Annotated in this window: 52 protein-coding genes (1 of these 52 only partly in view); 30 read left to right on the top strand and 22 right to left on the bottom strand. The window is 65.7% G+C overall.

Annotated elements, in window-relative coordinates:
• Positions 1-332, top strand: partial view of a nicotinate-nucleotide--dimethylbenzimidazole phosphoribosyltransferase gene (gene cobT, locus BMZ97_RS24765; protein WP_092176449.1) — the end only. The gene continues 700 nt to the left of window position 1, outside the view; the window shows 332 of its 1032 coding nt (coding positions 701-1032); the start codon falls outside the window, past its left edge; it ends in the stop codon at positions 330-332.
• A gap of 7 nt (positions 333-339) precedes the next feature.
• Here the strand turns inward: cobT and BMZ97_RS24760 are convergent, their stop codons facing one another.
• Positions 340-1221, bottom strand: a complete 882-nt coding sequence (locus BMZ97_RS24760) for a LysR substrate-binding domain-containing protein (RefSeq protein ID WP_092176146.1) — start codon at positions 1219-1221, stop codon at positions 340-342.
• Between the two features lie 527 nt (positions 1222-1748).
• Here BMZ97_RS24760 and ilvD point away from each other — a divergent pair.
• On the top strand, positions 1749-3590 hold the full coding sequence (gene ilvD / locus BMZ97_RS24755) for a dihydroxy-acid dehydratase (protein ID WP_092176143.1): 1842 nt from the start codon (positions 1749-1751) through the stop codon (positions 3588-3590).
• A gap of 56 nt (positions 3591-3646) precedes the next feature.
• On the opposite strand, the gene BMZ97_RS24750 is transcribed toward ilvD, so the two are convergent.
• The gene (locus BMZ97_RS24750; protein ID WP_092176446.1) at positions 3647-5164 is read right to left on the bottom strand and encodes a sensor histidine kinase; all 1518 of its coding nucleotides are present in this window, start codon (positions 5162-5164) and stop codon (positions 3647-3649) included.
• A gap of 86 nt (positions 5165-5250) precedes the next feature.
• On the opposite strand from BMZ97_RS24750, the gene BMZ97_RS24745 reads away from it, so the two are divergent.
• Complete coding sequence (locus tag BMZ97_RS24745) at positions 5251-5802, top strand: thermonuclease family protein (protein WP_092176141.1); 552 nt, start codon at positions 5251-5253, stop codon at positions 5800-5802.
• A gap of 424 nt (positions 5803-6226) precedes the next feature.
• On the opposite strand, the gene BMZ97_RS24740 is transcribed toward BMZ97_RS24745, so the two are convergent.
• Complete coding sequence (locus BMZ97_RS24740; RefSeq protein ID WP_092176138.1) at positions 6227-6754, bottom strand: GNAT family N-acetyltransferase; 528 nt, start codon at positions 6752-6754, stop codon at positions 6227-6229.
• Complete coding sequence (locus tag BMZ97_RS24735) at positions 6742-7137, bottom strand: type II toxin-antitoxin system TacA family antitoxin (protein WP_244546588.1); 396 nt, start codon at positions 7135-7137, stop codon at positions 6742-6744. The genes BMZ97_RS24740 and BMZ97_RS24735 overlap by 13 nt, the downstream gene beginning before the upstream one ends.
• 652 nt (positions 7138-7789) lie before the next feature.
• On the opposite strand from BMZ97_RS24735, the gene BMZ97_RS24730 reads away from it, so the two are divergent.
• From BMZ97_RS24730 to BMZ97_RS24700, 7 genes are all read left to right on the top strand, one after another.
• Entirely contained in the window at positions 7790-8272 is a 483-nt protein-coding gene (locus BMZ97_RS24730) for a MarR family winged helix-turn-helix transcriptional regulator (protein WP_092176133.1), read from the top strand.
• A 51-nt stretch (positions 8273-8323) separates the two neighbouring features.
• Positions 8324-9160, top strand: a complete 837-nt coding sequence (gene nadC, locus BMZ97_RS24725) for a carboxylating nicotinate-nucleotide diphosphorylase (RefSeq protein ID WP_092176131.1) — start codon at positions 8324-8326, stop codon at positions 9158-9160.
• Between the two features lie 22 nt (positions 9161-9182).
• Positions 9183-11234: a phosphonate metabolism protein/1,5-bisphosphokinase (PRPP-forming) PhnN gene (gene phnN / locus BMZ97_RS24720; RefSeq protein WP_092176128.1), complete on the top strand. Its 2052-nt coding sequence runs from the start codon at positions 9183-9185 to the stop codon at positions 11232-11234.
• A gap of 132 nt (positions 11235-11366) precedes the next feature.
• Complete coding sequence (locus tag BMZ97_RS24715; protein WP_092176125.1) at positions 11367-12356, top strand: ABC transporter substrate-binding protein; 990 nt, start codon at positions 11367-11369, stop codon at positions 12354-12356.
• Positions 12353-13204: an ABC transporter ATP-binding protein gene (locus tag BMZ97_RS24710; RefSeq protein WP_092176123.1), complete on the top strand. Its 852-nt coding sequence runs from the start codon at positions 12353-12355 to the stop codon at positions 13202-13204. The genes BMZ97_RS24715 and BMZ97_RS24710 overlap by 4 nt, the downstream gene beginning before the upstream one ends.
• Complete coding sequence (locus BMZ97_RS24705; protein ID WP_092176120.1) at positions 13201-13950, top strand: ABC transporter permease; 750 nt, start codon at positions 13201-13203, stop codon at positions 13948-13950. The genes BMZ97_RS24710 and BMZ97_RS24705 overlap by 4 nt, the downstream gene beginning before the upstream one ends.
• Positions 13951-13958: 8 nt before the next feature.
• Positions 13959-14777 carry an ABC transporter permease gene (locus BMZ97_RS24700; RefSeq protein WP_210188326.1) on the top strand — a complete coding sequence of 273 codons (819 nt, stop codon included), beginning with the start codon at positions 13959-13961 and terminating at the stop codon, positions 14775-14777.
• Between the two features lie 85 nt (positions 14778-14862).
• On the opposite strand, the gene arsJ is transcribed toward BMZ97_RS24700, so the two are convergent.
• Entirely contained in the window at positions 14863-16107 is a 1245-nt protein-coding gene (arsJ, locus tag BMZ97_RS24695) for an organoarsenical effux MFS transporter ArsJ (RefSeq protein ID WP_092176117.1), read from the bottom strand.
• Between the two features lies 1 nt (position 16108).
• On the bottom strand, positions 16109-17152 hold the full coding sequence (locus BMZ97_RS24690) for an ArsJ-associated glyceraldehyde-3-phosphate dehydrogenase (RefSeq protein WP_092176115.1): 1044 nt from the start codon (positions 17150-17152) through the stop codon (positions 16109-16111).
• 134 nt (positions 17153-17286) lie between these two features.
• Here BMZ97_RS24690 and BMZ97_RS24685 point away from each other — a divergent pair, with 134 nt between their 5' ends.
• From BMZ97_RS24685 to BMZ97_RS24660, 6 genes are all read left to right on the top strand, one after another.
• Positions 17287-17805 (top strand): arsenate reductase ArsC, encoded by a 519-nt coding sequence (locus BMZ97_RS24685; RefSeq protein WP_092176112.1) that lies wholly within the window; start codon positions 17287-17289, stop codon positions 17803-17805.
• Positions 17802-18698 carry an arsenate reductase/protein-tyrosine-phosphatase family protein gene (locus BMZ97_RS24680; RefSeq protein WP_244546586.1) on the top strand — a complete coding sequence of 299 codons (897 nt, stop codon included), beginning with the start codon at positions 17802-17804 and terminating at the stop codon, positions 18696-18698. The genes BMZ97_RS24685 and BMZ97_RS24680 overlap by 4 nt, the downstream gene beginning before the upstream one ends.
• Positions 18699-18963: 265 nt before the next feature.
• Complete coding sequence (locus BMZ97_RS24675) at positions 18964-19575, top strand: glutathione S-transferase family protein (protein WP_092176110.1); 612 nt, start codon at positions 18964-18966, stop codon at positions 19573-19575.
• On the top strand, positions 19576-20061 hold the full coding sequence (locus BMZ97_RS24670; RefSeq protein WP_092176107.1) for a hypothetical protein: 486 nt from the start codon (positions 19576-19578) through the stop codon (positions 20059-20061).
• The gene (locus tag BMZ97_RS24665) at positions 19995-20531 is read left to right on the top strand and encodes a hypothetical protein (protein WP_175525727.1); all 537 of its coding nucleotides are present in this window, start codon (positions 19995-19997) and stop codon (positions 20529-20531) included. Before BMZ97_RS24670 ends, BMZ97_RS24665 begins: the two co-directional genes overlap by 67 nt.
• Positions 20528-21160, top strand: coding sequence for a uracil-DNA glycosylase family protein (locus tag BMZ97_RS24660; protein ID WP_092176441.1), 633 nt, complete (start codon positions 20528-20530; stop codon positions 21158-21160). Before BMZ97_RS24665 ends, BMZ97_RS24660 begins: the two co-directional genes overlap by 4 nt.
• Positions 21161-21260: 100 nt before the next feature.
• Here the strand turns inward: BMZ97_RS24660 and BMZ97_RS24655 are convergent, their stop codons facing one another.
• The 3 genes from BMZ97_RS24655 to BMZ97_RS24645 all read right to left on the bottom strand — a co-directional run bounded on the left by BMZ97_RS24655 (position 21261) and on the right by BMZ97_RS24645 (position 24541).
• Positions 21261-21590, bottom strand: coding sequence for a porin family protein (locus BMZ97_RS24655; protein ID WP_139221323.1), 330 nt, complete (start codon positions 21588-21590; stop codon positions 21261-21263).
• Positions 21591-22000: 410 nt separating this feature from the next.
• Complete coding sequence (locus BMZ97_RS24650; protein ID WP_092176099.1) at positions 22001-23119, bottom strand: TRAP transporter substrate-binding protein; 1119 nt, start codon at positions 23117-23119, stop codon at positions 22001-22003.
• A gap of 336 nt (positions 23120-23455) precedes the next feature.
• Positions 23456-24541 (bottom strand): TRAP transporter substrate-binding protein, encoded by a 1086-nt coding sequence (locus tag BMZ97_RS24645; RefSeq protein ID WP_092176096.1) that lies wholly within the window; start codon positions 24539-24541, stop codon positions 23456-23458.
• A gap of 329 nt (positions 24542-24870) precedes the next feature.
• On the opposite strand from BMZ97_RS24645, the gene speB reads away from it, so the two are divergent.
• Both speB and BMZ97_RS24635 read left to right on the top strand, forming a co-directional pair.
• On the top strand, positions 24871-25938 hold the full coding sequence (gene speB / locus BMZ97_RS24640; RefSeq protein ID WP_092176094.1) for an agmatinase: 1068 nt from the start codon (positions 24871-24873) through the stop codon (positions 25936-25938).
• Positions 25935-26420 (top strand): Lrp/AsnC family transcriptional regulator, encoded by a 486-nt coding sequence (locus tag BMZ97_RS24635; RefSeq protein WP_175525726.1) that lies wholly within the window; start codon positions 25935-25937, stop codon positions 26418-26420. The genes speB and BMZ97_RS24635 overlap by 4 nt, the downstream gene beginning before the upstream one ends.
• A gap of 436 nt (positions 26421-26856) precedes the next feature.
• On the opposite strand, the gene BMZ97_RS24630 is transcribed toward BMZ97_RS24635, so the two are convergent.
• Positions 26857-27513 carry a TetR/AcrR family transcriptional regulator gene (locus tag BMZ97_RS24630; protein ID WP_175525725.1) on the bottom strand — a complete coding sequence of 219 codons (657 nt, stop codon included), beginning with the start codon at positions 27511-27513 and terminating at the stop codon, positions 26857-26859.
• 96 nt (positions 27514-27609) lie between these two features.
• Here BMZ97_RS24630 and BMZ97_RS24625 point away from each other — a divergent pair, with 96 nt between their 5' ends.
• From BMZ97_RS24625 to BMZ97_RS24615, 3 genes are all read left to right on the top strand, one after another.
• Positions 27610-28197 (top strand): isochorismatase family protein, encoded by a 588-nt coding sequence (locus BMZ97_RS24625; RefSeq protein WP_092176086.1) that lies wholly within the window; start codon positions 27610-27612, stop codon positions 28195-28197.
• Positions 28198-28529: 332 nt separating this feature from the next.
• Positions 28530-28880 carry a DUF1330 domain-containing protein gene (locus BMZ97_RS24620; RefSeq protein WP_092176083.1) on the top strand — a complete coding sequence of 117 codons (351 nt, stop codon included), beginning with the start codon at positions 28530-28532 and terminating at the stop codon, positions 28878-28880.
• A 77-nt stretch (positions 28881-28957) separates the two neighbouring features.
• A complete protein-coding gene (locus BMZ97_RS24615; protein WP_092176081.1) occupies positions 28958-29200 on the top strand; it encodes a hypothetical protein in 243 nt (80 codons plus the stop codon).
• 293 nt (positions 29201-29493) lie between these two features.
• Here BMZ97_RS24615 and BMZ97_RS24610 read toward each other — a convergent pair whose 3' ends face one another.
• Positions 29494-30162 carry a spermidine synthase gene (locus BMZ97_RS24610; RefSeq protein ID WP_092176078.1) on the bottom strand — a complete coding sequence of 223 codons (669 nt, stop codon included), beginning with the start codon at positions 30160-30162 and terminating at the stop codon, positions 29494-29496.
• A gap of 227 nt (positions 30163-30389) precedes the next feature.
• On the opposite strand from BMZ97_RS24610, the gene rocD reads away from it, so the two are divergent.
• The 5 genes from rocD (at position 30390) to BMZ97_RS24585 (ending at position 35891) form a co-directional block, all read left to right on the top strand.
• Complete coding sequence (gene rocD / locus BMZ97_RS24605; protein ID WP_092176076.1) at positions 30390-31610, top strand: ornithine--oxo-acid transaminase; 1221 nt, start codon at positions 30390-30392, stop codon at positions 31608-31610.
• A 417-nt stretch (positions 31611-32027) separates the two neighbouring features.
• Positions 32028-33296: an MFS transporter gene (locus BMZ97_RS24600; RefSeq protein WP_092176073.1), complete on the top strand. Its 1269-nt coding sequence runs from the start codon at positions 32028-32030 to the stop codon at positions 33294-33296.
• A gap of 299 nt (positions 33297-33595) precedes the next feature.
• Positions 33596-34375 carry a transporter substrate-binding domain-containing protein gene (locus BMZ97_RS24595; protein WP_092176071.1) on the top strand — a complete coding sequence of 260 codons (780 nt, stop codon included), beginning with the start codon at positions 33596-33598 and terminating at the stop codon, positions 34373-34375.
• A 74-nt stretch (positions 34376-34449) separates the two neighbouring features.
• The gene (locus BMZ97_RS24590) at positions 34450-35178 is read left to right on the top strand and encodes an ABC transporter permease (RefSeq protein ID WP_092176068.1); all 729 of its coding nucleotides are present in this window, start codon (positions 34450-34452) and stop codon (positions 35176-35178) included.
• On the top strand, positions 35175-35891 hold the full coding sequence (locus BMZ97_RS24585) for an ABC transporter permease (RefSeq protein ID WP_092176065.1): 717 nt from the start codon (positions 35175-35177) through the stop codon (positions 35889-35891). The genes BMZ97_RS24590 and BMZ97_RS24585 overlap by 4 nt, the downstream gene beginning before the upstream one ends.
• 13 nt (positions 35892-35904) lie before the next feature.
• Here BMZ97_RS24585 and map read toward each other — a convergent pair whose 3' ends face one another.
• Complete coding sequence (map, locus tag BMZ97_RS24580) at positions 35905-36654, bottom strand: type I methionyl aminopeptidase (RefSeq protein WP_092176063.1); 750 nt, start codon at positions 36652-36654, stop codon at positions 35905-35907.
• 239 nt (positions 36655-36893) lie between these two features.
• Between map and BMZ97_RS24575 the strand changes: the two genes are divergently transcribed.
• Positions 36894-37787 carry an NAD(P)-dependent oxidoreductase gene (locus BMZ97_RS24575; protein ID WP_280141786.1) on the top strand — a complete coding sequence of 298 codons (894 nt, stop codon included), beginning with the start codon at positions 36894-36896 and terminating at the stop codon, positions 37785-37787.
• Positions 37788-38012: 225 nt separating this feature from the next.
• Here the strand turns inward: BMZ97_RS24575 and BMZ97_RS24570 are convergent, their stop codons facing one another.
• The 5 genes from BMZ97_RS24570 to solA form a co-directional block, all read right to left on the bottom strand.
• Entirely contained in the window at positions 38013-39677 is a 1665-nt protein-coding gene (locus BMZ97_RS24570) for a TRAP transporter large permease (RefSeq protein WP_092176438.1), read from the bottom strand.
• A 188-nt stretch (positions 39678-39865) separates the two neighbouring features.
• Positions 39866-40465 carry a TRAP transporter small permease subunit gene (locus BMZ97_RS24565; protein ID WP_092176436.1) on the bottom strand — a complete coding sequence of 200 codons (600 nt, stop codon included), beginning with the start codon at positions 40463-40465 and terminating at the stop codon, positions 39866-39868.
• Between the two features lie 138 nt (positions 40466-40603).
• Positions 40604-41791, bottom strand: a complete 1188-nt coding sequence (locus BMZ97_RS24560) for a multidrug effflux MFS transporter (RefSeq protein WP_175525724.1) — start codon at positions 41789-41791, stop codon at positions 40604-40606.
• Positions 41792-41802: 11 nt separating this feature from the next.
• The gene (locus tag BMZ97_RS24555) at positions 41803-42699 is read right to left on the bottom strand and encodes a DMT family transporter (protein ID WP_092176056.1); all 897 of its coding nucleotides are present in this window, start codon (positions 42697-42699) and stop codon (positions 41803-41805) included.
• Positions 42700-42726: 27 nt separating this feature from the next.
• Positions 42727-43866 (bottom strand): N-methyl-L-tryptophan oxidase, encoded by a 1140-nt coding sequence (solA, locus tag BMZ97_RS24550; protein ID WP_092176054.1) that lies wholly within the window; start codon positions 43864-43866, stop codon positions 42727-42729.
• Positions 43867-44591: 725 nt separating this feature from the next.
• Between solA and BMZ97_RS24545 the strand changes: the two genes are divergently transcribed.
• Positions 44592-46364 carry a methyl-accepting chemotaxis protein gene (locus BMZ97_RS24545; protein WP_092176051.1) on the top strand — a complete coding sequence of 591 codons (1773 nt, stop codon included), beginning with the start codon at positions 44592-44594 and terminating at the stop codon, positions 46362-46364.
• A gap of 325 nt (positions 46365-46689) precedes the next feature.
• On the opposite strand, the gene BMZ97_RS24540 is transcribed toward BMZ97_RS24545, so the two are convergent.
• The 4 genes from BMZ97_RS24540 to BMZ97_RS24525 all read right to left on the bottom strand — a co-directional run bounded on the left by BMZ97_RS24540 (position 46690) and on the right by BMZ97_RS24525 (position 52822).
• Complete coding sequence (locus BMZ97_RS24540; protein WP_244546585.1) at positions 46690-47319, bottom strand: DUF992 domain-containing protein; 630 nt, start codon at positions 47317-47319, stop codon at positions 46690-46692.
• 539 nt (positions 47320-47858) lie between these two features.
• Positions 47859-48971 (bottom strand): ABC transporter permease, encoded by a 1113-nt coding sequence (locus BMZ97_RS24535; RefSeq protein WP_092176046.1) that lies wholly within the window; start codon positions 48969-48971, stop codon positions 47859-47861.
• A gap of 3 nt (positions 48972-48974) precedes the next feature.
• Positions 48975-51755 carry a ribosome-associated ATPase/putative transporter RbbA gene (rbbA, locus tag BMZ97_RS24530; protein WP_092176043.1) on the bottom strand — a complete coding sequence of 927 codons (2781 nt, stop codon included), beginning with the start codon at positions 51753-51755 and terminating at the stop codon, positions 48975-48977.
• Positions 51752-52822 (bottom strand): HlyD family secretion protein, encoded by a 1071-nt coding sequence (locus tag BMZ97_RS24525; protein ID WP_092176040.1) that lies wholly within the window; start codon positions 52820-52822, stop codon positions 51752-51754. The genes rbbA and BMZ97_RS24525 overlap by 4 nt, the downstream gene beginning before the upstream one ends.
• On the opposite strand from BMZ97_RS24525, the gene BMZ97_RS30925 reads away from it, so the two are divergent.
• Both BMZ97_RS30925 and BMZ97_RS24515 read left to right on the top strand, forming a co-directional pair.
• Positions 52821-53288: a hypothetical protein gene (locus BMZ97_RS30925; protein WP_139221322.1), complete on the top strand. Its 468-nt coding sequence runs from the start codon at positions 52821-52823 to the stop codon at positions 53286-53288. The two genes, BMZ97_RS24525 and BMZ97_RS30925, sit on opposite strands and share 2 nt — an antisense overlap.
• A gap of 75 nt (positions 53289-53363) precedes the next feature.
• The gene (locus tag BMZ97_RS24515; RefSeq protein ID WP_092176035.1) at positions 53364-53966 is read left to right on the top strand and encodes a TetR/AcrR family transcriptional regulator; all 603 of its coding nucleotides are present in this window, start codon (positions 53364-53366) and stop codon (positions 53964-53966) included.
• Positions 53967-54357: 391 nt separating this feature from the next.
• Here the strand turns inward: BMZ97_RS24515 and BMZ97_RS24510 are convergent, their stop codons facing one another.
• Positions 54358-55122, bottom strand: a complete 765-nt coding sequence (locus BMZ97_RS24510; RefSeq protein WP_092176032.1) for a hypothetical protein — start codon at positions 55120-55122, stop codon at positions 54358-54360.
• Between the last annotated feature and the right edge of the window lie 546 nt (positions 55123-55668).

The raw sequence follows: 55668 nt of genomic DNA, 5'->3' as shown, positions 1-55668 counted from the left end.
CGATCTGCGGCGCCATCATCGCCGCGCGCTCGCAGCGCATCCCGGTCATTCTCGACGGCTATGTCGTCACTGCCGCCGCCGCGATCCTGCACGCGCTGGAGCCGTCATCGATCGACCATTGCCTCGCCGGTCATCTCTCGGCCGAGGGCGCGCATGCGCAGGTCCTGGCCCGGCTCGGCAAGCAGCCGCTGCTGGCGCTCGACATGCGTTTGGGCGAGGGCACGGGCGCGGCGCTTGCCGCCTCGCTGGTCAAGGCCGCCGCCGCGATCCATTCCGGCATGGCGACCTTCGCTCAGGCCGGTGTGGCGGGGAAGGGGACGGCGGAGGCCTGAGGCGTCGTCAGGCTTCGCCCTGGCTGCTCTCGTGGCCGCCTTGCGTCAGCGCCTGCCGTAGGAAGTCGCGGAGCGCCCGCATGGCGGGGCTGGCGCGCCCCGGCGCCATATGCAGCGCGATCTCGGAGGCCGGCAGGGCCGGCAAGCCGTCGCTGGCGTCGAGCAAGCGCAAGCCCGGCCGCGCCGTGCCGGCCTTGACGATGGTCACGGCGGCGCCCGAAGCCGCCATGGCCTCGACTGCGCCGATGCTGGAACTGCTGAACAGGATGCGCCAGCTCAGCCCCGCCGTGTTCAGGGCAGCAAGCCCCCATTCCCGGTACATGTTGGGGGCGCTGAGCAGCGCAAGCTTGAGGGGCTGTTCCAATGACAGGCCATGCCGGTCGGAGCAGGCCCAGAGCGTCCGTTCGCTGCGCAGCACCTCGCCGCGCCCGTCGCCCTGCTTCTGGGTGGTGAGCACGAGGTCGAACTCTTCGCCGAGCCTGGTCAGCAGATCGCGGGTGAAGCCGGTCGTGACCTCGAGCTCGACATCGGGATGGGAGCGCACGAAGCGGGCGAGCGTCTCCGGCAGCACGATCGTGGCGTAGTCGTCCATCACCGCCAATCGCACCGGCCCGCTCACGCTCTGCGCATCGGCGACGTCGAGCGCCTCGTCATGCAAGGCCACGATGCGGCGCGCATAACCCAGGAAATCCTCGCCGGCGCGCGTCAGCGCCACCTCATGGGGCGAGCGCTGCAGCAAGGTGTGGCCGACCAGCTCCTCCAGCCGGCGCACCTGCGAGCTGATCGTCGACTGGCTGCGGAACAGCGCTGCCGCGGCGCGCGTAAAACTGCCCTTCTCGGCGATAGTCACCAGGCAGCGCATCAGGTCGATGTCGATATTGCGGATCATGCGGTGTTTTCCGGACGCGCCTGCCGTCGAAATCGCCGGCCATGCCCCGTTATGCCGACTCCGGCGCGCCGTCTCCAGCTAGCAGGCTGCAATCAGATGGACATACAGGGCGTGTCATCCCGGACAAGCCGCGTTAGCGGCGCCGATCCGGGATCCATTCCGGAGCATTGATCGGCGGGGCTCAGGAATGGATCCCGGGTCTGCGCGGAGTTTATCCTTGAGCCGATCGAAGATCGGACCCGAGGGCTTCGCCCGGGATGACGGCGTGTTTCCGAGCCAGGTGTTCCCGGGCCAAGTGCTGGGGCTTGTTCCGAAAACGGGTTCGCACTTTTTGGGCCGATGCTCTCGCTGCGATCGGCCGCGTCGATCCTGGAAATCGAAGAATTCAATTTTGCCGGCGGCGGCATAGCGATTAGAGCAGGATGCGAAAAAGTGGGGACCGGTTTTTCGCGCCGATCCTGCTCTCACGCGTTGATGAGAGCCGGCGATGTTTTGACGTCCAGTCTCCCGGGCGGAGAGGGTGAATCATGCCGAAGCTGAGATCAGACACCACCACCAAGGGCCGCAACATGGCCGGCGCGCGCGGCCTGTGGCGCGCCACTGGCATGAAGGACAGCGATTTCGGCAAGCCGATCATCGCCGTGGTCAACTCCTTCACCCAGTTCGTGCCGGGCCATGTCCATCTCAAGGATCTCGGCCAGCTCGTCGCCCGCGAGATCGAGCAGGCTGGCGGCGTCGCCAAGGAGTTCAACACCATCGCGGTCGATGACGGCATCGCCATGGGCCATGACGGCATGCTCTACAGCCTGCCTTCGCGCGAGATCATTGCCGACAGCGTCGAGTACATGGTCAACGCCCATTGCGCCGACGCCATGGTCTGCATCTCGAACTGCGACAAGATCACGCCCGGCATGCTGATGGCGGCGATGCGGCTCAACATCCCCACCGTCTTCGTCTCCGGCGGGCCGATGGAAGCGGGCAAATACATCGCCGAGGGCGTGCTCAAGAAGGTCGACCTCGTCGATGCGATGGTCGCCGCCGCCGACAGCAAATATTCCGACAGCGAAGTCGATGTGATCGAGCGCTCCGCCTGCCCGACCTGCGGCTCCTGCTCGGGCATGTTCACCGCCAATTCGATGAACTGCCTCACCGAGGCGCTGGGTTTGGCCCTGCCGGGCAACGGCTCGGTGCTGGCGACGCATGCCGACCGCAAGCGTCTCTTCGTCGAGGCGGGGCACCTGATCGTCGACATCGCCCGGCGCTGGTACGAGCAGGACGACGCGAGCGTGCTGCCGCGCAATGTCGCGAGCTTCAAGGCCTTCGAGAATGCGATGACGCTCGACATCGCCATGGGCGGCTCGACCAATACGGTGCTGCATCTGCTCGCCGCCGCCCATGAGGCCGAGATCGCTTTCACCATGGCCGATATCGACCGCTTGTCGCGGCGCGTGCCGGTGCTGTGCAAGGTCGCGCCCTCGGTCGCCAACGTCCATATGGAGGATGTCCACCGCGCCGGCGGCATCATGGCGATCCTCGGCGAGCTCGAGCGCGCCGGGCTGATCGACACCTCGCTGCCGACCGTCCATGCGGCGACGATGGCTGAGGCCCTGTCGCGCTGGGACATCACGCGGACGCAAAGCGAGGCGGTGAAGAGCTTCTACAGCGCAGCGCCTGGCGGTGTGCCGACGCAGGTCGCCTTCAGCCAGGAGCGCCGCTTCGAGGAGCTCGATCTCGACCGCGCCGGCGGCGTGATCCGCGACAAGGATCATGCCCATTCCAGGGATGGCGGGCTCGCCGTTCTCTCCGGGAACATCGCGCTCGACGGTTGCATCGTGAAGACGGCCGGCGTCGACGCCTCGATCCTGAGCTTCTCCGGGCCGGCGGTGATCTTCGAGAGCCAGGACGCCGCCGTCGAGGGCATCCTCAACCGCAAGGTCAAAGAGGGCGACGTTGTCGTCATTCGCTATGAGGGACCGCGCGGCGGGCCGGGCATGCAGGAAATGCTCTATCCGACGAGCTATCTGAAGTCGAAGGGGCTCGGCAAGGCCTGCGCGCTGGTCACTGACGGGCGCTTCTCGGGCGGCTCGTCGGGCCTATCGATCGGCCATGTCTCGCCTGAGGCGGCGGAGGGCGGCACGATCGGTCTGGTCGAGAATGGCGATATCATCGCCATCGATATCCCCAACCGCGGCATCAGCCTGCAGGTTTCGGAGGAGGAGCTGGCGCGCCGGCGTGCCGCGATGGAGGCCAAGGGCAAGGACGCCTGGAAGCCCGCCGCGCCGCGCAAGCGCAAGATCACCACCGCGCTCAAGGCCTATGCCGCGATGACGACGAGCGCAGCCAAAGGCGCAGTCCGGGTCGTGGACTGAATTCAGCGGGGATGGCCGGCCAATGGCGAAGCGTAGCACCTTCGCCATTGGCCTGTTCAGGCTGCCCGCGTCGTCGGTTCCGGCAGGGCTGCCAGCGTATCCATCACCCGCTCGGCCGGGAGCGTGATCGTCACTTCGGTTCCGGCGCGCGGCTTCGACTTCAGGTGGAAGCCGCCGCCATGCAGGTCGATCAGCCCCTTCACGATCGGCAGGCCCAGGCCTGAGCCCTGCTCGGCTGTCTTGATCGCCAGCGAGCCGCGCCCGAAGGTCTGCAGCACGATCGGGATTTCATCCTCCGGAATGCCCGGTCCCGTATCGGTGATCGAGACATATTGCCCGCCATTGGCGGTCCAGCCGACCTTGATCGAGATCTCGCCGCCCTGCGGGGTGAACTTGATCGCGTTGGAGAGGATGTTCAGCACCACCTGCCGGATCGCCCGCTCATCGGCCCAGACCTTGGGCAGATGCGGCTCAATCGCCTCGCGGATCGTCTGGCCCTTGGCCTTGGCGCGCAGGTTCAGCATGTGGCGGCAATCATCGGCGATGGCGGCGAGCGAGAGCGCCTCCTCGTTCAGCTCGTATTTGCCGGCCTCGATGCGCGAGAGATCGAGGATCTCGTTGATCAGCTCGAGCAGATGCTGGCCCGAGCCGTGGATGTCGGCGGAATATTCCTTGTAGGCGGCGTTGGCGTGCCCGCCGAAAACCTCGTTCTTCATCACCTCCGAGAAGCCCAGGATCGCGTTGAGCGGCGTGCGCAGCTCATGGCTCATCGTGGCCAGGAAGCGCGATTTGGCGAGATTGGCTTCCTCCGCCTTGCGCCGGGCCTCGTCGGAATTGGCGGTCGCGGTTTCCAGCTCCGCGATCAGCGCGTCCTTTTCGGCGCGGAATTCGATGGTCGAGACCGAGCTGGCATAGAGCCGGTTGGCCAGGAAGATGAAGAAGAACTGGGCGGACGCCGCCATCAGCGCCATCGTCACGCTGTCGATATCGTTGCGGCCCCAGAAGAACAGGCCGATGCCGACGGTGATCGGAAGCAATCCGGCATAGACCGCGATCGGAATCGAGGCCGACAGCATCACGGTCAGCGCGCTGACAATCAGCAGGGTCGTGGTGACGAAGACCTTGGCGCCCGGCGCGCCGCTCTGCGCGAACAGCAACAGGATCAGCGACCAGGTGAAGCCATGGACCCCTTCCGCCAGGGCGAAGAGACGGCGCCACAGCCCGATCCGGACATCGCCGGTCTCCTGCTGGAGGAAACGCCGACACAGGATCACGATGACCAGGGAGCTGAGGATGACGGCACCGACCCAGGGCGCGACCCTGGAGATCGGTGTCCACAGGCAGGCCGCAGCCGCGATGCAAAGCGCGAGCACCAGCGTGCCGGCGGTGCCGTTCATCCGGTATTGCGCAAACAGCCGCAGCAATTCGTAGTCGAAGGCGCGCACCAGCCCGGTCGAGGAGGTCAGTCGCTCGCGCACCGATTTGACCTCGCGCGTGACGAGCTTGCGGCGCGCCAATGCGGTCGGGTCGGGTCCACGCCCGCGTTGCACCTGTTCAGCCGTGACTTCCGCCATGATCGGAGCAAAAATGTCCTCGCCCGGCAGCGCAGGATGCACCGCCGGCTCGCCATCATGGTCTGTAAATCGTTAAGCTCTTCCTGATGGCGCGCTTCGGATTCGGTCGTTTCAGGTCAGGCCCCTTCGGCTGGCGACGCGTCAGCCGGCTGGTCGATCTCGTGGTCGCCTTTGGAATCCTTGGTTTACTGGCGATAGCGGGCGCCGTGCTGCAATATCGGCTCGGGCCTGCGCGCCTGCTGACCGGCGCGGCGCAGGCGATCGACGGCGATTCGCTCAGGTTGAACGGCGAGGAATTGCGCCTGGAAGGGCTGGATGCGCCCGAATATCGCCAGAGCTGCATGACCAAGGCTGGCAGGCCGGTCGATTGCGGACGCAGCGCGCGCCGCGCCTTGGCCGATTTGCTGGAGCGTGGCCTCGTCACCTGCGAGATCAGCAAGCTCGATCGCTATGGCCGCGGGCTTGCCCATTGCCGTGTGGGCGAGATCGACATCAACGCCGAGCTGGTGCGGCAGGGCCAGGCGGTCGCCTATGGCGGCTATCGCAATGAGGAAGAGCAGGCGAGGGCGGCCGGGCGCGGGCTCTGGGCGCTCGACTTCGAGCGGCCCGAGACCTGGCGGCGGGAACATCCGCGTTAGAGCCCGTTTGGGAATTCCCTCAGCCCTCATCCTGAGAGGCTAGCCGGAAATGACATCAAGGATTTCAATGGCTCTGCGTTGACCACCCCTGCGCCGTCATTCCGGATCTGCGCCGCTGGCGCGGCTTGTCCGGAATGACGGTGCGGATGATGGCAAGCGAACGGAGGTTCTTGATATCGCTCGATTCATTTCCGGTCAGGCTCTGAGGAGCCATTCCGGCAGGAATGGCGTCTCGAAGGATGCTCCAGGAGGCTCCCGAACCATCTGGAGCATCCTTCGAGACGGCCCTTGCGGGCCTCCTCGGGATGAGGGCAGGAGTTTCCAAACGGTGTCTTAGAGCCTTGCTGCGAGAGCCGGGTGTCGGTTTTTCATAAGGGCAATGCTCGACTGCAGCCTTGTGAGATTTCGTTGAACTTCGCTGTGTTCAACTGAGAGCCCTGATCGCGGTCTCAATCGGTATGAACATCGTCCTGCTCTCCGCAGGGAACTCGACAAAGTCGAAACGCGTGTAGAAGGCCGCGGCACGATCATCGATAGCGTGCACGAGGACGCCGCGCACGCCGATGATCTTGGAGGTTTGGATTGCCCGAAGAAGAGCGTCCTTCAGAAGGCCTGCGCCAATACCCTGTCGCTCGTGAGATGTGCCCACCGCCAAGCGGCCAAGCACGATCATCGGCACGGGATCTGGGCTATTTCTCCGCAACTTTCCAGGCGCTGTACTCAATCTGACAGAGGCGCTCGAAATGCAGTAGTAGCCCACGACGAGATTGCGTTCGGCGCAGACATATGTGCGGCTGGTTTGCCCCTCGCTTTTCACAGCGCGAGCCTTCAGCCAATCGTCGAGGGCATCGTGGCCGCAGGCGAACCGGCTCAGATCGTGATGAGAGGTGATAGGGCTCGGGGGCGAAAGACCGCTCCCGAGCTTCGTCGATATGTCCGTTACGTCTCCCATGGGGATTTCTCTGCGAACAGTCTCTTCAGTCGTGAGCTAGGCGGCGGCGGATTGTCGAGGACATCCATAAACGCTTCGAACTGCGCCTCATTCAGAGAGAACAGCTTCTGATCGATCAAGACATCGATCGCGTGCTGCTTCGCACTCTCCAGCATGAACTCCGTACGCGTTTTCCCGACGACATTTGCAGCGGTATCGATGAGATCTCGTGTCTGCCGGGGTACTCTCAGATTTATCGTTGTCGTCTTCGTCTCCGATGCCGGTCGCTTCTCGACAGCTGCGGCGGGTGGCATTGTCAGGGTTCCATTCTCTCCGGGTTGATCGCGCTTGGCTGCGCGGGTTGATCGATCTGCCGATCGGTCAACACAGAGTTGATAAGCCATACTCGTATCTACATCGTCAACACAGATAACGTCGCATGCGCATTGCGGTTCCAACACGCAGCAATCCGGGCACGGACGAAATGTCGACCATGATCGGTCATGATCGTGGATTTGGCGTTGTGACAATCTGATGAGCATCGGCGATGCAGCGGAACTCGCTCCACGCGACTTCAACTCCAATCATTGGGGCATAAGGCGCCGATCGGCGACTGGGCACGATTAGCCTCGGTTCGGCCTAGGGGGGGATGATTCCAGCCTGAACTGCACCGCTCGCAATGACGGCCTGGATGGTCCTGATCGAGCCGAGCATCGTCTTCCCCTTCTCGCGATCGACCACTCCCAAGCCCAGCTCGGATCCAGCGACTGCACAAGGCTCAATAGGCCCGGCGACGATCGCCGTGCACCGACGCCGAGGAGACGCCGCAAGAGTCGGATTTCGCCCGAATAAACAGGGTACACTCTTCTTTCTGGCTGCCGGCCTGCAATGCGGAATCCCAATCTCGGTTCAAACTGCCGATTTTTTGGATCGCTTTTGCCGTATGCGGCGGCATCTCGGCTGCAAGGCGCTATTGACGCTCCCTTTGGAATAGTGTGCACTCTATAAATCGAAGACTTCAAAAGCGCCTGTGTCTCCCCCAGCGGAAGGACTCGCATGCTCGCGTCAGGACAGTCGGGACCGGCCCATGACGCTGCCGAGAACGCGGCCCGCGCGACGCTGCCTGAGCCTTACGACGTCACCGAGCAGATCGGCTACTTGCTGCGGCGCGCCTATCACCGCCATCTCGCGATCTTCCAGGAGCATATCGGCGACCCGCAGATGACCGCGGTCCAGTTCGCGACCTTGTGCGCCCTTGAGCGCCAGGGCCAGGCCTCCCAGAAGGATCTCATCGCCGCCACGGCGATCGACCAGGGCACGATCCGCGGCATTCTCGAGCGCCTGCACGCGCGCGGCTGCATCACCCTCGACAAGGACCGCCACGACGCCCGCAAGGTCCTGGTCGCGATCACGCCGGCGGGGCGGGCCCTGCTCGACGAGATGATTCCCCGGGCGCGCGACATCACGCACCGCACCCTAGCGGAGCTCAATCCCGCCGAGCAGGCGGCGGCGATCTTCGTTCTCCGGAAAATGTTCTGACCCGCAACCCGTTCGCATCCAACCCATTCGCAGCATCGTGAGGCAAGACGCATGTATGACCGCTTCTCCGCACTTCGCATGGTCGACCTCTGGCTGGCGGAGGACATCGGCTTCTTCGACCTGACGGCCCAGCTGATGATCGATCCGAAGGCCCGGGCCACCTTTCACATGAATGCGCGCGAGCCGATTACGGTCGCCGGCATCGAGGTCGCCGCCGCCGTCTTCACGCGCTACGAGCCATCCTGCCAGGTGGAGCTGAAGGTCGAGGACGGGCAAGCCGTCGACAAGGGCGCGGTGCTGATGATCGTCAGCGGGCCGGCCCAGGCCCTGCTCACCGCCGAGCGCGTGGCGCTCAACATCGTCCAGCGCCTCTCGGGCATCGCGACCGAGACCGCGAAATATGCCTCCGCCATCGCCCACACCAAGGCGCGGCTGCTCGACACCCGCAAGACGACGCCGGGCCTGCGGATGCTGGAGAAGCATGCCTCAGCCTGCGGCGGTGCGCTCAATCACCGGCTTGGCCTCGACAATGGCGTGATGCTCAAGGACAACCACATCGCGGTCTGCGGCAGCATCTCTGAGGCGGTTCGCCGGGCGAAGCTGAAGGTTCCGGCGCTGACCAAGATCGAGGTCGAATGCGACCGGCTGGAGCAGGTCCGCGAGGCGCTGGCGGCCGGCGCCGATGTGATCATGCTCGACAATATGGCGATCCCGGCGATGCGCGAAGCCGTCCTCTTCGTCGCTGGCCGGGCGGCGCTGGAGGCCTCGGGCGGGATCAGGCTCGATACCATCGCGGCGATCGCCGAGACCGGCGTCGACTACGTCTCGACGAGCCGGCCGCTGCAATCGGCGCCGGCGGTCGATATCGGCCTCGACGAGCCGCGCTGACGAGGCGGACGGACGAACCCTGATGAAACCCGGCATTCTCTTCGTCATTGTTGGTGCGAGCGGTGTCGGGAAGGACACGCTGATCGCCGGCGCGATGACCACTCTTGCGGCGTCGGGCCGCTATGTCGCCTGCCGGCGGGCGATCACGCGCGCGGAAGGGCCGGGCGAGGATCACGAGCCCGTCTCTCCCGAAGAGTTCGAACGCCGTGTCGCGGCCGGCGGCTTCCTGCATCGCTGGCAGGCGCATGGGCTGAGTTACGGGCTGCCGATTGAGCTGCGCGCCGAGCTCGAGGCCGGGCGCCATGTCGTCGCCAATGGCTCGCGAGGGGCCTTGGCGGGGCTGATCGACGTCGTGCCGCGTCTCGTCGTCGTCGAGATCACGGCGCCACGCGCAAGATTGCGGGAGCGCATCCTGGCGCGTGGCCGCGAGAGCGCAGCCGAGATCGACCGGCGCCTCGACCGCAGTCCCGATCCGCTGCCGGAGAGGATCGAGCTCCTGACGGTTGCCAATGATGCGAGCGTCGAGGCCGGGATCGAGCACCTTGTCGCAGTGATCGAGAGCGCCGCCGCGCGCATGGCGCTGCGCCGCATGCCGATCCATGCGGGGCGCGCGAACATGGCGTTCCTGCCGCAGGACAGCAGCGCGGTGCCGGCCGCGACCTATGCCGGCAGCGGGCGCATCGAGCTCATGGCGGCGGGGCGCAGCGTGCGGGCCGCGGTCAGCATGGTGGAGCCGGGCGCGCTTCTGCGCGATGACGAGATCGGCCTCTCGGCCGAGGCCTTCGACGCACTGGCGCTGCCGGAGGGCCACAGGGTGTCGATCAGGCGCACGCCGACACCCGGCAGCCGCGCGCTGCTCTGCCGCAAGATCGATGGCGGGCGCCTCTGCGCCGATGAATACGAGACGCTGTTCCGCGACATCGTCGAGGATCGTTATCCCGAGAGCGAGGTCTCGGCCTTCCTGGTCAGGACGATCCAGAACCTCGACGATACCGAGGTCGTCGCCGTGGCGCAGGCGCGCTGCCGCTTCATGCCCAGGATCGCCTGGGACGCGCCGATCGTCGTCGACAAGCATTCGCTCGGCGGTATTCCCGGCAGCCGCATCACCCTGATCGTGGTCCCGATCGTCGCCGCCCACGGGCTGCTGATGCCCAAAACCTCGTCGCGCGCCATCACCTCGGCATCGGGCACGGCCGATGCAATGGAAGCCGCCTGCCGGGTCGACCTGACGGCTGAAGATGTCGCCCGCGTCGTGCGCGAGACCGGCGCCTGCATCGCCTGGAACGGCCGGCTCAACCATTCCGCGCTCGACGACGTGGTCAATGCGATCACGCGGCCGCTCGGCCTCGACAGCAATCGCTGGTCGGTCGCCTCGATCATGTCGAAGAAATGGACTGCGGGATCGACCCATGTCGCGGTCGATTGTCCCTACGGCCCCAACGCCAAGCTGAAGACCCTGGCTGACGCGCGCGAACTCTGCCGCGTCTTCGAGCTGGTCGGCGCCGGGCTCGGCCTTACGGTGCGCGCGCTGGCCACTGACGGCAGCAGCGCGATCGGCCGCGGCATCGGGCCCGCTTTGGAGCTGCGCGATGTCGGCCTGGTGCTGGATTGCGACCCGGCGGCCCCCAGCGATCTGCGCGAGAAGGCGCTGACCTTCGCCGCGGAGATCCTGTCCTTCGATCCCGCAATCGGCGATTCCACGCGCGGACGGGCGCGGGCCGAGGCGCTGCTGGCGTCGGGCGCGGCCCGCGACCGCTTCGAGCGCATCGTGGCGGCGCAGGGGCGCACGGCCCGGATCGAGCCAGGACCCCTGACCCATGTCGTGCGGGCCGCCCAGGCGGGCCGCGTCGTAAGCGTCGACGGCTGGCAGCTGGCCGGCGTCGCGCGCAGCGCCGGCGCGCCGGCCGTCAAGGCCGCAGGCATCGATCTTGCGACATCGGTGGGGCAGCGCGTCGCGGCCGGCGGGGCGCTCTACACCATTCACGCGACGGGAGCGGCCGATCTGGACGCGGCCGTCGAATTGTCGTCGAGACGATCGGGCATCACGCTGAGCGAGGTTTTCGAGACGGTCTGAGCACAGCCGAGTCGTTCTGAACACAGCCCGGCCTTGCTGACCACGGGGCTTGGCTATCCACGGGCTTTGGCTATCAACTGCGGCCGCGTTCTCCCCTTCGGAGTGCGGGCGGCGATTTTCGGGAGAAATCGTATGGCTTTCAAGACACGCAGTCACGCTCGAGCCCTGGTGGGGGCGCTCGCCTTCGCCGCGACGTCGATACTGTCGGGCCCGGCCGGCGCGGTCGAGATCTCGATCACCCAATGGGGCGCGAGCCTCTATGGCGCTCCGGTGGCTGTTGCAATCGAGCAGGGCGATTTCAAGAAGGCTGGCATCGATGTGACCGGCGTGGTCGGCTCGGGCGGCGGCGGCACGAGCGTTCGCAACATCCTGGCGAGCGAGGTACCCTATGGCGAGGTCGCCACGGCCGCAGCGCTGGCGGCCGCCAGGCAGGGGCTGCCGGTCGTGCTGATCCATTCCGGCACCCGCACGGTCGCCGAGGCCAGCCTGGTGACGATGCCGAACTCGGAGATCAAGAGCCTCGAGGACCTCGTCGGCAAGAAGGTCGCGATCACCTCGCCGAAATCGACCTCCGAAATGGTCTTCCTGATGGAGCTGGCGGCGAAGGGCATCGACGCCTCGAAGATCCAGCGCATCGCGTCCGGCGGCTATACGCAGGGGCTGACCATGCTGGAACAGGGAGCCGTCTCGGCCGCCGTCCTGATCGAGCCGCTGTCGATCCTGCGCAAGGACCGCTACCGCACGGTGATCGCGGCCAAGGGCCTGCTGCCGGCGATGACGACTTCGGTCGGCATCACCACCCGCGATTTCGCCAAGGCCAAGCCCGAGCAGCTGAAGGCCCTGATCGCCGGCCGCCGCATGGGCGTGCAGGCGATCTACCGCGCGCCGGAAGCCGCCTCCGACATGGTCGCCAAGCAGTTCAACATGGATCCGGGCCTGGCCAAGGTCGCGATGCTGAACATGATCGAGCCGCAGATGTGGAGCGAAGGCGGCTTCAGCACGGCCGAGCTGAACCGGATCGGCGAGGGCCTCAAGCTCGTCGGTGAAATCTCGGCCTTGCCGGATTGGGGGGCGCTGATCGACCGCTCCTTCCTGCCGGCCGACCTCAAGACCGACCAATGACGGTCCTCGCCATGGCGTCGCGCGACGCGCCGAAAGCCGCAATCGAGCCGCCGGCCGCGAGCCTCAGGGGCGTGACGCGTCATTACCGCTTCCCCGGCGGGGCTAAGACGCTGCACGCGCTGGGGCCGATCGATCTCGATCTCCGGCAGGGCGAGTTCTTCTCGGTCGTCGGCCCGTCGGGCTGCGGAAAATCGACGCTGCTCGATGTGCTGGCGGGGCTGAACCCGCCCAGCGAAGGCACGGCGAGCTTCGAGGGCAAGCCGATCGCCGGCGTGCCCGACGGCATCGGCGTCGTCTTCCAGGAGGACGCCTCGTTTCCCTGGCTGACGGTCGAGGCCAATGTCGCCTTCGGCCTGAAGCGGGCTGGAATCGGCCAGGCCGAGATCGATCGCCGCGTCGATTATGCCGTCGGCTTCATGGGCCTGCGCGATTTCCGGCAATCCTATCCGGCGCAGCTCTCGGGCGGCATGCGGCAGCGCGTCTGCATCGCACGCACGCTCGTGCTGCAGCCGCGGCTGATCCTGCTCGACGAGCCTTTCGGCGCGCTCGACCAGCAGACCCGGCTGATCATGGGCGACGAATTGCTGCGGCTCTGGCGCGAGACCAGGGCGACCGTGCTGCTGATCACGCATTCGCTCGACGAAGCCGCGATGCTGGCCGACCGCGTCGGGGTGATGTCGGCGCGGCCCGGCCTGTTCATCGACATCATCGAGACCGGCTGGCCCAGCGACCGCGACAGCCGGATCGTCGCCGATCCGCGCTTCGGCGAGATGACCGGCCGGATCTGGGAGAAGCTGCGCACTGAAACGATGAAGCACATGCAGACGCAAGGCGCCGGACCGCGATGAGATATCGTGCGCTCGTCACCCTGGCCGTCGTGCTGGCCTGCGTGCTGGCGCTGGAACTGGCCTGCGCCTTGGGCTGGGTCGCCAGGACCGTGATTATCCCGCCCAGCGAGATGGTCGGCAGCCTCCGCGACATCCTCTGGTCGGGCGAGTTCAACCGCGCGATCGCCCTGACCCTGACCAATGTGATGATCTCGGTCGTGATCTCGATTTCGGCAGGCTTCGTGCTGGGCGTCGCGATCCATGCCAGCGATTTTCTGCGGCGCGCGGTCGAGCCCTATCTCGCCAGCTACTACGCCGTCCCGACCTTCATCTTCTATCCGGTCTTTATCGTGCTGTTCGGTGTCAACAGCGCCGCCATCATCGCCATCGCCGTGCTGCTCTCGATCGTGGCGATGATCACCGCCACGATGAACGGCCTCGACCGGATTCCGACCGTGCTGCTGCGCACCGCCCGGATCATGCGCCTGTCGCCGGTCAAGACCGCGCTCTTGATCCAGCTGCCGGCGGCGGCGCCGTATTTCTTCACCGGGGCGCGGCTGAGCGTGGCCTACTCCTTCATCGGCGTCATCGCCTCGGAGTTCATCCTGTCGGGCGACGGGCTCGGCTACGCCATCGCCTATGCCTACAACAATTTCGAGAACCGGCAGATGTACGGGCTGATGCTGCTGATCGTGATCGCGGTCACGCTCGTCAACATGACGCTCGACAGGCTCGACCGCCGCCTGCAATCGCGCCTGCGCCGCTGAGGTTCAAGATGTCGAGCAAAGTCCTGGCGAGCAAAACCATGGCGAGCAAAACCCTGCCGAGCCGAACCCTGCCAGGCGAAGCCTTGCGAAACATCGTGCCGCCGATCGTGCTGGCCCTGGTCCTGATCCTGTGCTGGCAGGGCCTGCACCTCGCCACCGCATCGGGCGCGATCAGTTCACCAGCCGCCACCTTGGCGCGGCTCGTCGTATTGATGGGGAGCGGCCGTTTCTGGCTCGACGTTGCCGAGACCGGCACGGCTTTCGCCTGGGCGCTGGTGCTGTCGATCGTGCTCGGCATCGGGCTTGGCGTCGCGCTCGCTTTGCTGCGGCCGGTCGGCGAGGTGATGGAGCCGATCCTGGTGACCTTCTACTCGCTGCCGAAGGTGACGCTTTATCCGCTGGTGCTGCTGATCTTCGGGCTCGGAATGCCGGCGAAGATCGCCTTCGGCATCATGCATGGGCTCGTGCCGATCACGCTCCTGACGCGCAACGCCATCACCCAATTGAAGCCGGTCTATCTGCGCACCGCCAAGGTGATGCGGCTCAGCGCGTTCGAGGCGGTGCGATCAGTCGTGTTGCCGGCGATCATTCCCGAACTCGTCGCCGGTATCCGGATCGGTTTCTCGCTGAGCCTTCTCGGCGTCCTGATCGGCGAGATGTTCGCCTCGAAGCGGGGCCTGGGCTTCACCGCCGTCAACGCGATGGGGCTGGGCGATCTCGACACGATCATGGCGATCGGCGTGTTCCTGGCGCTCTTCGCGGTGCTGGCGAATGGCGGGCTCTTGTCGCTGGAGCGCGCGATCCGCCACCGCTCGGCCGGCCGTTAGAGCATTTTCGAGCGAAGCGGTATCCACTTCGCTTCGCGTAGTCATCGCCGATCGAGCCGCAGGATGCGCTTGTTGAAGGCTGCTTTCAGCCTCGCGCGGTTACAAAAGTACCACGTCCTGGCAGTGCAAGCGTCGCGAGGAAGCAGGCTGCCAACATCAGGGCGGAACCGATCAGGCAGGCATAGATACCCCCGACTTGGTAGAGCAGGCCCGAAAGAAGCGTCCCCGCGAAGCGGCCGAGCGCGTTCGCCGCATAGTAGAAGCCGACATCCTCTGCCGATTTCTCAGAGCCGGCATAGGCCAGGATGAGGTAGGAGTGCACTGAAGAATTCACTGCGAAAGCGAAGCCGAAGACGCATAGCCCCACGACCAAAACCATGTCAGCCGGCAGGCCAGCGGCGCTGGCAAGGACCGCGGCGATAGCCACCGGCACGATGGCAAGGGCCAAAGACCACATCCGCGCTGCCGGCACCTCCGCCGAAAGCCCGTCGGAGCTCCTCTTTACGAATGCGGGCGCCGCTGCCTGAACGACACCATATCCGATAGTCCAGAGCGCCAGAAAGGTGCCGACCATGGTGAAGGTCCACCCGGACGCATAGAGGAACACCGGCACGCCCACCACGAACCAGACATCGCGAGCGCCAAACAGCGCGACGCGGGCGAGTGCCAGCAGGTTGACGGCCCGGTTCTTGGCGAAGAGCTCGCGGGCAGTCTTGCTTGCCTTCGCCTTGCCGAGCATCGCCGGCAGCGAGGTGACGACGCCCAATAGGATCAGCGCGAGCATGGCCGCCATCGCCCAAAGCGCGCCACGGAAGCCCAGCGCCTCCAGCAGCAGCCCGCCGAGGAAGAAGCCGATGCCCTTCATGGCGTTCTTCGAGCCGGTGAACCACGCAACCCAACGGAACAAGCGGCCCTCCGCGTCTTCGGCCTTGGCGGTGGCTTCCGCCACCTTGATTGCAGATTTCGAGGCGGTCTTGGTCAGATCCTTGGCGACCCCGCAGATTCCCTGCGCCATGACGACCCAAGTCACTGAGGCGGCCGCGGTCCAGTCCGGCGAAAGGCCTGAGAGCAGCAGGAATCCCGCGATCTGGGTCGTCAACCCCACCGCCAGCATGCGCGTGATGCCATAGCGGGCCGCGAGCCAGCCGCCGATCAGGTTGGCTGCGATACCGGCCGCCTCATAGAGAACGAAGAGGAAGGCGAGTGTAAAGGGCGAATAGCCGAGCCGGAAGAAGTGCAGCAGCACGAGCATCCGCAGCGCGCCATCGGTCAGCGTGAAGCCCCAATAGGCGGCGGTGACGATGGCGTAGTTGCGCGAGCCCTCGGTCACGTCAGATCCCGACCTGTTCGAGGTGGCAAGCAAGATCGACCATGCGGCAGGCATAGCCCATCTCGTTGTCGTACCAGGCGTACACCTTCAACATCGTCCCATCGGTGACGAGCGTCGACAGACCGTCGATGATCGAGGAGCGCGTGTCGCGCTGGTAGTCGATCGAGACCAGCGGCCGCGCCTCGAAGCCCAGGATGCCGGCAAGCGGCCCCTTCGCAGCAGCCTTGAACAGCTCGTTGACCTCAGCGGCCGTCGTCGGGCGCTCCAGCTCGAAGACGCAATCGGTCAGCGAGGCGTTGAGCACCGGCGCACGAACGGCGTGGCCGTCGAGCTTTCCCTTGAGTTCAGGATAGATCAGCGCGATCGCAGTGGCGCTGCCGGTCGTCGTCGGCTGGAGCGAGAGCATGGCGGAGCGGGCGCGGCGCAGATCCTTGTGCGGTGCATCGACGACAACGTTCGTGTTCGTCGGGTCGTGGATCGTGGTGATCTGGCCGTGGCGGATACGCAGGTTCTCATGAACGACCTTCACCACGGGGGCGAGGCAGTTGGTGGTGCAGGAAGCTGCCGTCACGATCGGATGCAAATCAGGCTTGTAGAGATGTTCGTTGATGCCGACGACCACGTTGAGGACCGACGCATCTTTGACTGGTGCAGCCACGATGACGCGCTTGGCACCGCGCTTCAGATGCCCCTCGATCGTGGCAGGCATCAGGAATTTGCCGGTACATTCGAGCACGACATCGACGCCGAGGTCACCCCAAGGGATATCTTCGGGCGCAGCGTGAGCCGAGAAGCCCATCCGGCGCTCGCCGATGCGGATTCCGTTCTCACTCTCTGGGCCTATGTCGGCGCGCCAACGGCCCTGCATGCTGTCGAATTCCAGCAAATGGGCCGTCGCCAAGGCTCCGCCCTTGATCTCGTTGAGATGCACGACGTCGAGTCGGTTGCCGGCACGCGGATCGTCGCCCTGGCGCTCGGCGGCGCCGAGAGCTGCCCTCAGAGCCAGGCGCCCGATGCGCCCCATGCCGTTGATGCCGACCCGCATGATCCATGCTCCCTACGATGATCCTGAACGGTCCATCGCCTGAATGAAGGCTACATGTCAATATGTCGGTTGATTACGACATATTACTCGGGCAGCATTCATGTCGATCATGAACGATATAACGAGATTATCCCATGGAAACGGCGCCCCTGAAGGTCCTCTTCGTCTGCAAGGGCAACCACGCCCGCTCGATCATGGCGGAATCCATCATGCGGCGGCTCGCCGGCGACAAGTTCATGGTCTTTAGCGCCGGAAGCCAACCGCAGCCGGAGGTCAGCCCATTCGTCGCTCGGCTGCTGAAATCCCTGAATCACGATATGGCGGGCCTGCATCCCAAGAGCTGGAACGAGTTCGCCCAAGCTGGCTCGCCAGAGCTCGACTTCGTCTTCACCTTGTCCGAGACCGCAGCCAACGCGGTGCCGCCCGCTTGGCCCGGCAACCCGATGGCTGCGCTCTGGACGCTGCCCGATCCTGCTGCCTTCCAAGGGGAAGACGTGCAGAAGGCGCTTGCCTTCGCGGACGCCTACCGCATGCTCAATAATCGGATTTCGATCTTTTCGAGCTTGCCGCTGTCAACGCTGCAAGGCATGGCGCTGCAGCACCGTCTCGACGCTATCGGGAAGGACATGGGCAGAAGGGACGACGCGGCGTGACGCCAGGACTTGACGCATCGAGGCTGGATTCTCCCGATGCAGTGGCGCTGCTCGGCGCGCTGGCGCAGCCGACGCGGCTGGAGATCTTCCGCCTGCTCATGCGGTATCGTCCGCATGGGCTTGCCGCCGGAGACATCGGCCGGCTGCTGGCCGTGGCGCACAACACCTTGTCGACCCATCTGGGCGCGCTCGAACAGGTCGGACTGCTGGCGTCGCGGCGGGAAGGCCGCCACATCATTTTCGCTGCTCAGGCCCCGCGCGCTGACGCGCTGCTCGCCTTCCTCTCCGACGCCTGCTGCAGCGAGAGGCCAGTGGGATGTGCGCCCGTTTCGCTATCCGTCCCGGCTCGCCGGGAGTTCGTTGCCAGCGAGCGCCCCTTACGCGTGCTCGTGGTCTGCACGGGTAATTCGGCCCGCTCGATCATGGCCGAGGCGGTCCTGAACCGAGAAGGGCTCGGGCGGATCCAGGCCTATTCGGCTGGCAGCCGTCCGCAGGAGATGCCTCATCCGCTGGCTCTCGGCTTGCTCGATGACCTCGGCTATGACGTCTCGGCAATGCGCTCGAAGTCTTGGGACGAGTTCTTTGGTCCTGCCGCTCCTGAACTCGATCTCGTCATCACGGTCTGCGACGACGCGGCCGAGGAGATATGTCCAGCTTTCCCTGGCGCGCCGATGCGGGTGCATTGGGGGCTGGACGATCCTGCGTCGGTCTCGGGCCCGCAAGCGGCCAAGCGTGCCGCCTTCCTGCAGAGCTATCGCGACCTGACCGCTCGCGTCACGGCCTTCGTCAACCTGCCATTCGAGGAGATGCCGCTGCGCGAGCTGGAGCCTGTTCTGATCGCCATCGGCCGGATGGACGGAGCGACCGACAAATCGTTGGAGCAGGCCGCATAACCACCGCTCCGGCCACAGCCTCGCCGGCAGGATCTCACGCAAAGTTTTCCGTAAAGCTGGCATAGAGCCCGCATGTCATCGAGCCCTTCCAGTTGCTAGAGCAGTTTCCGATCCAATTGGATGGTTCAACAGCTCTAGGCAAGGCTCGCTTTCGCGCGTCTCCCGTCATCGTCATCGCCAAACATCGATCATGAAATGGCGTCATCCTGTTGACCGCCAAGGCCTCGCCATGGTCGGGTCGGCCCGCAAAAGGGAGAGGTCTTCGATGAAGCTCTATGATGGCGGGCGGGCGCCCAATCCACGGCGGGTGCGGATCTTCTTCGCCGAGAAGGGCGTGCCCCTGCCCGAGCTCGTGCCGGTGGATATCGCCAAGAAGGAGCACAAGAGCGAAAGCTTCACGCGCATCAACCCGCTGCAGCGTTTGCCGGTGCTCGTGCTCGACGACGGCACCGCACTCGCCGAGACCATCGCGATCTGCCGCTATATCGAGAGCCTCCATCCGCAGCCCCCGCTGTTCGGGGCCGATCCGAAGCAGCAGGCGCTGACCGAGATGTGGAACCGCCGCGTCGAGCTTGGTCTTTTCAACAGCGTCACCGCCGTCTTCCGCCACAGCCACCCCTCGATGGCGGAACTGGAGGAGCAGGTTCCCGAATGGGCCGAGGCCAATCGCGAGCAGATCGACGACCATCTCTGGATCCTCGAGCTCCAGCTCGCCGGCAACCGCTTCGTCTGCGGTGAAAACCTGACCGTGGCGGATATCACGGCCGGCATCGCGATCGATTTCATGAAGCCCTCGCGTATTTCGCTGCCCGAGGATTTCGTCCATATCCGCCGCTGGCACGCCGAGCTCTCGGCGCGCCCGAGTTGGAAGGCCTGAATGCGCGCGATTGTCGTCTTAGTGCTGGCAACATTGGCGCTGGCATCTCTGGCGCTGGTATCACCCGCCTCCGCCGCCGAGCGCTTGAGCGGCGAGGCGATCAAGCGCACCTTCGAGGGCAACACGGTCAGCGGCCGCTACACCAATGGCGGCTTCTTCACCGAGTACCATGACGCCGATGGCCGCGCGCTCGGCCATAATGGCTGGCAACCCAACAAGGACGCCTGCTGGATCACCAAGGAGGATCAGGTCTGCTATTATTACGGCCCGCCGACCGACCGCACGGTGCATTGCTTCACGGTCGAGGCCACCGAGAAGCTCTATGTGCTGCGCAACGTCTCCAACGGCCAGATCAATGCCTTTGCGACGGTCGAGCTCGGCAATCCGCGCAAGCACAGCGACAATGGCGCGCCCTGGTATTGCGACGGGCTGATCTCGCGCGCGCCGGCCCTGCCGATGTCGCGGCGCAGATTCGCGGCCCGGTGATGCGGCGGCTCGCCTGCGCTGCCCTGGTCGTGGCTTTGTCGGTTCCCGTGGGTGCCGTCGGCCATGCCGCCGAGCGCCTGAGCGGCGACGCCATCCGCAAGGCCTTCGAGGGCAGTACGGTGAGCGGCCGCTATTCCGGCAACAACCTGCCTTTCAGCGAATTCCACCATCCCGACGGCCGCGCCAGCGGTCACAACCGCAATGTCGCCAATACGGACGCCTGCTGGATCACCACGGCGGATGCGGTCTGCTATTACTATGGACCGACCGAGACGCGCCGGACCTATTGCTTCACGGTGGAATTGAGCGGCCGGCTCTATGTGCTGCGCAGCCGGCCGAGCGGGCGCATCAACGGCATCGCCACCATTGAGCCCGGCGATCCGCATGGCTTCAGCGCCGGCGCTGCGCAATGGACCTGCGACGGGCTGATCTCGCGCGCGCCCGGCCGATCCCGCCTGGCGCGGCGATGAGCCTGGCGGAGCCGCTCGAGGCGGTGCTGCGGGATCTGCGCGCCTGCCGGATCTGCCGCGATGCGCCGCTTTATCCGCCACCCCTACCGCATGAGCCGCGCCCGGTCATCCAGGCGAGCGCGACGGCGCGGCTCTGCATTGCTGGGCAAGCGCCGGGCACGCGCGTCCATGCCAGCGGCAAGCCCTTCACCGATCCCTCCGGCGTTCGTTTGCGCAACTGGCTCGGGCTCGACGAGGCCGCCTTCTACGATGAGGCGAGGGTCGCAATCGTGCCGATGGGACATTGCTTCCCCGGCCTCGACGCCAAGGGCGGCGACCGTCCACCGCGCCGCGAATGCGCGCCGCATTGGCGCAGCCTAGTCCTCGCGGCGCTGCCGGAGATCGAACTGGTGCTGGCGATCGGCCGCTATGCCCAGGCCTGGCATCTGGGGCCAAGCGAGGGGGCGACGCTCTCCCAGACGATGGCGAACTGGCGCGCAATCCTGGAGCGGCCGGTCATGCCGCGCGTGCTGCCCCTGCCGCATCCCTCCTGGCGCAACAATGCCTGGCTGACGCGCAACCCCTGGTTCGAGGCGGAACTGGTGCCGGTCCTGCACGCCGAGATCGCGCGGCTCGTTTCGAAGAGTTAAACTGACGGCCTTCAGCACTGAGCGACGGCGGAGCTTCAGCAATAACTCGGGGTCAAACGCCGTTGGTATGAGAGCAGGATGCGTCGATGCCCCCGCCGGCTCAGCGATAGCCGTAAGTGTAGCCGTCGAGCCCGCGGTCGATGCGGCCCCTGGCCTGGATGACGGTGCTGACCGGGCCCAGGGTCGTCTGGTCGCGGGTTTCGAGACGCACGCCGGCTGTGGCCGCCGAGCCGCTCCGGCCGCCCGTGCGGACGCCGTATTCGACGGCAACCGAGCCGCCGAGACGCACGCAGGCCGTGCTGCCTTCCATGCGCACGAAGCCCGGGCCGTATTCGGGGCAGGGCCGGGCGGTCTTAGTGGGTTTCCAGGGCGTCGCCTTGGAGGTCGTCGTGCTCTGGCCGGGAATCGGCTCGCCGATGACTTGCGCCATGGCGGGGCCAGCGGCGACCGCGAGCGTCGCGAATGCAAGAAACGCGAATGCTTGGAATCGGATCAGCACGGTCGGGACCTTCGGATGCGCCATGCGACGATGATAACGACAGAATTCCGACGAAGCCATGGCAAGAGCCTCGATATCCAGGTTTCAATGCCATCCAGGCCGTCATTGCGAGGAGCAAAGCGACGAAGCAATCCAGAGACGGCAGAGCTCTACGTCCCCTGGATTGCTTCGCTGCGCTCGCAATGACGGTGTGTTTCAGGCCAAAATCACCCCCTAGGGCATTGCTTCTGCGAAAAACCGTTACCCAGTTTTTCGCGCAAGGCTCCAAAGGAAAAACCCCGGCCTTGCGACCGGGGTTCGACAGGCATCGAGTTGGCCAGAAAACTGGCCGGTCGCTCTTTTCAGAGCTGATTGGCCGCGCGCGCGCGGATCAGGAAATTGTCATAGGAATATTCGGCGATCTGGAACCAGAGATACTGGTCGCCGCGGAAGGCGGACATCGCCTCGTAAATCTTCTTGAAATCGGCGTTCTTGGCCGAGGTCTCGGCATAGACCTCCTTCGAGGCCTTGAGGCTGGCTTCCATGATCTCCTGGGAGAAGGGCCGCAACTGCGCGCCCGCACCGACCAAGCGCTTCAGCGCGGGCGGGTTGCGGGCGTCGTATTTGGCCTGCATGTCGATATTGGCGAGTGCTGCGGCCGTGGTCAGGACCGATTTGTAGAGCTTCGGCAGGGCGTCCCATTTCTCCGTGTTGATGAAGAAGTGCAGCGCCGCGCCGCCCTCCCACCAGCCCGGATAGTAATAAAATGGCGCGACCTTGTTGAAGCCGAGCTTCTCGTCATCGGCGGGGCCGACCCATTCGGCCGCGTCGATCGTGCCTTTTTCAAGCGCCGGATAGATGTCGCCGCCGGCGATCTGCTGCGGCACCACGCCGAGCTTGCTCATCACCTGCCCGGCGAAGCCGCCGATGCGCATCTTGACGCCCTGCATGTCGGCTACGGTCTTGATCTCCTTGCGGAACCAGCCGCCCATCTGGCAGCCGGTATTGCCGCCGGGTAGGGCGTAGATATTGGCCTTCTTGTAGAACTCGTTGAGCAGCTCCATGCCGCCGCCATAGTAGAACCAGGCGTTCTGCTGGCGGGCGTTGAGGCCGAAGGGCACGGCAGTGCCGAAGGCGTAGGTCGGATCCTTGCCGACGTAGTAATAGGACGCGGTGTGGCACATCTCGACGGTGCCGTTGGTGACGGCGTCGGCGGCCTGCAGTCCGGGCACGATCTCGCCTGCGGCGAAGACCTGGATCTGGAACTTGCCGTCGGTCGCTTCCGAGACGGCCTTGGCCAGGATTTCCGAAGCGCCATAGATCGTGTCGAGCGATTTGGGGAAGGACGAGGTGACGCGCCATTTCACCTCGGGCATCGCTTGCGCGATGGCCGGGCTCGCGATCACGCTGGCGCCCAAACCTGCACCCATGCCGACGGCTGCTCCGGCTCCTGCCGTCTTCAGAAATTGACGACGCTTCATCTGGACCTGTCCTCCCTCAAAGACGATGCGCGCGCCGGTTTCGTCCAGTCTTCGCGTTCCCACAAACAAAGCAGGTCTTTTCGCTAGTGCAAGCGAAAAAGCATGGCGCGCATGCAAAAATGACATGGCTGCTTTAAAATCCACTACCTTTGCGCGCAAGAGTCGGCATTTCCGGTGGGGCAGGGGCAGACCAGTGCGTCGGCGCGATCACGGAACATGAAAAAAGCCCGGCAACCTGCCGGGCTTTAAGGATGAATCGTCGTGGCCGTGGAAACGCCGCGCCGGAGCGCGGCCGTCGTGGTAGTGAAAGGGCCGCGCTGACGCGCGGCACTCGCCTCAGCGGGAGCGCGTGCGCACCTGGAAGACGTCGAAGGTGAGTTCCGCGACCTGCCACCAGAGATAATGGTCTCCGCGGAAAGCGGCCATCGATTCGATCGCTTTCTTGAAGTCGGGGTTCTTGGCCGAGATCTCGGCATAGAGCTCGTTCGAGGCCTTGAGGCAGGCTTCCAGGATCTCCTGGGAGAACGGCCGCAATTGCGTGCCGGCACCGACGAGGCGCTTCAGCGCCGGCGGGTTCACGACGTCGTACTTCGCCGCCATCCAGTTGTTGGCATGGGTGCAGGCGGCGGTCAGCGCGGCCTGGTAGGCCTTGGGCAGCGAATTCCACTTCTCCAGGTTGACGAAGGCATGGACCGTCGGCCCACCCTCCCAGAAGCCCGGATAATAGTAGAACGGCGCGACCTTGGCGAAGCCGAGCTTCTCATCGTCATAGGGGCCGACCCATTCGGCGCCGTCGATCGTGCCCTTTTCCAGCGCCGGATAGATGTCGCCGCCGCCGATCTGCTGCGGCACCACACCGAGCTTCTGCAGCACCTGCCCGGCGATGCCGCCGATGCGCATCTTGATGCCCTGCAGGTCGGCGACGGTCTTGATCTCCTTGCGGAACCAGCCGCCCATCTGCGCGCCGGTGTTGCCGCAGGGCAGGCCATAGATGTTGAACTTCTTGTAGAACTCGTTGAACAGCTCGTTGCCGCCGCCCTGGTACAGCCAGGCGTTCTGGCCCCGCGCATTGAGGCCGAAGGGCACCGAGGCCGCGATCGCGAAGGTCGGATCCTTGCCGACATAGTAATACGACACCGTGTGGCACATCTCGACGGTGTTGTTGGTCACGGCGTCGGCCGCCTGCAGCGCGGGCACGATTTCGCCAGCGGCGAAGACCTGGATCTGGAATTTGCCGTCGGTCAGGTCGGAGACCATCTTGGCCATGACCTCGGCGGCGCCATAAATCGTGTCGAGCGACTTCGGGAAGCTCGACGCCAGGCGCCATTTCACTTCCGGGTTGGACTGGGCTACGGCCGGCATGGCGACCGCTGCGGCGGCGGCGCCGGCAGTGGCGGTCTGGATGAATTGACGACGCTTCATTGGAACATCTCCTCCGGGATCTCAGCAAAATGATGCGCAGACGGGTTTGCTCCCATCCTGCGGTGTTTCAGGACAATGATGGCTGGCGGCAGCAATCATCAAGGCCGGGCGCATTGTTCTTTGGTGCAACGCGCTCGTGTTTTCGGCCCTATACTTGCACGTTTTTCTCGCACATCTCCCCAAACATCCTGTGACCGTCGAGCAATCCTGCGGGCTCGACAATTGCGCCTGGAACATGGCACGGCTGCGCCGGGAGCGCATGAAACTTTTCACGCGTGCGGTCAACCTCCGCCCGATCTGATGCGGACGAAATGCGAAAGGCGCGCGACATGGCCGGGGATAAATTGGACCAGGATAAACTCGCTAGTCTGAGGGCGCGCTATGCCGGCGCGAGCGGGGCCGATATCCACGATTCGCGCTTCGCCAAGGTTGCCGCCGACCAGTTCAAGGGCGACAAGCGCAAATGGCCGTTTTCGGACGTCGCCACCTTCATCAGCGCGCCCTATCGGCCGGATGCGCTGAGCCTGCCCGATCTCGGCGGGCTCGATGTCGCGATCATCGGCCTGCCGATGGATCTCGGCGTCACCAACCGCGCCGGCACGCGGCTTGGACCCCGCGCCGTGCGCGCTGTCGAGCGCATGGGGCCGATGGACCACGTCCTGGGCACAGCCCCCTTCGGCATGCTGAAAGCGGCCGATATCGGCGACGTGCCGTTCCGCTCGCGCTATTCGCTGGAAAGCTGCCATGAGGACATCGAGGCGACGTTCAAGGCCATCGTCGCAGCCGGCGTCTCGCCGCTCGCGGTCGGCGGCGATCATTCGATCACCTATCCGATCATGCGGGCGGTCGGCGAGAAGCGCCCGCTCGGCATGGTCCATATCGACGCCCATTGCGACACTTCGGGACCCTATGAGGGCTCGAAATTCCATCATGGCGGCCCGTTCCGGCAGGCGGTGCTCGACGGCGTGCTCGACCCCGATCGCGTGATCCAGATCGGAATCAGGGGCGGGGCCGAGTATCTCTGGGAGTTCTCCTATGAGAGCGGCATGACCGTGATCCACGCTAATGAGGTCGACGAGCTCGGGCTCGACGCCGTCATCGCCAAGGCGCTTGCCGTCATCGGCGACGGGCCGACTTACGTCTCCTTCGATGTCGATTCGCTCGATCCGGCCTTTGCACCGGGCACCGGCACGCCCGAGGTCGGCGGGCTCACCCCGCGCGAGGCGCTCGCCATCCTGCGCGGGCTGAAGGGCGCGAACATCGTCGCCGCCGACGTGGTCGAGGTCGCGCCGCAATATGATGCGACCTCCAACACGGCCCAATGCGCGGCGCAGGTGCTCTTCACCGAACTGTGCCTCATCGCGGAAGCCCGCGCCCTGGGCAAGGGCAGGCCGTGAAGCGCAAGACGCTGACGCTCGACGCGATCGACCGCCGGATCATCGCGGTCCTGCGCGGGGAGGGGCGCATCACCAACCAGGCCCTCTCCGAGCGGGTCGGGCTCTCCGCCCGGCCCTGCCTCGAGCGCGTGCGAAAGCTCGAGACGTCGGGCCTGATCCGGGGCTATGGCGCACGCCTTGCGCCGGAGCTCGCCGGCCACGCCATCGTCGCCTTCGCCCAGATCTCCTTGCGCGACCATTCTGTCGGTCGGCGCGAGCGCGTCGAGAAGGTGCTGAAGAGCTGTCCCGACGTGGTCGAGGTCCAGGTCGTCAGCGGCGAGGCCGACTATCTCGCCCGCATCGTCGCGGCTTCGCTGGCGGATTACGAGGAATTGACCGGCGCCTGGCTCGCCGACGCGCAGCTCGGCGTGGCGAGAATCGCCACCACCTTCGCGCTCAAGGCGCTGAAGGAGTTCGAGGGCTATCCTCTGGGTGAGGAGTAGCGCGCCTGCGAGTGCGGGGCGCGGGGAACGCCTCTCCCGCATCGAAGTCAGGTTTACCCGACTTCGACACTTTGAGTGCTGATCTCGGGCAAGCCCGAGATCAGTGAGAAGGGCAGGGACGAGGTGTCAAAAGGCGCGGGGAACCCCTCTCCTGCATCGAAGTCGGGTATACCCGACTTCGACACTCTTAGTGCTGAACCCGGGTATACCCGGGTTCAGTGAGAGGGGCAGGGGTGAGGTGTAGGCCCCTGGACCAGTTGAACGCCAACCTCACAGCGATGCAACGGTGAGGTCACGGCCAAAGCGTCAAGCGGCCGACCCCTCACCCTGCCCTCTCCCTCCGGGAGAGGGTTCTCCGTCGAGGTTCCGCGCTTCCATGTGGTGGAGCCTCAGCCATAAGCCGGTGTCAAAACCCGTCAGTCTAACGCCGCGCCAATCAAGCCTTCACCTGCGTCGCGGCGAGATGCCGCCGCAGCATCTCGCGCAGCTCTGCAACCGCAGGGTCGCGAATGGTAAGATCATCGTCGGCGCGCAGCATCGCCGCCATGCGGATCAGATGCAGGATCAGGGCGGCCAGAGGCGCTATTCGTTCGCGCGGCACCGGCGGCTCGATCGTCTGCAGCAGGCCGGCAATGCCGCCGCGCAGCCGTGCCCGTGCCTGCTTCTTGACCGCCGGATCGAGGCTGCGGCGCTCGCCCAGCACGAGGAAGGCCGGATTGGCCTCAAGATAGACCAGCAGGCGCTGGAACAATTCGTCGATGATGCCGTCGCTCGCCGCGCCTTGCTCGTTCGCAGCGCCTTGCGCCTCGGCTGCGAGACTGTCGAAGACGGCGGCAAGGCTTTCGAGATGGCGGGCATGCAGGGCCGCCGCCAGATGCTCCTTGGTCGGGAAGAACTGATAGAGCGAGCCGATCGAGGCCTTGGCGCGCCGCGCGATCTCGGTCGTGGTCGCAGCCTCGTATCCGGTCTCGGCAAACACGGCGGATGCGGCGTCGAGCAGGGCCGAGACGCGCTGCACGCCCCGCCCACGGCTGGGCGTCTTGGTGATCTTGGCGGTCTTGCTCGCGCCTGCGCTTGACTTTTGTGAGTCCATTCTCATAAATCACAAATGTGAGGATTGTCTCATATTAACGAGCGCCGCCTGGCCCGAATCTGCCCGAGCGCGACGCCCCGGCTTCCGGAGATCACCATGACCTTTCATCTCGACCCTGGCAAAACCGCCCTTGTTCTCATCGATGTCCAGAACGGCACGCTCGCCATGCCGCTGGCGCCCTATGACCGCGCCACGCTCATCACGGCGACGCAGCGGCTCGGGCAAGCCTTCCTGGCCGCCGGGGCGCCGATCGTGATCGTGACGATCGCGTTCTCCGGGGATGGCGGCGACCGGCTCGCGCAGGCTGTCGACATGCCCATGCAATTGCCCGCCGGGGGGCCACCTCCCGGCTGGTCTGAACTGGCGCCCGAGATCGCCGCGCTGCCGGCCACGGTCCGCATCGTCAAGCGCCAATGGAGCGCCTTCTTCGGCACCGAACTCGACCTGCAATTGCGGCGGCGCGGCATCACCAGCATCGTGATCGGCGGCATCGCCACCAATTTCGGGGTCGAATCGACGGCACGGGATGGCTGGCAGCATGGCTATGCCGTCATCGTCGCGCAGGACGCATCGACGTCGCTGGGCGCGGAGATGCATGAATTTGCCCTCACGAAGACGCTGCCGCGCGTTTCGCGCATCCGCAGCAGCGCCGACATCATCGCCGCGCTCGGGCACAAGGCCTGAGAGATTGTTTGGAAACGTGAGCCCTCATCCTGAGCGCCTGGCCGATAATGTGTGCAAGGATTTCAGCGGGTCGGAATTCCGCCTCGAAACGCGCCGTCATCCCGGGCGACTGCAAGGAGACCCGGGATCCATGCCGGAGCGCTGCCTGGTTAGGCTCAGGCATGGATCCCGGATCGGCGCGGCTTCGCCGCTTGTCCGGGATGACGGCGCGGGAAGGATGTCGGTCGATCGGAAACCGCTGATATCGCTCGGTTCATTTCAGGCCTCTCAGGGTGAGGCTGGAGTTTCCAAACCCGCTCCAAGGGCTTGATCCATCCGGGAAGGAGCATGGCATGGCGCGCGCTTATGTGATCTCCGACGTGACCCTCCGGGATGGCGAGGCGCTGGCGGCTTACCGGGAGCTGGCAGCCCGGTCGATCGCGGCCTTTGGCGGGCGCTATCTCGTGCGCGGCGGCGAGATCGGTGTGCTGGAAGGCGATTGGCGGCCGAGCGCGGTCGTGATCGCCGAATTCGCCGATGCCGCGACCGCACGGGCCTGGTACGGCTCGCCGCTCTATGCCGAAGCGCTCGCCTTTCGCCAGGCAGCGCTGACGCGCAACCTCATCCTGGTCGAAGGCGTCGAGGATGCAGATGTGCTGCCGCCGCGCGCCGCGGCCTTGGACGAAGGCTTGTCCAATCTATAGACTGCGACCTGTCCGATCGAGGTTGCTGGTCGCGATGGCGCGGACCTGATCCGATGTCGGACGCCATGGAGATGGCTATGGCCGATGTGAACGATCCCCTTGTGCTCGACCTTGTCGAATGGGTCGCACGCGAACCGCGATCCTATTCCGAGGTGATGGAGACCTGGCGAACATCCTGTCCGCGGCTGTCGATCTGGGAGGATGCCGTCGATCGCGGCTATGTGGCGAGAACCCAGGCGCCGGGCTGCAGCGTGATGGTCGCGGCGACCGCCTTGGGACAGCGCTTTCTGCTTGAGAACGCCCGCCGCCACGTTGCGTGATGGCGTCAGGCGCAATGACGCGGCACTTTCGCGCCAAAGCGGCGCGTTCTGAGCTCGAGAGAGCGATAACTTGAGTTGGAACCACCGCCGTCATTCCGGGGCTTCGCCCTCGGGTCCGACCTTTGGTCGGCCCAAGGATAAACTCCGCGAAGAGCCCGGAACCCAGAACCGATGCGGCTTCCGAAAAAAGCGGCCCGCAGCCGAGCTTCGGCGGCAAGGCGCATCGGTTCTGGGTTCCGGGCTCAGGCCTTCGGCCTGCCCCGGAATGACGGCGGTGGTTCCGGTGCAATCATCTAGCGCCGCACCGCCAGCCAGATCACATGCCGCGCGCCGCTGCGGCCTTTATTGGCCCGCACCGTCTTCTCCTCCACCGTGAAACCCGCCTGTCGCAGCCTTTGCGTGAAGCGGCGGTCCGGCCCTTGCGACCAGACGGCGAGCACGCCGCCGGGGCGTAAGGCGCGGCGTGCGGTATCCAGGCCCGCTTCGCTGTAGAGCCCGTCATTGCTGGGCACGGTCAGCCCTTCCGGGCCGTTGTCGACATCGAGCAGGATGGCGTCGTAGCGCGCAGGCGCGGCGATGACGGCGCCGACATCGGCAACCGTCACGGTGACGCGGGGATCGTCGAGGCAGCCCGCGAAGACCTCCGCCATCGGGCCCTTCGCCCAGGCGACGACCTCGGGCACCAGTTCTGCCTGTTCGACCCTGGCCCCGGGGCCCAGAACCTCAAGCGCCGCGCGCAGGGTGAAGCCCATGCCGAGCCCGCCGATCAGGATCTGGGGCTGCGGCGCATCCCGCAGGCGCGCGCAAGCCAGCGTGGCGAGCGCTTCCTCTGAGCCGCTCAGCCGGCTGTTCATCAATTCGTTGGTGCCGAGCATGATCGAGAATTCGCTGCCGCGCCGCTTCAGCCTGAGCTCGCCCTGGCCGGGCAGTTTCGCGCTGTCGATCAGGGTCCAGGGGATCACGGCCAAGGTCTCACGGCAAAGGGTCTCACGGCAGGGCAGGGGGCAGGGCAGGCACGGCTATAGCCTCGTCGCGGCGTGGCGGCGAGCCCGGCCACCCGGTCCTGTCGCCTGAACGACAGATTCGGCTGCGTTCCTCCTGCGCCCGGACATGTTCGGCTGCCCCGACGGGCCTATCCTCGGGCCTTGCGAGCAGGGCTTGCGAGCAGATCTTGCCAGGGAGAGCCGCCATGAACGCCATTGACCGGGAACAGGCCGTCTGCGCGCAGAATTATGCGCCGCTGCCGATCATGCTCTCCCATGGCGAGGGCGTCTGGCTGACCGATACCGCCGGCGTCCGCCGCCTCGACATGATGAGCGGCTACTCCGCCGTCAGCCTCGGCCATGGCCATCCGCGCATCCTGAAGGTGCTCTCCGAGCAGGCGCGCAAGCTCGCGGTCACCAGCCGCGCCTTCCACACCGAGCCGCTCGGCCCGTTCCTGGCCAAGCTCTGCGAGGTCTCCGGGCAGGAGATGGCGCTGCCGATGAACACCGGCGCCGAGGCCGTCGAGACCGCGATCAAGGCAGCGCGGCGCTGGGGCCACCGCGTCAAGGGCATTCGCGACGGCGCAGTCGAGATCATCGTCGCGGCCGGGAATTTCCACGGGCGCACCACGACCATCGTCGGCTTCTCCTCGGAGGAGAGTTATCGCGACGGTTTTGGTCCGTTCGCGCCGGGCTTCGTCACCGTGCCCTTCGGCGATGAGGCGGCAATAGCGGCCGCGATCACGCCCAATACCGCTGCGATCCTGATCGAGCCGATCCAGGGCGAGGCCGGCATCGTCGTGCCGCCGCCCGGCTATCTCAGCGCGCTGTGCGCACTCTGCGACCGGCACAACATCCTGCTCATCCTTGACGAGGTCCAATCCGGGCTCGGCCGCACCGGGCGCTGGTTCGCGCATCAGCATGAGGGCGTCCAGCCCGACGGGCTGATCGTCGGCAAGGCCCTGGGCGGCGGCGTCTACCCCGTCTCGGCCTTCCTCTCCTCGCGGGCGGTGATGAGCCTGTTCGAGCCCGGCTCGCATGGCTCGACCTTCGGGGGCAATGCGCTCGCCGCCGCGATCGGGCTGGAGGCATTGACCGTGATCGCGGAGGAGCGCCTGGTCGAGCGCTCGGCCGAGCTGGGCGCCTATATGAAGGCACGGCTGGAGGCGATGAGCGCGGGCCTCGCCCGTTCCGTGCGCGGCCTCGGCCTTTGGGTCGGCGTCGAGATCGATCCCAGCGTCGCTTCGGCCAAGGCGCTGGTCAAGACCCTGGCCGGGGCCGGGGTGCTGACCAAGGAGACGCATGAAACCGTCATCCGCTTCGCCCCGCCTCTGACCATCACGCGCGCCGAGCTCGACTGGGGGCTCGCCCGCTGCGAGGCGGTGTTCAAGGAGGCGGTAGCCTCCGGGGCCAGGGCGGCGGCCTGAGCGCCGCGCACCGCATATGAGGCTATCGCATTTGCCCCCCCGCCGCTCATCCTGAGCGGTCGGCCTGACATGAGTGGGCGAAAGGCGCGGGGAACCCTTCTCCTGTAAGGAGAAGGGCAGGGATGAGGTGTCGGCCCCTCGACCAGTAAAGCGAAAAGCCAACCGTGCGCGCCGGTGAGGGCTCGTCCCCGCCCGATAACGGCCTACACCTCACCCTGCCCTCTCCTTACAGGAGAGGGTTCTCCGTCGAGGTTCCGGTGTCATTCAAAATGGGCGCGGGAGGCACATCCCCACCATGCGATCAAGGCATGGCTCGTCCCGCCATTGCCTGTTGATCCGGCGCAGGCAGCATGGGTAACACTCATGCTGCACCGCAGCGTGATTGCTGCGCTGCCGGTATCGAGAGGGACGACATTCATGACGGCCGCGACCGAGACGCGCCATGCCGACATCGCCGTGGCGGTCGGCCAGCGGTCGACGCATCTGGCGCTGGTCCTGTTCGCGCTCGCCATGGGCGGATTCGCCATCGGCACGACCGAATTCGCCGCGATGAGCCTGCTGCCCTTCTTCTCCAGGGGGCTGGGCATCGACGAGCCCATGGCCGGGCATGTGATCAGCGCCTATGCGCTGGGTGTCGTCGTCGGCGCGCCGATCATTGCGGTGCTGGCGGCGCGGATCACGCGCCGCACCCTTCTGATCGGCCTGATGAGCGTCTTCGCCGTCGCCAATCTGCTGAGCGCGCTGGCGCCGAGCTATGGCTGGATGCTCGCCTTCCGCTTCCTCAGCGGCCTGCCGCATGGCGCCTATTTCGGCGTGGCGGCGCTGGTCGCCGCCTCGCTCTCCCCGCCCAACCGGCGCGCCCAGGCCGTCGCGCGCGTGATGCTGGGCTTGACCATCGCCACCATCCTCGGCGTGCCCCTCGCCAACTGGATGGGCCAGGCGCTCGGCTGGCGCTGGGGCTTCGGCATCGTCGCATTGCTGGCGGTCGCCACCGCGCTCCTGGTCTACGCCTTCGTGCCGCGCGATCGCCTGCAGCCGGGCGCCAGCCCCTTGCGCGAGCTCGGCGCGCTGAAGCGCCGGCAGGTCTGGCTGACGCTGGGCATCGGCGCCATCGGTTTCGGCGGCATGTTCGCGGTCTACACCTATGTCGCCTCGACCCTGCTGGAGGTGACCCAGGTTTCGCCGGCGCTGCTGCCGATGGTGCTCGCCATCTTCGGGCTCGGCCTGACGGCGGGCACGCTCGTAGGCGGCTGGGCCGCAGACAAGGCGACCATGCCGGCCGCCGGCGCGATGCTGCTGTGGAGCGCCGGTTCGCTCGCGCTCTTTCCGTTCGCCGCCGGCAACATCTGGACGATCTCGCTGGTGGTCTTCCTGATCGGCTGCGGCGGCGGGCTCGGCATCGTGCTGCAGACCCGGTTGATGGATGTGGCCGAGGATGCGCAGACGCTTGCGGCCGCGCTCAACCACAGTGCCTTCAACACCGCCAATGCGCTCGGTCCCTGGCTCGGCGGCATGGCGATCGCGGCCGGCTATGGCTGGACCTCGACGGGCTGGGTCGGCGTCGCTCTGGCGCTGGGCGGGCTCGCCGTCTGGCTGATTGCACTCCTCGACGACTGTCTCAGCGCGGCCGCGCGCCGCAAGAGCCGGATGATGTCAGATGGGGTTCACGAAGTGATCCCCATCTGACATCTGAATCCGTCTCTCAACTAAAAGTGAGAGCAGGATCGATGCGAAAAACCGGCTTCCACTTTTTCGCATCCTGCTCGCGCGCCCATCGCATCGGCTGAAGCAGCGGGCCGTTTTTCGCTGGACGGCAGATTTTCCCAATGAAAACAGCGGATTGGTCTGCGGAATAATTGGGCGCGCCGGCCCATAAAAGGCGCGCATGCCCACTTGCGGCAAGGATGCAAGATCGCCCAATCTATGAGCACGAGCTGGACCAGGGAACTCGAAACGCCCGGCCGGCCGAACCTGTGGGAGGTCCTATGAAAGGTTTCGTTCGTTTTATCGCCGCGGCCGCGTTGACGGTCGTCGGCGCGACCGGCGCTCTGGCGCAAGCCAAGGAGTGGAAGGAGATCCGGATCGGCACCGAAGGCGCCTATCCCCCCTTCAACAACCTCAACGCCAAGAAGGAGCTGGAAGGCTTCGAGATCGACTACGGTAATCTTCTCTGTGAGAAGATGAAGGTGAAATGCACCTGGGTCGTCCAGGACTGGGACGGCATCATCCCGGCGCTGCTCGCCAGCAAATACGACATCATCATCGCCGGCATGAACGCCACCGATGAGCGCAAGAAGCGGGTCGATTTCACCACGGTCTACACCAAGACCCCGATCTGGGTGATCGGGCCGAAGTCGACGACCTCGACCGATGTCTCGCCGGCTGCGCTCAAGGGCAAGGCGATCGGCGTCCAGGGCTCGACCGTTCACGCCAACTTCGTCGAGAAGGTCTACAAGGACTCGACCGCGCGCCCCTATCCGACGCAGGAGGAGGCCAACCTCGACCTGCTCAGCGGCCGGCTCGACTACATCATCGCCGACTCGCTCTCGCTCGAGGATTTCCTCAACGGCAAGGGCAAGGATTGCTGCAAGCAGATCGGCGTGATCGAGCGTGACCCGTCGATCCATGGCCCCGGCGTCGCCGGCGCGGTGCGCAAGGAAGACGTTGCGCTGAAGGAGATGTTCAACAAGGCCATCGCCGAATCGCTGGCCGACGGCTCGCACAAGAAGATCGCCGACAAGTATTTCAAGATCCCGATCATCTGATCGGGTCGGCTTGATCGACCGGCGCGGGTCCTCCGCGCCGGCTCACACCTTCGGCCCCGAGCACCGGCTGCTGCATGTTCGATAAGTTTGCTTTGCTCGGCTTCGGCCCCGGCGGCTGGGGTCTTCCTCTGCTCCAGGGCGCCGGCATCACCATCTCGATCGCGCTCGCGACCCTGCCTTTCGGCCTGGCGCTCGGCCTGATCGTCGCGCTCGGCAAGCGCTCCGAGAAAACCATTCCGCGCTGGCTGGCGACGGTCTACGCCACGGTTTTCCGCGGCGTGCCCGAGCTGCTGACGCTCTACATCATCTATTTCGGCATCCAGGTGGTGCTGCAGGAGCTCTGGCACCGCCTGGGCCTGCCCGGCAATTTCTCGATGCCGCCCTTCGTCGCGGGCATGGTCGCGCTCGGCGTCGTGCTCTCGGCCTTTTCCAGCGAGGTCTGGGTCGGCGCGCTGAACTCGATCCAGAAGGGCCAGCGCGAGGCTGCCGCCGCGCTCGGGCTGTCCCGGAGCCAGGCCTTTCGCCTGATCGTGTTTCCGCAGCTCATCCGAGTGGCGCTGCCCGGGCTCGGCAACAACTGGATGGTGCTGCTGAAGGAGACCTCGCTGGTCTCGGTCATCACCTTGCCCGACATCATGTTCATCACCACGCGCGCCAATGTCACGACCAAGGAGCCGTTCCTGTTCTTCGGCGCGGCGATGCTGATCTATCTTGCCTTTTCGCTGGCCTCGGCCTGGGGCGTGGCGAAGCTGGAGGCCCGCAGCAATCGCGGCATCGCCGCCTTCGGGGGCGCGACGCGATGAACTGGTGCGAATATCCCGGCTGGCTCCTCGGCAGCGAGGTCTTCCAGAACTATGGCTGCCGCATGGCGGGCGGCCTCTGGATCACCACCGAGCTGGTCGTCATCTCCGTCGCGATCGGCTTCATGCTGGCCGTCGGGCTCGCCATTGCGAGGCTCTACGGGCCGCGCTGGGCGCAAATGGCGATCAACGGCTACACCACCTTCTTCCGGGGCACGCCGCTGCTCTGCCAGCTCTTCCTGATCTATTACGGCCTCGGCCAGTTCCGCCCGTTCTGGCAGGATGTCGGGCTGTGGTGGTTCTTCCGCGAGCCGTTCTATTGCGCGCTCTTCACCTTCACCATCAACACTGCCGCCTACCAGGCCGAGATCCTGCGCGGCGCCATCCAGTCGATCCCGCGCGGCCAGTTCGAGGGCGCGCTGTCGCTCGGCCTGCATCGCTGGGCGACCTTGCGCCATGTCATCATGCCCCAGGCGATGATCCTGGGGCTGCGCCCGCTCGGCAATGAGTTGATCGTGATGATCAAGTCGAGCGCGGTCGCCTCGCTGGTGACGCTTTACGATCTGATGGGCGCGACCAAGCTCGCCTTCTCCCGCTCCTTCGACCTGACGATCTATCTCTATGCGGCGCTGATCTATCTCGTGCTGGTCGAGGTGATCAGGCGCATCTGGGACAGGGTCGAAATCAGGCTGACCCGGCATATGGCGCTGCGCTGACCAGGCGTAGCCATCAGCCCGGAAGCGTCAGAACCAACGGCCCGTTCGTCGTCGCCACGACCGTGTGCTCGTACTGGACCGTCGGTGCCCGCGGTTCGCCATAGAGCGTCCAGGGGTCGTCGCCGCTCTCAGCCCAGTTCGACCCCAGCGACAGGAACGGCTCGACCGTGAACACCAGGCCGTTCTGCATCAGGCGGCGCTCCGAGCGCTCCGGCCAGGTCGCGATCTCGGTCGGCTCTTCATGCAGCGAGCGGCCGACGCCATGGCTCGCCAGGTTGCGGACCAGCGTATAGCCGTTCTTTTCGGCAAAGCGGCCGACAGCCTGCCCGATGCCCGCAAGCGGCTTGCCGGCGCCGACCTGCCCGAGCCCGGCCCAAAGCGCGCGGCGGCCGTCGCGGCAAAGCCGCTCAGTGCGGCGCGAGACCGGCGGCACCGCGAAGGAGGCGCCGGTATCGGAGAAAAAGCCGTTCTTCTCGGCGGAGACGTCGATATTGACTAGATCGCCGGCCTTGATCCGGCGCGGGCCGGGAATGCCGTGGGCGATCTCCTCGTTCACGCTGATGCAGGTCGCGCCGGGAAAGCTGTAGGCAAGCTCTGGAGCCGGGCGGGCGCCGGCGCTTTCCAGCGCGGCGCGACCGATCTGGTCGAGCTCTGCCGTCGTCATACCGGGTTCGAGCGCCTTGCCCATCGCCGCCAGCGTGTTGGCGACGATGCGGCTGATCTCGCGCAACGCCTTCAGATCGTCATCATTGGATATGGTCATGGCCGCATGCCCTATCCGGTCCGGCGGCGGGCGACAACATGCGCTGTCCGTTGCGCGCATGAGCGGGGCATGGGCGCGCTGCTTTTCAGTTGGCCTGCCACACCAGAGCCGGATGATTTCAGATGGCATCACGCAGTGATCCCATCTGAAATCATCCGGCTCTCATCAGAAGTGAGAGCAGGATCGATGCGAAAAACCGGTTTCCACTTTTTCGCATCCTGCTCTAAGTCCGTTCCAGCATTTCAAGAAAAGCAGCGGAGCGAAACATGACCAAAGTCGCCTTCCTCGGTCTCGGCGTGATGGGCTATCCCATGGCCGGCCATCTCAAGGCCAAGGGCCACGAGGTCACGGTCTACAACCGCAACCCGGCGAAGGCGAAGGCCTGGGTCGCCCAGCATGGCGGCGTCAGCGCGCCGACCCCGGCCGAGGCGGCCAAGGGCCAGGAGATCGTCTTCGCCTGCGTCGGCAATGACGATGATCTGCGCTCGGTGACATTGGGCGAGGGCGGCGCCTTCTCCGGCATGGAGAAGGGCGCGATCTTCGTCGACCACACCACGGCTTCCGCCGGCGTCGCCCGCGAGCTCGACGAGGCGGCGAGCGCGGCCGGCTTCAGCTTCATCGACGCGCCTGTCTCGGGCGGCCAGGCCGGCGCCGAGAACGGCGTGCTGACGGTGATGTGCGGCGGCGAGCGCGAGGTCTATGCCCGCGCCGAGCCGGTGATCGCGAGCTTCGCGCGCATGTGCAAGCTGATGGGCCCGGCCGGCTCCGGCCAGCTCACCAAGATGGTCAACCAGATCTGCATCGCCGGCCTCGTCCAGGGCCTGTCGGAGGGTGTCCATTTCGCCAAGCGCGCCGGGCTCGATGTCGAGGCCATGCTGGAGGTGATCTCCAAGGGCGCGGCCGGCTCCTGGCAGATGGAGAACCGCGGCAAGACCATGAATGCCGGCAAGTTCGATTTCGGCTTCGCCGTCGACTGGATGCGCAAGGATCTCGGCATCGTGCTGGAGGAGGCGCGCCGCAACGGCGCGCAGCTTCCCGTCACCGCGCTGGTCGACCAGTTCTACGCCGAAGTCCAGAAGATGGGCGGACGGCGCTGGGACACCTCGAGCCTGATCGCGCGGCTCGAAGACTGAGCGCCCGCACGCGCTGCGCCCGTCATTCGCTCCGTCCGTCATTGCGAGCGAAGCGAAGCAATCCAGAGGACGGGCTCCAAGCCCCCCTGGATTGCTTCGTCGCTGCGCTCCTCGCAATGACGGCCAAGAAAAAAGCAGCCAAAAAAGGCGGCCAAGAAAAAGGCCCCGGATCGCTCCGGGGCCTTTCACGTTTTGAGGGCCGCGCCTTTGGTAGCGCTGTTCGCCTCAGTTCAGGTTGAGCTTCGGCGGGGCGTTGAGGTCGAGCCCGGGAAGGCCGCCGGAGCCGCCGAGGCCCGGGATCTGGATCGAGTCGAACTGCTTGTCGATCGACTTCTGGTCGAGCTGCACGGCTGAGGCCTTGTAGTGCATCACCATGCTCGGGAAGATCACCACCAGCGCGACCATGATGCACTGGATCACCACGAAGGGCACGGCCCCCCAGTAGATCTGCGCGGTCGTGACCGGCTCCATCATCTTCGACGTCACCTTGTCGCGATAGGGGTTCTTCGGCGCCACCGAGCGCAGGAAGAACAGCGCGAAGCCGAAGGGCGGGTGCATGAACGAGGTCTGCATGTTGACGCCCAGGATGACGCCGAACCAGATCAGGTCGATGCCGAGCTTCTCCGCCGCGGGACCCAGCAGCGGCACCACGATGAAGGCGAGCTCGAAGAAGTCGAGGAAGAAGGCGAGGAAGAACACCATCACGTTGACGACGATCAGGAAGCCCGTCGCGCCGCCCGGCAGGCCGACCAGCAGATGCTCGACCCAGACATGGCCGTTGACGCCGTAGAAGGTCAGCGAGAACACGCGCGCGCCGACCAGGATGAACAGCACGAAGGCCGAGAGCTTGGCGGTCGACTCGGTCGCCTGCTTGAGCAGGTCGAAGGACAGGCGCCGCTTGCCGAAAGCGAGCAGGATCGCGCCGGCCGCGCCCATCGCGCCGCCTTCAGTCGGGGTTGCGAGGCCGATGAAGATCGTGCCGAGCACCAGGAAGATCAGCGCCAGCGGCGGCACCATCACGAACACGACCTGCTCGGTCATGCGCGAGAGCAGGCCCAGGCCCAGCCATTTGTTGGCGAGCGCGAGCACGAAGGACACGCCCACTGCGATCGACATGGTCAGCACCACGAAGTCGGCGCCAGCGCCGACATTGGTGAAGTACTTCATATAGGCGATGGCGATGCCGAAGGAGAGGATCGTCACCACCAGCAGCGAGCGCCGCCGCGTCTGGCCGTCGGAGTCGCGCAGGGTCTGCGCCTCCGGCGGCAGGCCGGGCGCCCGGTCGGGATAGACGATCGTGACCAGGAAGACATAGCCCGCATAAAGGCCCGCCAGCACGAGGCCGGGAATGAAGGCGCCCTCATACATGTCGCCGACGGAGCGGCCGAGCTGGTCGGCGAGCACGATCAGGACGAGCGAGGGCGGGATGATCTGCGCCAGCGTGCCCGAGGCCGCGATGACGCCCGAGGCGAGGCGGCGATCATAGCCGTAGCGCAGCATGATCGGCAGCGAGATCAGGCCCATCGAGATGACGGAGGCCGCAACCACGCCGGTGGTGGCGGCCAGCAGCGCGCCGACGAAGATGACCGCATAGGCGAGGCCGCCGCGGATCGGCCCGAATAATTGGCCGATCGTGTCGAGCAGGTCTTCCGCCATGCCGGAGCGTTCCAGCACCAGCCCCATGAAGGTGAAGAACGGGATCGCCAGCAGCACGTCGTTGTTCATCGTGCCGTAGATGCGCTCCGGCAGCGCCTGCAGGAAGTTCTCCTGGAACAGCCCGAGCTCGATGCCGATGATGGCGAAGAACAGGCCGTTGGCCGCGAGCGCGAAGGCGACGGGGTAGCCCAGCAGCAGGAACAGCACGAGCGCCGCGAACATCACCGGCGCCATGTTGACGCGCAGGAAGTCGCCGAGACCGGCGGCCTGGGCGTCACCGGTATGGAGGCTGAAGAAGGCGGTGACGGTGAGCGCGACCAGAAGGCCGGCGCCGCGCGCGAGGCGGGATGCGGTCATGGAAGGGGTCCGGACGTCTCTGGAGGTGTCTGCGCGGCCAGGGTTGTTCACGAGGCCAAGGTTCTTCACGAAGTGAGGCCTTGAGCCTTGGCCTGGTCGAGCAGGCGCTGGGCTTCGGCTTCCGCCGCGGCGGCATGGCCGCGCAAGGTCTCGTCGTCTTCGAGATGTCCGCGCATGATCGCGATCTGCTTGATGATCTCGGAGACGCCCTGGAAGGCGAGCATCAGGAAGCCGATGAACAGCAAACCCTTGGCCGGCCATTGCGGCAGGCCGCCGGCCGAGAGCGACTGCTCGCCGATCGCATAGGAGCGCGTGAAGAACGGCCAGGAATGATAGATCATCAGGACGCAGAACGGCATCAGGAAGAGCGCGTGGCCGATCAGGTCGATCCAGCGCTGCACGCTCTTGGGCAACTGGCTGTTCACGATGTCGATGCGGATATGCTCCTTCACCTGCAGCGTCCAGGAGGCGCAGAGCAGGAACACCGCGCCAAACAGCATCCATTGCAGTTCGAGCCAGGCATTGGACGAGACGTTGAAGACCTTGCGGATGATCGCGTTGACCGTCGCGACGATGACGGCGAGCAGGATCAGCCAGGCCATCTTCCTGCCGATCTGGCCGTTGATCGTGTCGATCACGCGGCTGACCTTGAGTAGTCCTTCCACGTCCATCCTCCCGAAGCGCGCAGCGTCTCGCCTGTGTCCCGCTTATGGCGGGTATGCAGCGCTGTTATATCAAGGTGTAGGGCAGTACAAGATTGTGCGGCGCGGTCGGCGGGGTTTCCCACTAAAGGATCATTCGCATCAATCGCGCGCGATCCTGTTGAAACGCAACGCGAATAACCCCACCGCCATCATCAGCCACATCATCACGACGAGCGCCTGCGGCCAAAGTGTAACGAGCCAGCTGATGAGAATGGTTGCCAGCGCGCTGGAGCCGAGCTGGATCGCGCCCATCAGCCCCGCCGCCGAGCCCGCGAGCTCGGGCCTGGCCGAGAGCGCCTCGGCCGTCGCGCCGGGGATCGTCAGCCCATTGCCGGCTGCGTTGAAGGCCAGCGGCAGGAACAGGGCGAGCGGCGTCCAGGCCGGGCTCAGCGAGAGCGCCAGCGCCACGCTCATCGCCACGCATGAGATGATCAGCCCGTTGCGGATCAACCGTCTCGTGCCGAGCTTCATGGCCAGGCGTGACATCGCGAAATTGCCGACCATGTAGCCGAAGGCGTTCAGGATGAAATAGGCGCCATAGGCGTCGGGTCCATGCCCCATCGTCTCGACCACGATGAAGGGGGCCGCAGCGACGAAGCCGAAGAACGCCCCCGAGGTCATCGATAGCGCGATCACATTGGTGACGAAGCCGCGGTCGCCGATCAGCAGCGGGAAGGCGCGGAAGACGCCAAACAAGGAGCTGCGCTGGCCGAGATTGGGCGCGGTCTCCGGCAGCCTTGCGATCGTCAGCAGCAGCACGCCGGCTCCGAACGCCGTCATGAACCAGAAGATCATGCGCCAGCCGAACCAGGTCTCGATATGGCCGCCGAGATAGGGCGCCAGCATCGGCGCCACCACCATCACCATGGTGACGGTGGCGATCTGGCTTGCCGCCTCGTCGCGGCTGGCGCTGTCGCGGATGATGGCGCGCGACAGGGCGAAGGCCGAGCCCGCGCCCGCGCCTTCGAGCACGCGCGCCAGCAGCAGCATGCCGGTCGAGTGCGAGACCGCGCCGAGCACGGAGCCGAGCAGGAACAACGCGATGCCGGCATTGACGCAAGGCCGCCGGCCGAACCTGTCCGAGAGCGGGCCGATAACGAGCTGCATCAGCGCGACGGCGACGAGGAACAGCGTCAGCGTGAGCTGGATCGTGGCGTAGCTCGCGGTGAAATGCCGGGCGAGCGTCGGCGTCGAGGGGGCGAGCAGGTTGAGCGCGATCGGCTGCAGCGTCGAGATCGCCACCAGCACGGTCAGCGTCGGCTTGGGGCGCAGAGACGTGTCGCGCATCGCGGCGGCGTTCATTCGGCTCTGGCGATCTTGAGATTGGAATCGGGGCGCACCCGCTGCCGGTGCATCGTGTAGAGCCCGCTGCCGACGATGAGCGCGATGCCGGCGAAGGCGAGGGGGTCTGGAACCTCGCCCCAGCCGAGATAGCCGAGGATGACGGCGAAGATCACGATGGAATAGCGGAAGCCGGAGATGACGCCGACATCGGCGTCGCGGAAGGCGCTGATGATGAAGAAGCTGCCGGTCGAGACCAGCACGGCCGCGGCCGCGACATAGACCGTCTCGCGCCGCCAGACCGGCTCCCAATTCTCGGCGATGCCGTAGCCCAGGGCGATGATCCCGATGATCATCGTCGTGGTGAAGGAGACCACGGTCGAGGGGATGTCCTTATCGATCCTGCGGGTCAGGAGGTCGCGGAAGCCGACGAGCAGGGCGCTGAGCAGGGCCACGATCGCAGCCGGGCTGAAGCCTTCCGCCGTCGGCCTGACGACGATCAGCACGCCGCAGAAACCGACCGTGACGGCCGCCGTGCGCCGCCAGCCGACCTTCTCGATGCCCATCAGCACGGCGAGCACGACGATGATCAGGGGCGAGGCCATGCCGATGGCGGTGATGTTGGCGAGCGGCAACCGGCCGAGCGCCCAGACGAAGGACAGGGCGACGCTCGCCTCGATCACGCCGCGCAGCACCACCACGGGGCGCAGCGCCAGCATCAGCTTGTCGCCCTCGCGGAAGGCAAGCACCAGAGCGAGCCCCGCCACCATCGCGAAGACGGTGCGCAAGGCGATCGCCTGGCCGACCGGATAGGCTTCGCGCGCCAGTTTCATCAGGGCGTCATTGCAGACGAAGAGCGACATCGCCGTCAGCATGGCGATGATGCCGCGGCGGTTTGTGGCTGCACTGGCCAAGGCGGGCTTTCGTTGCGCGGCTGTCGCTCAGGCCGCGAGGCGGGCGAGCGAGAACGGCGTGAGGTCGAAGGCCGATTGGCCGGAGGTGGAGAGATCGGCGAGGATTTCGCCGATCGCGCTGGCGAATTTGAAGCCGTGGCCGGAGCAGCAGGAGGCGAACACGGCCTGCGGCACGCCCGGCACCGCATCGATGATGAAATCCTCGTCGGGCGAGACGGTGTAGACGCAGCCCTTGAGGGTCAGCGGGTCGCCGGCGGCGTCGGGGATGTAGCGCCGCAGGCATTCGCGGATCAGCGCGACCTGGCGCGGGCTCGGCGTGCGGTCGTCGTCGCGCGGATCCATCGGCTCCCGGCCGAAATGCGGGCCGCCGAGCTTGAAGCCCGGATGCTCGTAGAGCGGGAAGCCGTAGAACGCGCCTTCCTCGACGCTGAGGATGAACACCGGAAAGGCGCCCTCGCGAAACAGCTCCGGCCGGCGCGTCGTGAACCAGCCGATGGCCTGGCGCACGGTCGAGACCTTGCTGGCGAGCGCCGGCACGGCGTCGGCGATCCAGCCGCCCGAGGTGATCACCAATCGTCCGGCCGAGTAAGTGCCGCGCTCGGTGCGCACCACGACGCCGCCTTGCGCGGTCGGGGTCCAGTCGAGCATCGGCTCGCCGGTGCGGATGTCGGCGCCGCGCGATTGCGCCAGGCCGACATGGGCGTAGATCGCCTTTTCCGAGGCGACGAAGCCGCCATCGGGCTGCCACAGGCCGACATGGCCCGCCGGCAGCTGGAAGGCGGGGAAACGCCGGGCGATCTCAGCGCCGTCGAGCCGCTCATGGACGAGCCCGTGGTCGAGGCAGGATTGCAGCGAGGATTCGACGGGGCCGGCACCCTCCGGCGCGAGATCGATCGAGCCGGTGACGTGCAGGAGCTTCATCCCCGCCTCATCTCCGGTCACGCGCCACAACTCATGGGCGCGCCGCACGATCGGCACGTAATGCGAGCCTTCGAAATAGGCGAGGCGGATGATGCGGCTGAGCCCATGCGAGGAGCCCATGGCATGGCCGAGGTCGAAGCGTTCGAGCCCGAGCACCTTGAGGCCGCGCTTGGCGAGGTGCCAGCAGGCGGCCGAGCCCATGGCCCCGACACCGGCGACGATGACATCGTAGCTATGGCTCGTCATGGCAGGGACTCTGGCAAAAGGCTTGGGCAAGGACTGGGCTTTGGCAAGGACTGGGCTTGGGCAAGGACTGGGCTTGGGCAAGGACCGGGCTCAGGCAAGGACTGGGCTCTGGCGGCAACAGGCGAGGCGGGCGCAGAGCTTTAGCGTCCGCTTTCCCCAGGGTCCATGCCCAGAAGGTCTAGCGCAGGATGCGAAAAACTGGGGACCGGCTTTTCGCATCGATCCTGGGCTCGCTTTTGGCGCCCGTTTGGAAACGCCAGCCCTCATCCTGAGGAGCCGCGGCACGCGGCGTCTCGAAGGATGCTCCAGATGGTTCGGGAGCCTCCTGGAGCATCGTTCGAGACACCATTCCCAAGGGAATGGCTCCTCAGAGGCTGGCCTGAAATGCATCGAGCGATATCGAGGGTCTCCGATCGTGTGCACGCACCCGCGCCGTCATTCCGGACAAGCCGCGTCAGCGGCGCAGATCCGGAATCCATCGGAGGCCACAGAACTCTACGATGGATTCCGGGTCTTCGCTTCGCTGCGCCCGGAATGACGGCGGTGGGGTGATCAAGGCTGAGGCATGGATATCATTGGGTTCATTTCAGGCCAGGCTCTCAGGATGAGGGCTGGAGTTGCCAAACGGCGAAGTCTCTCGGCCGGTCTGCGGCCCGCGCCGGTGAAGCTTTGTTAATGATGTCGGCTGATAAACGATTGCGTTCTCTTCACTCCAGGATTGGCTAATGCTCGGCAAGGTTCGGCGCTGGATAGGCAGTCGAAACCAGGTGGCGGCCGGGCAGGGTTCCGCCATGGGCGAAGCGCTGTCGGTGTCTGTCAACGAGGTCTCGCTCGAGGGGACCTATGACGACGGCGCGCTGCACGAGGCCGTCAGCACGCTGGAACAGGATGTCGTGGCGGCGATGCGCCGCCTGACCGGCGGTCTTGGCGAGGCCGAGCAGTTCTCCGCCCATGCCGAGGAGAGCTCGCGCGAAATCCATGACAGCATCACGGCCGTGCGCGCCGCGACCTTCACCGCCAGCATGAATTCGGCCGCGCTGGCGACCGCGACGCAGCAGGTCTCGAACGCGGCCGAGCATGTCGGCGCGACCATGATCAGCGCCCGCGACAGCCTCGATGCCGCCGCTACGCGTGCCGGTGAGGCGACGGAAATGATGACCGGCCTCGCCGTCGCCACGCTCGAGATCCGCAGCATCGTCGATTCGATCGCCGAGATCGCCAGGCAGACCAATCTGCTCGCGCTCAACGCGACGATCGAGGCTGCGCGCGCCGGTGAGGCCGGGCGCGGCTTCGGCGTCGTGGCGCAGGAGGTCAAGACGCTCTCGGTCGAGGTGCGCGAGGCGGTCGACCATATCCGCCGTCGCGTCGATCATCTCACCCAGACGGCGCAGGGCTCGGCCGCGATCGTCAACGAGGCGCTGGGCATGGTGCGAGACGTCAACCCGGTGATCGCCTCCATCGGCGGCGCCGCGCAGGAGCAGGCTGCGGCTGCGGCCGAGCTCTCCCGCAGCGCCGGTGAGACGGCGCGCTTCGTCGAGACCGTGCTGCACCGTGTCGACGAGATCGACCGTGTCGCACTCTCGGCCGCTGACGGCAGCGCCCGGGCGCGCAGCTCCCTGTCCGATGGCGTGCGCCAGGCCGACAACATGCTGCGGCGCTTCATCCCGACCTTGCGGCATGCCGCCTTCGCCGACCGCCGCCAATATGACCGCTTTCCCGCCGAGCACCGCGCCGAGGTCAGCCTCGGCGCGCAACGCATCGTCAGCCAGACCATCGATCTCGGCTTCGGCGGCGCGCTGCTTGCAAGCGTCGCCCAGGCACCGCGGCTGGGCGCCAGGGGAGCGATCAGGATCGATGAGCTTCCGCCGCTCGCCTGCCGCCTGATGGCGACGAGCGAACTCGGCCTGCATGTCGCCTTCGAGCCGGGCGCGGTCGAGGCGAATGCGCCCTTGCGGGCGCTGCTGGGCGAGATCGAGCGCTCATACAGGCCCTTGATCGTGGCGGCGCAGAGTTTTGCCGAGAGCATCGCCGAAGTCATGCAGCAGGCGCTGCGGGCGCGCCAGCTGAGCGAGGACGAGCTCTTCGACATCGACTACCGGCTGCTGCCGCAGACTGACCCGCCGCAATACGCCAACCTCGCCTTGCCTGCGCTCGAAGCGGTCTTGCCGCCGCTGCTGGCGAAGACCCTGGCGAGCGATCCCCGCCTGGTCTTTGCCCTGCCGATCGACCGCAACGGCTATATCCCGGTCCACAACGCTGCCTTCTCGCAGCCGCAGCGCTTGGGCGATCCGGCCTGGAACATCGCCCATAGCCGCAACCGGCGCATCTTCGACGATCGGGCCGGCATCATGGCGGCGCGTTCGGTACGCCCCTTCCTGGTACAATCCTATCGGCGCGACATGGGCGGCGGCGTCACCGACCTGATGCGCGAGGTCGATGCGCCGCTCCGGATCAATGGCCGCCACTGGGGCGGCGTGCGCATGGCGTATCGGATGTGATCGGCCAGAAGCCGCGCAAGGCCGGCTGATCGATCGCACGGCACGCGCGATCCCCAGGGCTCAGCCCCACGTCAGTGGGGCCGGCGTCGATGTTACGTCAGCTATCAACTGAAACTCCGCCAGCTCTTTGTTTTGACGCGTTTTCTCCGCGCAAACGTTTCGCGTTTGTCGCGGGGGAACCGGTGTCCACTTCGCTCGAAAACGCTCTAGGAATCCTGGCGATGGCGACCACATAGATTGCCCTGGGCGGAGGAGAGCTCGGCCCAGGGCGGTTTGGACATCGGTCACGCCAGGGCCGATCATCGCTTGAACAAGGGCGACAGGATCAGCCCTGATGCATCCCGCCATGTTGGCTGTGACGGCGCTTATGCGACCGCCTGGCAGGCGGTGCCGAGATTTCTGTAAGCGTCAGTTCACCAACGCCCACGGCCAGGTTGGCGCCCGTCTGCCCCTGGAAAGACAGAGGCTGGAGGGTCACAGCGCCGTCATTGCCGCCTACCAGCACGCTGGCGCCAGCGCCGACACCCACAGTGACCTCGGCCGTCACGCCGCTATAGATCCCATTCAGCCCGCCGGGCCTTAAGGCGGGCTCTACGACGCTCCAGATCATCCCGCCTTCGGTCGTCTTGCCGATATCGAGGCCGAATTTCTTGATCGTTCCGGTGTAGAACTCCACATGACCGTTGGAGGCGTCATAGCGGCATGTCAGCGCCTTCTCGGAGGTCAGGATCATGCCGGTTCCGCTGGCCACGTTGCAGACCAGTTCACCAGCTCGCACCGTCGCCTTTGCGGATGCGCCGATCGGGAAAAGCGCCAGCGAGGCAGCCAGAGCTGCGAAGAGTTGTGTGGTTGTTTTCATGATGTCACCTGTTGTCTTGTGGGGAGGGTCGTGTGCGTCTCGGCGGCTCGGAATTTCGCGCCGCCATTGAAAGCCGGGCATGGCTGAGACGCTCATTTTGAGGGTCGTGGAGGCATGCCGTCGGCACTCATGGAAGGGAGAGTCACGCGAGCTCTGCCTCGGCCTTGCAATCGGACCGAGCCTTCCTTCTAAAGCCAAACGAGCGCGCACTCAGGGGCGGAAAACGACGCAGACCTTCGATGGTCGTGGCTTTTCGATGGAACTCGTCATCGAAGAACCCGGGTCCATTTCCGTGAGATGCGCCGGATGTCGGCGACGATGCCCTCGATCTCGTTGTCACGCGATTGGGTCCGCCGCTCTTTATTGATCGATAGTGCCAACGGCTGCCGCTCGCGTTGACCAGGATCAAGTGCGTCCCGATTCTCCCGCGAATCCCATTGAGCTAGAGTATTTTCTTCACGCGAACCGGTGTCCACTTCGCTCGAAAATGCTCTAGGGCAGCCCTTGATCGCGTTGACGGCGCTGACTTCGATAACGCCTGACGGCTCCCATTCCTGAAAGTCAGCTTACCGTCGAGATCGTTGAAATGATGCAGTGGTCGGATGCTGCCAGCGGCCTGCACGATCCTTACCGCGTCATTTCAACGATTTGCGGAACCGCCCGAGCGCGAAGGTGAACAGCGCCGCCCCAATGCCAGCAAGCACCAGGAACTGCGGCCAGACGACGGAAAAGCCGGCGCCACGGTAGAGGATCGCCTGGGCGAGCATGACGAAATGCGTGTTCGGCGCAGCGAGCATGATCACCTGCACGATGTCCGGCATGCTCTCGCGCGGTGTCATTCCGCCCGACAGCACCTGGAGCGGCAGCAGGACCAGCATCAGCAGCAGACCGAACTGCGGCATCGAGCCAGCGAGCGTCGCGAGCACGATGCCCAGCGAAGTGGTCGCGAACAGGTGCAGCGCCGTCCCGGCCAGGAAGAGCGGCACGGAGCCCTCGATAGGCACTCTCAGCAGGCCCTGAACCACGAAGATCAGCGATGCGGCGGCGGCGACGAGGACAACCAGCGCCATCGACCAGACCTTGCTGACCATGATCTCGACCGGCGTGATCGGCATGACCAGCAGATGCTCGATCGTACCGTGCTCGCGCTCGCGGATGAGAGCGGCGCCGGTGAGCACGATCGCCAGCATGGTGATGCTGTTGATGACGTTCATCACCGCGCCGAACCATCCCTTGTTCAGCTCCGGATTGAAGCGCGCACGCAGCACAAGCTCGACAGGCACGACCGTTTCGGCACGATAGCGCTGGCTGAACTCGTTGACCTCGCTGGTCACAATGCTGCCGATATAGCCGGCGCCGCTGAAAGCCTGCGTCATGCGCGTGGCGTCGACATTGAGCTGGATCGTTGGCGCGTGGCCGGCGAGCAGGTCGCGCTGGAAATTCGGCGGAATGTCGAGGGCGAAGGTGTCGAGCCCGGCATCCATGCGTCGGTCCATCTCGGCGGCGGTAATGAGTTGTGGCCGCGTGAAATAGGGAAGCTGGAAGGCGCCGGCGATGCGGGCGGAGAGCGGCGAACGATCCTCGTCGACAATGGCGATCGGCGCCTTGTTCAGCGTCTCCGGCATCGCGCTGGCAGCGGTATAGATCGCCACGGTGAAGGCATAGAGAATGAGCAGCAGCAGCATCGGGTCGCGCTGCAGGCCGCGCAGTTCCTTGACGCCGAGATTGAGGACGTTCGAGGCGCGCATGGCCTAGCTCGCCTGCTTCTTGAGAAGCAGTGCGCTGGCCGTGAGCAGCACCGGAACCGCCAGCAGCAGCGGCAGGAAGGAGCCCGTCAGGTCCCCGAAGCCAAGCGCCTTGGAGAAGGTGGCGCGCGAGATCGTAATGAAATGTGTCGCCGGATAGATCTGGCCGATGACGGCGCCGGCGCCCTTTAGCGAGGAGACTGGATCGGTCATGCCGGAATATTGCACGGCCGGCAGCAGGGTCAGGATCGCGGTGCCGAAGATCGCGGCGATCTGGCTGTTCATGAAGGTCGAGATCAGGAGCCCCATGCCGGTCGCCGCTGTGACGTAGAGCAGCGCCGCCACGGTGAAGGCCGCGAAGCTGCCGGTGAAGGGCACGCCGAAGACGAAGACCGCGGCTGCAGTCAGCAGCAGGAAGTTCAGCATGGCGAGGCCGATATAAGGGATTTGCTTGCCGAGCAGAAACTCGGTGCGCGTCACCGGCGTGACATAGAGGTTGACGATCGAACCGAGCTCCTTCTCGCGCACCACGGAGAGCGTCGCCAGCATTGCCGGGATGAGCAGCAGCAGCAGCGGAATCACTGCCGGCACCATGGCAACGAGGCTCTTGATGTCGGGGTTGTAACGGTATCGGGTCTCGATGCTGAATGCCGGCGTCGCCGCCTTGGGGCCCAGCAGCAGGCGGGCTTTTTCGGTCAGCCAATGGGCGTGCATGCCCTGGACATAGCCACGCACGGTCTCGGCGCGCGTCGGCATCGCGCCGTCGATCCAGGCCGCGATCTCGACGGTCTTGCCGCGCGCGACGTCCCGGCCGAAGCCGGGCGGAATCTCGATGGCGAGACTGATCTCCCCGGCGCGCATGCGGCGGTCGAGCTCGTCATAATCGGCGATCGGCGGACGCTCGACGAAATAGCGCGAGCCCGCGATGTCGAGCACATAGTTCTGGCTCACCGTGGTCTGGTCGCGGTCGAGCACGGCGAAGGAGAGGTTCTCCACGTCCAGGCTGATGCCGTAGCCGATGACGAACATCAGCAGCACGCTGCCGACGAGAGCCAGCGTGGCGCGGATCGGATCGCGGCTGAGCTCCAGCGTCTCGCGGCGCGTATAGCTGAGCATGCGCCTGAAATCGAAGATGCGCCGGGCGGAGGCGGCTTCATGGCGCCGGTCCGGCGCGGCGGGCGCCGCTGGCACGGATGCCGGCTTCGCTGGGGTCGGCGTCCCGCCGATGGCCTCCTGGAGATAGGCGACGAAGGCCTCTTCCAGATCGGCACTGCCGCGCTTGGCGACGATGCCGGCCGGCGTGTCGCTGACCAAAACCTTTCCAGCATGCATCAGCGAGATGCGGTCGCAGCGCTCTGCCTCGTTCATGAAATGGGTCGAGATGAAGATGGTGACGCCGTCATGGCGCGAGAGATCGACCAGGATCTGCCAGAGCGCGTCGCGCGCGATCGGATCGACGCCGGAAGTCGGCTCGTCGAGGATCAGCATCTCCGGCCCGTGCACCATCGCGACGGCCAGCGAGAGCCGCTGACGGATGCCCAGCGGCAGCGCCTCAGGCATTGCGTCCATGACTTCGGCGAGGTCGAAGCGCTGCGCCATCTCTGCGACGCGCGGCGCAATCGCCTCGTCCGGCATCTGAAAGAGACGCGCGTGCAGCTCGAGATTCTGCCGGACCGTCAGCTCGGAATAGAGCGAGAAGGCCTGGCTCATGTAGCCGACGCGCCGGCGCGTCTCGATGTCGCGCGGATCGACCGGGCGGCCGAACAGGCTGGCCGTGCCCTCGCTGGCCTCCAGCAGGCCGGTCAGCATCTTCATCGTCGTGGTCTTGCCGCAGCCGTTCGAGCCGAGGAAGCCGAATATCTCGCCTTTGGGGACGCGCAGATTGACGTTGTCGACGGCGATAAAATCGCCGAAGCGCATGGTCAATCCCGCGGCGGCGATCGCGACGACATCGTCATGGCGTGTATCGCGCGCAGGGATCGCGACCGCGTGGTGGCGGCTGCGCTGGTCCTGCGGCAGGAGCGCGATGAAGGCGTCGTCGAGCGTCGCCGTACCCGTTTGCGCGAGCAGCTCGGCCGGTGTTCCGGTCGCCAGGACGCGGCCGGCATTCATCGCCATGAGCCAGTCGAAACGGGCCGCCTCCTCCATATAGGCTGTCGCGACCAATACGCTCATACCGGGCCTGCCCTGCCTGATTTCGTCGATCAGATCCCAGAACTGCCGCCGCGACAGCGGATCGACGCCTGTGGTCGGCTCATCGAGGATCAGCAGGTCGGGATCGTGGATCAGCGCGCAGCATAGGCCGAGCTTCTGCTTCATGCCGCCCGAGAGCTTGCCCGCCGGGCGATCGACGAAAGCAGCAAGCCCGGTGCTCTCCAGAAGCTCGCCGATGCGTCGCTCGCGTTCCGCCCGGTCATGGCCGAAGAGCCTGCCGAAGAAATCGACGTTCTCGAAGACCGACAAGGTCGGATAGAGGTTCTTGCCGAGCCCCTGCGGCATATAGGCGATGCGCGGGCAGGCCCGGGACCGGTGGCGGGCATCCGCCATGTCGCCGCCAAGCGCCTCGACGCGCCCGTCCTGGACCGCACGTGCACCGGCGATCAAGGACAACAGGCTCGACTTGCCGACGCCGTCCGGCCCGATCAGCCCGACCATGCAGCCCGACGGCAGATCGAGGCTGATCGCATCGAGCGCCCGGGTCTTGCCATAGGAGAGGCAGAGCCCCTCGAGCCGCACGACCGGCGTGGCGAAACCCGGAACTGCCGTGCGGGAGCGGCCTATGCTCATTGCGCGAGCGGGCCCTGCAGCAGGGCAGGCCATTGCGCCTGCGGATCGAGCCGGACATAGGCCATGCCCGGCAGGCCGGTCTTCACCCGCTGGATATATTTGCGCAGCAGCTCGGGCGCGATCCGGGCCTTGACCCGAAACATCAGCTTCTGCCGCTCCTCGACGGTCTCCACGGTCTTGGGCGTGAATTGGGCGACGTCGGCGACGAAGGAGACGGTCGCCGGGATGACGTAGCTGGCCGCCGCGTCGAGGACGAGACGCACCTCGGAGCCGATTGCCACGCGCCCGGCCTGCGCCGTCGGCAGGAAGAAGGTCATGTAGACATCGCTGAGATCGACCAAGTTGAGCACCCGCCCACCGGCGGAGAGCACTTCGCCCGGCTGCGCGACGCGGTACTGCACGCGGCCGTCGCGTGGCGCCTTCAGCGCACTGTCGTCGATATCGGCATCGATCCGCCGGACGGTGGCACGCGCTGCCACCGTGCTTGCCTCCGCCGAGACGACCTGCGACCTGGCGGAGCTGATAGCCGCCTCGGACGCCGCAAGCTGCGCCTTCGCAGCGCCCACAGCCGCCGTAGCGCCCTGCGCCCGCGCCCGATCGTCGTCCAGCACCTGCTCGGACACGTTGCCGCGCTCCGAAAGCTGCTCCGAACGATGAAGCTTCCGTCTCGCGGCGTCCAGCTCGGCCTCGCGCTGGGCGATGATGGCTTGCGCGGTCTCCCGCTCGGCCTCTCGCTGCGTCACCAGGCTGCGCGCCGTGTCGATGGCGATGACGGCGCGCTGTAGCCCGGCCTCGGCCTCGCTGCGCTGGGCCTGGAGCTGTTCGGTGTCCATCTGGGCGATGACCTGCCCGACAGTGACGAAATCGCCTTCGCTCGCGAGGATCTCCTTGATCCGGCCGGAGACCCGCGTGGAGATATCGATCTCGACGGCCTCGATGCGGCCGTTGCCGCCGGCGATCCCCTCGGGAAGGCCGCCTGGCTTCAGCACCTGCCAGGCGAAGTAACCGCCGATGGCAAGGCATGCAGCGACGCCGGCCAGCAGCCAGCCGGTCTTCGAGCCCGTCATGAGATCGAATCTCCTTCAGATTCGGAAATGGGATGAAGCGTGCAGCCGCGAAGGCGAGGAGCCGCCGGCTCCCTTGCCATTACCCTTCGGCGCCGGCGTCCCTGCGCAGGCTGGCGAACGCCGTCAGGACGCCCCCCTTGGAATCGGCCCAGAACGCCTGGAGGAAGTTGATCTGGGTCTTCAGGACTTCGGAAAAATCCTGCGAGCCCGCGCGTTCGTGAAGCCGATCCGCCTGTTTGCGCAGCTGCGCCTCAGCGAGGGGCAGGGCTTCACCATGGAGGGATTGAAGCGCCACCGCCTGCGGCTTCCACCATTCCATCGCCGCAAAGGGGAGGCTGTCTGCCTGTTTCGGGCTCGAAGCTCTTTCGGGCGGCATGAGGGAGGCCTTTCGAAGTTGTCGGCACCGCTGCGGTTTGTTTGCGGCGCAGCAAATCTGGGCCGCGGCGGTTGGGCCTGCATTGATTGAGATCAACGAATGTTGACAGGCGCCGCGGTAGTGACGGTTGGCGCAGTGCAGCAACCGAATTGGCGCGGAGTTTCCATGCCGGAGGCATTGACGGTCAGGCGTTCAGCGAGCCTCACACGCCAGCGCATCCTGGAGGCCGCCATCCTTCGGTTCTCGCGGTCTTCCTACGAGGCAACAACACTGCGCGACATCGCTGCCGATGTCGGCATCGACGTCGCCTTGGTCCATCGCTCATTCGGCTCGAAGGAGGAGCTCTTCCGGCAGGCCGCGAGGGTCGCGTTAGACGACGGGTTCCAGCGCGCGGTGGAGGCGCCCGATCTCGGCGCCGCCATGGCGGCGCATTTCCTGCAGCCGCGGCTCGATCAGGCTTTGAAGATGGTCGACCCGCTCGATATCGTCACGCATTCGCTGAGCAGCGACCGCGCTAACCCGATCCTGCGCGAGCTGGTGCAGCAGGATTTCATCCTGCCTCTGACGCAGAGGCTCGGTTGCGGCGACGAACTGCAGGCAGCCTTGGCCATCGCCTGCCTCGCCGGCATCGCGCTGCTGCGCGACGTGCTCTGCATCGGGGTGCTGCGCGATGCATCCAAGGACCAGATCTGCCCCATGATCGAAAAGCTCATGCACGCTTGTCTCGCAAAGGATTGCGAACCGCAGCTTTCTGAGCCCTCATCCTGAGGAGCAGCCTTCAGGCTACGTCCCGAAGGATGCTCCAGCGTACTCGGGAGCCTCCTGAATCATCCTTCGGGAGGCCGCTGCGCGGCTCCTCAGGATAAGGGCCGCGGGGATAGGGCTGCGGCACGGCTGCCACCCCGTCATTGTCTGGCCCGGGATTCCCAGGGCGCAAACCTGAGAATGACGCCCCGGAATGGATCCCGGATCAGCGCGGCAAGAGCATTTCCGCGCTCCTCCGAATCGCGGAAATGCTCTTGCTCCTTGTTTTATCGCGTTTTCTCCGCGCAAACGCTTCGCGTTTGTCGCGGGGGAACCGGTGTCCACTTCGCTTGAAAACGCTCTAAAGCCGCTTGTCCGGGATGACAGCCTCTTAAGGTCGGCTGAGCTTCCGGCTCTAAAGCCGGTCCCAGGCGAAGGGGATGTTGAGCGCCCGAAAAGCCTGCTGCCAGAGCGCGCTCGCCTGTTCGAGCCGGGCCGCATCATAGACGCCCCGGACCTGGTGCACCTGCAGGCGCCATGAGGCGCCGTCAGCCTCGGTCCAGGTCTTGCCGACGAGCCGGCGCAGGCGCTCGGGATCGCGCGCGCCGGGGCTGTTCCCGAAGACGGTGAATTGCGGCGAGTTCTGCAGCATGTCGGAGACCAGCAGCAGCGCCCGGTCTCCGCTTGGCACGCGGTTCTCGCGGCGCGCCATCACATCGCCGATCGCCTCGACGATCGGCGAGAGGTTGCCCTTGGCCGGCTGGGCCAGCACCGTCAGCGCCTCGTCGAGCGGGCGGCCGAATTTTTCGACCCATCTGACATAGTCGCGGCGCGGATTGCCGATCAGTTCGCTGACCGTGCGGCCGGGATTGCACAGCGCCAGCAGCGGCGGGAAATTCGGCTCGAACACGTCCTTGAAGACATAGATCGACATCAATCGGTCAGCCGGCAGCGCCTCGCCGACGTCCTTGACCAGCTTCTTCAGCCGCGCCGCCTGGACCTCGCTCCACGGGTCGGTCTTGTCGACGAGGATCAGCGTATGCCCGACCGGCCCGCTCTTCCTGCAGAGCGTCTCGGCGTCACGCGGCGGTCCGCCGAGCAGTTTCGGGGCGGCGAAGAAACCGGCGAGCGAGAGGCCGGCCAGGATGGTGGCGGTGATCGCCCAATGTTCGCTTTTCATGGCCTATCGCAATCCGCCCCGGCGCCCATTTGGATATGTGAGCCCTCATCCTGAGGAGCCGCTTCGCGTCGCCTCATAGGCCGCCCCGAAATGAATCGAGCAATATCAAGGGCCGCTGATCGCTCGTCATGACCTGCGCCGTCATTCCGGACAAGCCGCGTCAGCGGCGCTGATCCGGAATCCATCGGAGGGCTCCGGAACTCTATGATGGATTCCTGTGTGTTTGATTGGTGTTATGATTGGTGCGGGCGGGAAGCCGTTGGATTCCCGGTGGCAAACACCGCGTTCCGGCTCGGTTCCCGCCCGCGTTCGAAGACCCCATCCTGAACAGTTGACCGAGGCCGCTTGCACCGGACCTCGCAGCACAGGGACAGGCACCATGACCATACACCCCTGCTTCATCGGTTGCGATATCGCCAAGAGCCATCTCGACCTGTTCGAGGAGACGAGCGGGACGAGCCTTCGCATCGCCAATACGAGCGAGGCGATCGCGACCTGGTTGTCGTCGCTCGACTGCCAGGCCAGCTTCGTCGCCTTCGAGGCGAC

The sequence above is a fragment of the Allobosea sp. OK403 genome, assembly GCF_900113835.1.
GTDB lineage: Bacteria > Pseudomonadota > Alphaproteobacteria > Rhizobiales > Beijerinckiaceae > Allobosea.
Note: the sequence above shows the minus strand (reverse complement) of the source record. Positions and strands in the feature narration are given on the sequence as shown.

Coding starts and splice junctions, on each gene's coding strand:
- BMZ97_RS24685 (WP_092176112.1), top strand. CDS start 17,287: ATGGAAACGGCGCCCCTGAAGGTCCTCTTCGTCTGCAAGGGCAACCAC.
- BMZ97_RS24745 (WP_092176141.1), top strand. CDS start 5,251: ATGGCGCGCTTCGGATTCGGTCGTTTCAGGTCAGGCCCCTTCGGCTGG.
- BMZ97_RS24760 (WP_092176146.1), bottom strand. CDS start 1,221: ATGATCCGCAATATCGACATCGACCTGATGCGCTGCCTGGTGACTATC.
- BMZ97_RS24585 (WP_092176065.1), top strand. CDS start 35,175: ATGAACTGGTGCGAATATCCCGGCTGGCTCCTCGGCAGCGAGGTCTTC.
- BMZ97_RS24535 (WP_092176046.1), bottom strand. CDS start 48,971: ATGCGCGCCTCGAACGTCCTCAATCTCGGCGTCAAGGAACTGCGCGGC.
- BMZ97_RS24675 (WP_092176110.1), top strand. CDS start 18,964: ATGAAGCTCTATGATGGCGGGCGGGCGCCCAATCCACGGCGGGTGCGG.
- BMZ97_RS24590 (WP_092176068.1), top strand. CDS start 34,450: ATGTTCGATAAGTTTGCTTTGCTCGGCTTCGGCCCCGGCGGCTGGGGT.
- BMZ97_RS24545 (WP_092176051.1), top strand. CDS start 44,592: ATGCTCGGCAAGGTTCGGCGCTGGATAGGCAGTCGAAACCAGGTGGCG.
- speB (WP_092176094.1), top strand. CDS start 24,871: ATGGCCGGGGATAAATTGGACCAGGATAAACTCGCTAGTCTGAGGGCG.
- BMZ97_RS24715 (WP_092176125.1), top strand. CDS start 11,367: ATGGCTTTCAAGACACGCAGTCACGCTCGAGCCCTGGTGGGGGCGCTC.
- BMZ97_RS24730 (WP_092176133.1), top strand. CDS start 7,790: ATGCTCGCGTCAGGACAGTCGGGACCGGCCCATGACGCTGCCGAGAAC.
- BMZ97_RS24670 (WP_092176107.1), top strand. CDS start 19,576: ATGCGCGCGATTGTCGTCTTAGTGCTGGCAACATTGGCGCTGGCATCT.
- BMZ97_RS24660 (WP_092176441.1), top strand. CDS start 20,528: ATGAGCCTGGCGGAGCCGCTCGAGGCGGTGCTGCGGGATCTGCGCGCC.
- BMZ97_RS24710 (WP_092176123.1), top strand. CDS start 12,353: ATGACGGTCCTCGCCATGGCGTCGCGCGACGCGCCGAAAGCCGCAATC.
- BMZ97_RS24655 (WP_139221323.1), bottom strand. CDS start 21,590: ATGGCGCAAGTCATCGGCGAGCCGATTCCCGGCCAGAGCACGACGACC.
- BMZ97_RS24705 (WP_092176120.1), top strand. CDS start 13,201: ATGAGATATCGTGCGCTCGTCACCCTGGCCGTCGTGCTGGCCTGCGTG.
- rbbA (WP_092176043.1), bottom strand. CDS start 51,755: ATGAGCATAGGCCGCTCCCGCACGGCAGTTCCGGGTTTCGCCACGCCG.
- solA (WP_092176054.1), bottom strand. CDS start 43,866: ATGACGAGCCATAGCTACGATGTCATCGTCGCCGGTGTCGGGGCCATG.
- BMZ97_RS24540 (WP_244546585.1), bottom strand. CDS start 47,319: ATGAGCGTCTCAGCCATGCCCGGCTTTCAATGGCGGCGCGAAATTCCG.
- BMZ97_RS24740 (WP_092176138.1), bottom strand. CDS start 6,754: ATGGGAGACGTAACGGACATATCGACGAAGCTCGGGAGCGGTCTTTCG.
- BMZ97_RS24615 (WP_092176081.1), top strand. CDS start 28,958: ATGGCCGATGTGAACGATCCCCTTGTGCTCGACCTTGTCGAATGGGTC.
- ilvD (WP_092176143.1), top strand. CDS start 1,749: ATGCCGAAGCTGAGATCAGACACCACCACCAAGGGCCGCAACATGGCC.
- BMZ97_RS24645 (WP_092176096.1), bottom strand. CDS start 24,541: ATGAAGCGTCGTCAATTCATCCAGACCGCCACTGCCGGCGCCGCCGCC.
- BMZ97_RS24750 (WP_092176446.1), bottom strand. CDS start 5,164: ATGGCGGAAGTCACGGCTGAACAGGTGCAACGCGGGCGTGGACCCGAC.
- BMZ97_RS24560 (WP_175525724.1), bottom strand. CDS start 41,791: ATGCGCGACACGTCTCTGCGCCCCAAGCCGACGCTGACCGTGCTGGTG.
- BMZ97_RS24600 (WP_092176073.1), top strand. CDS start 32,028: ATGACGGCCGCGACCGAGACGCGCCATGCCGACATCGCCGTGGCGGTC.
- nadC (WP_092176131.1), top strand. CDS start 8,324: ATGTATGACCGCTTCTCCGCACTTCGCATGGTCGACCTCTGGCTGGCG.
- BMZ97_RS24525 (WP_092176040.1), bottom strand. CDS start 52,822: ATGACGGGCTCGAAGACCGGCTGGCTGCTGGCCGGCGTCGCTGCATGC.
- rocD (WP_092176076.1), top strand. CDS start 30,390: ATGAACGCCATTGACCGGGAACAGGCCGTCTGCGCGCAGAATTATGCG.
- map (WP_092176063.1), bottom strand. CDS start 36,654: ATGACCATATCCAATGATGACGATCTGAAGGCGTTGCGCGAGATCAGC.
- BMZ97_RS24570 (WP_092176438.1), bottom strand. CDS start 39,677: ATGGCGCCGGTGATGTTCGCGGCGCTCGTGCTGTTCCTGCTGCTGGGC.
- BMZ97_RS24650 (WP_092176099.1), bottom strand. CDS start 23,119: ATGAAGCGTCGTCAATTTCTGAAGACGGCAGGAGCCGGAGCAGCCGTC.
- BMZ97_RS24690 (WP_092176115.1), bottom strand. CDS start 17,152: ATGCGGGTCGGCATCAACGGCATGGGGCGCATCGGGCGCCTGGCTCTG.
- BMZ97_RS24620 (WP_092176083.1), top strand. CDS start 28,530: ATGGCGCGCGCTTATGTGATCTCCGACGTGACCCTCCGGGATGGCGAG.
- BMZ97_RS24510 (WP_092176032.1), bottom strand. CDS start 55,122: ATGAAAAGCGAACATTGGGCGATCACCGCCACCATCCTGGCCGGCCTC.
- phnN (WP_092176128.1), top strand. CDS start 9,183: ATGAAACCCGGCATTCTCTTCGTCATTGTTGGTGCGAGCGGTGTCGGG.
- BMZ97_RS24735 (WP_244546588.1), bottom strand. CDS start 7,137: ATGGCTTATCAACTCTGTGTTGACCGATCGGCAGATCGATCAACCCGC.
- BMZ97_RS24595 (WP_092176071.1), top strand. CDS start 33,596: ATGAAAGGTTTCGTTCGTTTTATCGCCGCGGCCGCGTTGACGGTCGTC.
- BMZ97_RS30925 (WP_139221322.1), top strand. CDS start 52,821: ATGAGATCGAATCTCCTTCAGATTCGGAAATGGGATGAAGCGTGCAGC.
- BMZ97_RS24515 (WP_092176035.1), top strand. CDS start 53,364: ATGCCGGAGGCATTGACGGTCAGGCGTTCAGCGAGCCTCACACGCCAG.
- BMZ97_RS24630 (WP_175525725.1), bottom strand. CDS start 27,513: ATGGACTCACAAAAGTCAAGCGCAGGCGCGAGCAAGACCGCCAAGATC.
- BMZ97_RS24625 (WP_092176086.1), top strand. CDS start 27,610: ATGACCTTTCATCTCGACCCTGGCAAAACCGCCCTTGTTCTCATCGAT.
- BMZ97_RS24700 (WP_210188326.1), top strand. CDS start 13,959: ATGTCGAGCAAAGTCCTGGCGAGCAAAACCATGGCGAGCAAAACCCTG.